Origin of the sequence: Streptomyces sp. NPDC004284 (assembly GCF_042874035.1) — a bacterium.
Taxonomy (GTDB): Bacteria; Actinomycetota; Actinomycetes; order Streptomycetales; family Streptomycetaceae; genus Streptomyces.
This window is the reverse complement of record NZ_JBIAMJ010000021.1, coordinates 57,672-114,761: the sequence shown is the minus strand read 5'-3', so window position 1 is coordinate 114,761 and position 57,090 is coordinate 57,672. Positions and strand designations below refer to the sequence as shown.

The 57,090-nt window shown below is 69.9% G+C and carries 47 protein-coding genes and 9 pseudogenes (2 of these 56 running past the window's edge); 27 read left to right on the top strand and 29 right to left on the bottom strand.

The genetic code is table 11. The features are described 5' to 3' along the window. Window positions 1-296: pseudogene (locus ACFYUS_RS35140) on the top strand (transposase) (it extends 622 nt beyond the left edge of the window). An 18-nt stretch (window positions 297-314) separates the two neighbouring features. Here ACFYUS_RS35140 and ACFYUS_RS35135 read toward each other — a convergent pair. Next, window positions 315-668, bottom strand: a complete 354-nt coding sequence (locus ACFYUS_RS35135) for a hypothetical protein (RefSeq protein ID WP_388861624.1) — start codon at window positions 666-668, stop codon at window positions 315-317. Between the two features lie 185 nt (window positions 669-853). Between ACFYUS_RS35135 and ACFYUS_RS35130 the strand changes: the two genes are divergently transcribed. Beyond that, window positions 854-1,435, top strand: coding sequence for a hypothetical protein (locus ACFYUS_RS35130; RefSeq protein WP_388861622.1), 582 nt, complete (start codon window positions 854-856; stop codon window positions 1,433-1,435). 260 nt (window positions 1,436-1,695) lie between these two features. On the opposite strand, the pseudogene ACFYUS_RS35125 reads toward ACFYUS_RS35130, so the two are convergent. Continuing rightward, window positions 1,696-1,983 (bottom strand): annotated as a pseudogene (locus ACFYUS_RS35125) (HNH endonuclease); the annotation flags it as partial. A gap of 149 nt (window positions 1,984-2,132) precedes the next feature. On the opposite strand from ACFYUS_RS35125, the gene ACFYUS_RS35120 reads away from it, so the two are divergent. After that, the gene (locus ACFYUS_RS35120; RefSeq protein WP_388861620.1) at window positions 2,133-2,330 is read left to right on the top strand and encodes a transposase; all 198 of its coding nucleotides are present in this window, start codon (window positions 2,133-2,135) and stop codon (window positions 2,328-2,330) included. Further along, window positions 2,272-2,559: pseudogene (locus ACFYUS_RS35115) on the top strand (IS5/IS1182 family transposase); the annotation flags it as partial. The gene ACFYUS_RS35120 and the pseudogene ACFYUS_RS35115, both read left to right, overlap by 59 nt. 76 nt (window positions 2,560-2,635) lie before the next feature. Here the strand turns inward: ACFYUS_RS35115 and ACFYUS_RS35110 are convergent. Together ACFYUS_RS35110 and ACFYUS_RS35105 are read right to left on the bottom strand one after the other, a co-directional pair. Next, window positions 2,636-2,883 (bottom strand): annotated as a pseudogene (locus tag ACFYUS_RS35110) (hypothetical protein); the annotation flags it as partial. 14 nt (window positions 2,884-2,897) lie between these two features. Then, window positions 2,898-3,521, bottom strand: a complete 624-nt coding sequence (locus ACFYUS_RS35105; protein WP_388861618.1) for a hypothetical protein — start codon at window positions 3,519-3,521, stop codon at window positions 2,898-2,900. Window positions 3,522-3,698: 177 nt separating this feature from the next. On the opposite strand from ACFYUS_RS35105, the gene ACFYUS_RS35100 reads away from it, so the two are divergent. The 3 genes from ACFYUS_RS35100 to ACFYUS_RS35090 all read left to right on the top strand — a co-directional run bounded on the left by ACFYUS_RS35100 (window position 3,699) and on the right by ACFYUS_RS35090 (window position 4,900). After that, complete coding sequence (locus tag ACFYUS_RS35100; RefSeq protein WP_388861616.1) at window positions 3,699-4,070, top strand: hypothetical protein; 372 nt, start codon at window positions 3,699-3,701, stop codon at window positions 4,068-4,070. 268 nt (window positions 4,071-4,338) lie between these two features. Then, entirely contained in the window at window positions 4,339-4,761 is a 423-nt protein-coding gene (locus ACFYUS_RS35095; protein WP_388861614.1) for a CbrC family protein, read from the top strand. Further along, a complete protein-coding gene (locus ACFYUS_RS35090) occupies window positions 4,688-4,900 on the top strand; it encodes a CbrC family protein (protein WP_388861612.1) in 213 nt (70 codons plus the stop codon). Before ACFYUS_RS35095 ends, ACFYUS_RS35090 begins: the two co-directional genes overlap by 74 nt. 45 nt (window positions 4,901-4,945) lie before the next feature. Here ACFYUS_RS35090 and ACFYUS_RS35085 read toward each other — a convergent pair. Then, window positions 4,946-5,245 (bottom strand): annotated as a pseudogene (locus ACFYUS_RS35085) (transposase); the annotation flags it as partial. 108 nt (window positions 5,246-5,353) lie between these two features. After that, window positions 5,354-6,115: an isocitrate lyase/phosphoenolpyruvate mutase family protein gene (locus ACFYUS_RS35080; protein WP_388861610.1), complete on the bottom strand. Its 762-nt coding sequence runs from the start codon at window positions 6,113-6,115 to the stop codon at window positions 5,354-5,356. A 223-nt stretch (window positions 6,116-6,338) separates the two neighbouring features. Here ACFYUS_RS35080 and ACFYUS_RS35075 point away from each other — a divergent pair. Both ACFYUS_RS35075 and ACFYUS_RS35070 read left to right on the top strand, forming a co-directional pair. Continuing rightward, window positions 6,339-6,485, top strand: a pseudogene (locus ACFYUS_RS35075) (DUF6003 family protein); the annotation flags it as partial. Then, window positions 6,415-7,049 (top strand): annotated as a pseudogene (locus ACFYUS_RS35070) (DUF6003 family protein). The pseudogenes ACFYUS_RS35075 and ACFYUS_RS35070, both read left to right, overlap by 71 nt. Before the next feature lie 75 nt (window positions 7,050-7,124). On the opposite strand, the gene ACFYUS_RS35065 reads toward ACFYUS_RS35070, so the two are convergent. Both ACFYUS_RS35065 and ACFYUS_RS35060 read right to left on the bottom strand, forming a co-directional pair. Next, complete coding sequence (locus ACFYUS_RS35065; protein ID WP_388861608.1) at window positions 7,125-7,346, bottom strand: hypothetical protein; 222 nt, start codon at window positions 7,344-7,346, stop codon at window positions 7,125-7,127. Window positions 7,347-7,639: 293 nt separating this feature from the next. Beyond that, the gene (locus tag ACFYUS_RS35060; RefSeq protein WP_388861606.1) at window positions 7,640-7,912 is read right to left on the bottom strand and encodes a hypothetical protein; all 273 of its coding nucleotides are present in this window, start codon (window positions 7,910-7,912) and stop codon (window positions 7,640-7,642) included. A gap of 565 nt (window positions 7,913-8,477) precedes the next feature. On the opposite strand from ACFYUS_RS35060, the gene ACFYUS_RS35055 reads away from it, so the two are divergent. From ACFYUS_RS35055 to ACFYUS_RS35035, 5 genes are all read left to right on the top strand, one after another. Beyond that, complete coding sequence (locus ACFYUS_RS35055) at window positions 8,478-8,615, top strand: hypothetical protein (protein ID WP_388861604.1); 138 nt, start codon at window positions 8,478-8,480, stop codon at window positions 8,613-8,615. A gap of 9 nt (window positions 8,616-8,624) precedes the next feature. After that, window positions 8,625-8,876: a nuclear transport factor 2 family protein gene (locus ACFYUS_RS35050; protein ID WP_388861602.1), complete on the top strand. Its 252-nt coding sequence runs from the start codon at window positions 8,625-8,627 to the stop codon at window positions 8,874-8,876. A gap of 636 nt (window positions 8,877-9,512) precedes the next feature. Next, window positions 9,513-10,202: an alpha/beta fold hydrolase gene (locus ACFYUS_RS35045; protein ID WP_388861600.1), complete on the top strand. Its 690-nt coding sequence runs from the start codon at window positions 9,513-9,515 to the stop codon at window positions 10,200-10,202. A 117-nt stretch (window positions 10,203-10,319) separates the two neighbouring features. Next, complete coding sequence (locus ACFYUS_RS35040; RefSeq protein ID WP_388861598.1) at window positions 10,320-10,775, top strand: Fic family protein; 456 nt, start codon at window positions 10,320-10,322, stop codon at window positions 10,773-10,775. 165 nt (window positions 10,776-10,940) lie between these two features. Beyond that, window positions 10,941-11,477 (top strand): hypothetical protein, encoded by a 537-nt coding sequence (locus ACFYUS_RS35035; RefSeq protein ID WP_388861596.1) that lies wholly within the window; start codon window positions 10,941-10,943, stop codon window positions 11,475-11,477. A gap of 28 nt (window positions 11,478-11,505) precedes the next feature. On the opposite strand, the gene ACFYUS_RS35030 is transcribed toward ACFYUS_RS35035, so the two are convergent. Both ACFYUS_RS35030 and ACFYUS_RS35025 read right to left on the bottom strand, forming a co-directional pair. Further along, window positions 11,506-12,387 carry a barstar family protein gene (locus ACFYUS_RS35030; protein WP_388861594.1) on the bottom strand — a complete coding sequence of 294 codons (882 nt, stop codon included), beginning with the start codon at window positions 12,385-12,387 and terminating at the stop codon, window positions 11,506-11,508. Between the two features lie 861 nt (window positions 12,388-13,248). Continuing rightward, a complete protein-coding gene (locus ACFYUS_RS35025; protein WP_388861592.1) occupies window positions 13,249-13,656 on the bottom strand; it encodes a VOC family protein in 408 nt (135 codons plus the stop codon). A gap of 500 nt (window positions 13,657-14,156) precedes the next feature. On the opposite strand from ACFYUS_RS35025, the gene ACFYUS_RS35020 reads away from it, so the two are divergent. Together ACFYUS_RS35020 and ACFYUS_RS35015 are read left to right on the top strand one after the other, a co-directional pair. Continuing rightward, window positions 14,157-16,679 carry a hypothetical protein gene (locus ACFYUS_RS35020; RefSeq protein ID WP_388861590.1) on the top strand — a complete coding sequence of 841 codons (2,523 nt, stop codon included), beginning with the start codon at window positions 14,157-14,159 and terminating at the stop codon, window positions 16,677-16,679. Window positions 16,680-16,949: 270 nt separating this feature from the next. Further along, entirely contained in the window at window positions 16,950-18,803 is a 1,854-nt protein-coding gene (locus tag ACFYUS_RS35015; protein WP_388861588.1) for an IPT/TIG domain-containing protein, read from the top strand. Window positions 18,804-18,937: 134 nt separating this feature from the next. On the opposite strand, the gene ACFYUS_RS35010 is transcribed toward ACFYUS_RS35015, so the two are convergent. The 4 genes and pseudogenes from ACFYUS_RS35010 to ACFYUS_RS34995 all read right to left on the bottom strand — a co-directional run bounded on the left by ACFYUS_RS35010 (window position 18,938) and on the right by ACFYUS_RS34995 (window position 21,815). Then, a complete protein-coding gene (locus tag ACFYUS_RS35010) occupies window positions 18,938-19,123 on the bottom strand; it encodes a hypothetical protein (protein ID WP_388861586.1) in 186 nt (61 codons plus the stop codon). A gap of 159 nt (window positions 19,124-19,282) precedes the next feature. Then, a pseudogene (locus ACFYUS_RS35005) lies at window positions 19,283-19,615 on the bottom strand (transposase); the annotation flags it as partial. A 37-nt stretch (window positions 19,616-19,652) separates the two neighbouring features. After that, the gene (locus tag ACFYUS_RS35000) at window positions 19,653-20,720 is read right to left on the bottom strand and encodes a tyrosine-type recombinase/integrase (protein ID WP_388861584.1); all 1,068 of its coding nucleotides are present in this window, start codon (window positions 20,718-20,720) and stop codon (window positions 19,653-19,655) included. Window positions 20,721-20,840: 120 nt separating this feature from the next. Continuing rightward, window positions 20,841-21,815: a helix-turn-helix transcriptional regulator gene (locus tag ACFYUS_RS34995; RefSeq protein WP_388861582.1), complete on the bottom strand. Its 975-nt coding sequence runs from the start codon at window positions 21,813-21,815 to the stop codon at window positions 20,841-20,843. A 79-nt stretch (window positions 21,816-21,894) separates the two neighbouring features. On the opposite strand from ACFYUS_RS34995, the gene ACFYUS_RS34990 reads away from it, so the two are divergent. Continuing rightward, window positions 21,895-22,629, top strand: coding sequence for an alpha/beta fold hydrolase (locus tag ACFYUS_RS34990; RefSeq protein WP_388861580.1), 735 nt, complete (start codon window positions 21,895-21,897; stop codon window positions 22,627-22,629). Next, a complete protein-coding gene (locus ACFYUS_RS34985; RefSeq protein ID WP_388861578.1) occupies window positions 22,539-23,732 on the top strand; it encodes a winged helix DNA-binding domain-containing protein in 1,194 nt (397 codons plus the stop codon). The genes ACFYUS_RS34990 and ACFYUS_RS34985 overlap by 91 nt, the downstream gene beginning before the upstream one ends. A 203-nt stretch (window positions 23,733-23,935) precedes the next feature. Here ACFYUS_RS34985 and ACFYUS_RS34980 read toward each other — a convergent pair whose 3' ends face one another. Continuing rightward, window positions 23,936-24,220 (bottom strand): hypothetical protein, encoded by a 285-nt coding sequence (locus ACFYUS_RS34980; RefSeq protein ID WP_388861576.1) that lies wholly within the window; start codon window positions 24,218-24,220, stop codon window positions 23,936-23,938. 710 nt (window positions 24,221-24,930) lie between these two features. Between ACFYUS_RS34980 and ACFYUS_RS34975 the strand changes: the two are divergent. From ACFYUS_RS34975 to ACFYUS_RS34965, 3 genes and pseudogenes are all read left to right on the top strand, one after another. Next, window positions 24,931-25,733, top strand: a pseudogene (locus ACFYUS_RS34975) (transposase family protein). Window positions 25,734-25,869: 136 nt separating this feature from the next. After that, window positions 25,870-26,274 (top strand): hypothetical protein, encoded by a 405-nt coding sequence (locus ACFYUS_RS34970; protein WP_388861574.1) that lies wholly within the window; start codon window positions 25,870-25,872, stop codon window positions 26,272-26,274. A gap of 61 nt (window positions 26,275-26,335) precedes the next feature. Further along, window positions 26,336-26,833 carry a hypothetical protein gene (locus tag ACFYUS_RS34965; RefSeq protein ID WP_388861573.1) on the top strand — a complete coding sequence of 166 codons (498 nt, stop codon included), beginning with the start codon at window positions 26,336-26,338 and terminating at the stop codon, window positions 26,831-26,833. A 115-nt stretch (window positions 26,834-26,948) separates the two neighbouring features. Here the strand turns inward: ACFYUS_RS34965 and ACFYUS_RS34960 are convergent, their stop codons facing one another. The 3 genes from ACFYUS_RS34960 to ACFYUS_RS34950 form a co-directional block, all read right to left on the bottom strand. Then, window positions 26,949-28,349 (bottom strand): DUF692 family multinuclear iron-containing protein, encoded by a 1,401-nt coding sequence (locus tag ACFYUS_RS34960; protein WP_388861571.1) that lies wholly within the window; start codon window positions 28,347-28,349, stop codon window positions 26,949-26,951. A 28-nt stretch (window positions 28,350-28,377) separates the two neighbouring features. Then, window positions 28,378-28,623: a hypothetical protein gene (locus ACFYUS_RS34955; protein ID WP_388861569.1), complete on the bottom strand. Its 246-nt coding sequence runs from the start codon at window positions 28,621-28,623 to the stop codon at window positions 28,378-28,380. 171 nt (window positions 28,624-28,794) lie between these two features. Then, window positions 28,795-29,304, bottom strand: coding sequence for a transposase (locus ACFYUS_RS34950; RefSeq protein ID WP_388861567.1), 510 nt, complete (start codon window positions 29,302-29,304; stop codon window positions 28,795-28,797). Between the two features lie 99 nt (window positions 29,305-29,403). On the opposite strand from ACFYUS_RS34950, the gene ACFYUS_RS34945 reads away from it, so the two are divergent. After that, window positions 29,404-29,922 (top strand): transposase, encoded by a 519-nt coding sequence (locus ACFYUS_RS34945; protein WP_388861565.1) that lies wholly within the window; start codon window positions 29,404-29,406, stop codon window positions 29,920-29,922. A gap of 149 nt (window positions 29,923-30,071) precedes the next feature. Here the strand turns inward: ACFYUS_RS34945 and ACFYUS_RS34940 are convergent, their stop codons facing one another. The 7 genes from ACFYUS_RS34940 to ACFYUS_RS34910 form a co-directional block, all read right to left on the bottom strand. Then, entirely contained in the window at window positions 30,072-30,764 is a 693-nt protein-coding gene (locus ACFYUS_RS34940) for a transposase family protein (protein ID WP_388861563.1), read from the bottom strand. A 46-nt stretch (window positions 30,765-30,810) separates the two neighbouring features. After that, a complete protein-coding gene (locus ACFYUS_RS34935) occupies window positions 30,811-31,875 on the bottom strand; it encodes a transposase (RefSeq protein WP_388861561.1) in 1,065 nt (354 codons plus the stop codon). Between the two features lie 391 nt (window positions 31,876-32,266). Next, the gene (locus ACFYUS_RS34930; protein WP_388861559.1) at window positions 32,267-35,635 is read right to left on the bottom strand and encodes an SAV_2336 N-terminal domain-related protein; all 3,369 of its coding nucleotides are present in this window, start codon (window positions 35,633-35,635) and stop codon (window positions 32,267-32,269) included. Continuing rightward, window positions 35,625-36,647, bottom strand: a complete 1,023-nt coding sequence (locus tag ACFYUS_RS34925; RefSeq protein ID WP_388861557.1) for an AAA family ATPase — start codon at window positions 36,645-36,647, stop codon at window positions 35,625-35,627. The genes ACFYUS_RS34930 and ACFYUS_RS34925 overlap by 11 nt, the downstream gene beginning before the upstream one ends. 49 nt (window positions 36,648-36,696) lie before the next feature. Then, complete coding sequence (locus ACFYUS_RS34920) at window positions 36,697-38,523, bottom strand: trypsin-like peptidase domain-containing protein (protein WP_388861555.1); 1,827 nt, start codon at window positions 38,521-38,523, stop codon at window positions 36,697-36,699. Next, window positions 38,523-38,954 (bottom strand): CU044_2847 family protein, encoded by a 432-nt coding sequence (locus tag ACFYUS_RS34915; protein WP_388861553.1) that lies wholly within the window; start codon window positions 38,952-38,954, stop codon window positions 38,523-38,525. The genes ACFYUS_RS34920 and ACFYUS_RS34915 overlap by 1 nt, the downstream gene beginning before the upstream one ends. Before the next feature lie 382 nt (window positions 38,955-39,336). Then, window positions 39,337-39,705: a helix-turn-helix domain-containing protein gene (locus ACFYUS_RS34910; RefSeq protein WP_388861551.1), complete on the bottom strand. Its 369-nt coding sequence runs from the start codon at window positions 39,703-39,705 to the stop codon at window positions 39,337-39,339. A gap of 1,025 nt (window positions 39,706-40,730) precedes the next feature. Between ACFYUS_RS34910 and ACFYUS_RS34905 the strand changes: the two genes are divergently transcribed. After that, on the top strand, window positions 40,731-45,329 hold the full coding sequence (locus tag ACFYUS_RS34905) for an NPP1 family protein (protein WP_388861549.1): 4,599 nt from the start codon (window positions 40,731-40,733) through the stop codon (window positions 45,327-45,329). Window positions 45,330-45,889: 560 nt separating this feature from the next. Beyond that, complete coding sequence (locus tag ACFYUS_RS34900; protein WP_388861547.1) at window positions 45,890-47,593, top strand: dolichyl-phosphate-mannose--protein mannosyltransferase; 1,704 nt, start codon at window positions 45,890-45,892, stop codon at window positions 47,591-47,593. A 247-nt stretch (window positions 47,594-47,840) separates the two neighbouring features. Here the strand turns inward: ACFYUS_RS34900 and ACFYUS_RS34895 are convergent, their stop codons facing one another. From ACFYUS_RS34895 to ACFYUS_RS34885, 3 genes are all read right to left on the bottom strand, one after another. Continuing rightward, a complete protein-coding gene (locus ACFYUS_RS34895; protein WP_388861545.1) occupies window positions 47,841-48,641 on the bottom strand; it encodes an SDR family NAD(P)-dependent oxidoreductase in 801 nt (266 codons plus the stop codon). Between the two features lie 152 nt (window positions 48,642-48,793). Beyond that, window positions 48,794-50,236 carry an aldehyde dehydrogenase gene (locus tag ACFYUS_RS34890; RefSeq protein WP_388861543.1) on the bottom strand — a complete coding sequence of 481 codons (1,443 nt, stop codon included), beginning with the start codon at window positions 50,234-50,236 and terminating at the stop codon, window positions 48,794-48,796. A 48-nt stretch (window positions 50,237-50,284) separates the two neighbouring features. Further along, on the bottom strand, window positions 50,285-51,826 hold the full coding sequence (locus ACFYUS_RS34885) for an MDR family MFS transporter (protein WP_388861541.1): 1,542 nt from the start codon (window positions 51,824-51,826) through the stop codon (window positions 50,285-50,287). 171 nt (window positions 51,827-51,997) lie between these two features. Between ACFYUS_RS34885 and ACFYUS_RS34880 the strand changes: the two genes are divergently transcribed. Then, a complete protein-coding gene (locus ACFYUS_RS34880) occupies window positions 51,998-52,486 on the top strand; it encodes a TetR/AcrR family transcriptional regulator (protein ID WP_388861666.1) in 489 nt (162 codons plus the stop codon). Between the two features lie 282 nt (window positions 52,487-52,768). Then, window positions 52,769-55,531, top strand: a complete 2,763-nt coding sequence (locus ACFYUS_RS34875) for an AAA family ATPase (protein WP_388861539.1) — start codon at window positions 52,769-52,771, stop codon at window positions 55,529-55,531. 8 nt (window positions 55,532-55,539) lie between these two features. On the opposite strand, the gene ACFYUS_RS34870 is transcribed toward ACFYUS_RS34875, so the two are convergent. Then, a complete protein-coding gene (locus ACFYUS_RS34870; protein ID WP_388861537.1) occupies window positions 55,540-56,343 on the bottom strand; it encodes an alpha/beta hydrolase in 804 nt (267 codons plus the stop codon). A 311-nt stretch (window positions 56,344-56,654) separates the two neighbouring features. Here ACFYUS_RS34870 and ACFYUS_RS34865 point away from each other — a divergent pair, with 311 nt between their 5' ends. Further along, window positions 56,655-57,090, top strand: partial view of an SsgA family sporulation/cell division regulator gene (locus ACFYUS_RS34865; RefSeq protein WP_388861535.1) — the 5' portion only. 35 nt of this gene lie beyond the right edge of the window; 436 of the gene's 471 nt are visible here — the first part of the coding sequence; its start codon is at window positions 56,655-56,657; the stop codon falls past the right edge of the window.

Below are 57,090 nucleotides of genomic sequence, written 5' to 3'. Positions count from 1 at the left end.
ACATCGCGATCGTCTGCGACAACTACTCACCCCACCCGACCACCAAGCGGTGCCAACGGGCCGGGACCTGGGCCGAGGCGAACAACGTGGAGATCGCCTGCACCCCGACCGACAGCTCCTGGCCCAACCGTACCGAGGCCCAGTTCACCGCCCTGCGCTGCTTCGCCCTCGACGGCACCGACCACCCCAGCCGCAGAGAGCAGGGCAGCATGATCCGCCGCTACATCATCTGGCGGAACGAGCACGCCCAGGACAAGCGCCTCCGCAGCGTCGTCAGCAGGGCGAGCATCGCCTGAATCGAGCAGAGCGCCTGGTCAATCACGCCGCAGCAGATGGGCGTTATGGGACTGCGGATCCCAGATGACCAGGCAGAACTCCGCTGCAAGCTCCTCGATCGCCTTGATTGCCGCGTCGCTCCGCGACGAGAAGCTCAGATTCATGATCACGTGGTCGATACCGATCGTCAGCGGTGTCGACATCCACGGCGACTCTGCGGCGAAAGGGGGGCGGTCCGGGAACAGCGAGCGCAGCCGCTCATAGAACCCGACCACTCGCTCATCCGACTCACCCTCGTCGTGGTGGTCGGAGGTGCACCGATCGAACATCTCACGCGCCGCCGCAACGTCGGCTGATTCGTCCATCGCCAGAACCGCAAGATCGAAGCTCACAGGGCTGTCCTCCACCCCGCCTCATCGGTGCGACGCACGGAGCGAACGTTGTCTGATGCGGCACTAGCCGTTGAGCCGCGCCGAGGACGACGGCGAACACGGTGAGCCACGGCAGGAACCTGGGCAATCAGCTTCGACGGACCGGGCCGTGCTGTCAGGATGGTCGGGAGCGCAAGGAGGCTGTCGTGACCGATCCGCTGCCCATGGACGACAAGGGCCCCAAGGTGCCGCCGACCTACCCGCCCCGCACCCCGCCTCCGCAGAAGAAGCCCGTCGAGGCCCCCAGGCCGCAGCCGTCGACCAAGCCGGTCACCACCTCCCTCCCGCTCCCCGGGCCTCAGCAAGCCCGCCTCGCGGCCCGTCGGCCCCGCATGGCCATCAAGGACCGGCGCGCGGCGAACTGGGCGCTCACGGCTTACCCGTGGACCGCGGCCCAGGCCGTCCGGAAGGTCACCGAGACGGTCCGCGCCTGGGGGTACGCCCACCCCGAGGACGATGTTCTCGAGCAGACCGTGCGGCTTCTCGTCGACACGGCCACCGGTGACGAAGGCCGACGGATCAGCGTCCACCTCGCCGACCAGGACGGCATGCTTCTCGTCGTCGTCCTCAGCCACGTCGGCTCCGATCCCGACGACACGGTCCTGAACGACCTGGCTGCCGTACCCGGGACTGCCAGCTGCGGCACCGACACGTCCGACGAAGGCCGCCGGGTGTGGGCCGTGCTGTCCACCGAACGCCCCCGTACCCGCGCCACCCCCGCAGCCTGACAGCCCGTCTGGAAGACGAGACCGGCTGAACAGGCCGGCACGTCAACCAGCCCGTCACCGCACTCACGAGTCCGTAGCTCATGCGGGCGGTGGCGAACCGTTACACCGCATTCCAGTCAGCCGCAGACGGCTACGGTGATCACGGGTGAAGCGAGCCGACTGATCGTTAGCACGCTGCCTGTGTGCCCCCGCACCCGAGGTCATCGGGTGCGGGGGCACAGCACGTTCCCCGGGGCGACTAGGGGCCGGCGCGCAGTGGACTACGGGGCCGGCGTGTAGTGGACGACGGTGGCCTCGCAGGGGCCTTCGGCGTACGCCTGCAGCGCCTCGGCGTCGCCCTGGTCGGCCGTCAGGCCCCAGCGGAGCTTCGTGGCGATCCACTCGGAGACGTACCGGCAGTGGGCGTCAGGCAGCGGCGGCATCCACTCCCGCGGGTCCTGATCGGCCTTCGACCGGCTCGTACGCGCGGTGACCGCGACGAGCGACGTCGCGGCGCCCTGGTCGTTCGCGTACGCCTCCCGCCGCGCAGGTGTCCACGAACTGGCGCCGACCGGCAGGGAGCGTCATTCCAACCGTGCGGTATTCGAAACCGCCGGTGGTGTGGGCAGGGTGTCAGGCCGTGTATCGAAAGTGGACCTTGAGCTGTGAATGATCTCGGTCCATGGGTCGGAGAGACCTCACGGACGAGCAGTGAGCAGTGCTGGCGCCGTTGTCGCCGAGAGGCACGAGGGCGGGACAGCCGCCCGTCCGGCCCCGGCGGCAGCTGATCGACGGCATACGGTTCCGGGTCCGGACCGGTGTTCCGTGGCGGGACGTGCCCGCCGAGTTTCGAACCCGTGCTGGACAAGGTCCGCGCGCCCCGCATCGGACCGGGCCGGCCACGGGTCCGTCCTGATCGGGTCCGTGCGGACAAGGCGTACGTCTCCCGCAAGAACCGCGCCTACCTGCGCCGCCGCGGGATCCGCTGCACGATTCCCGACAAGGCCGACCAGGCGCGCAACTGTCAAAGGCTCGGCTCGCGCGGCGGTCGGCCACCACGCTTCGACCCGGTCGACTACCGCGAGCGCCATGCGGTCGAAGGCGGGATCAACCGGCTCAAGAGGAACTGCGCCGTCGCCACGCGCTACGGCAAGCTCGCGGTCCGCTACGAGGCGACGGTCCTCGTCGCGGCCCTCAACGAGTGGCTGTGCCCCCCGGCCGTCACGCGGTGGGATCCACGTTCCACGTCTGTGGCAGATCACCGCCGCAGAAGACGCAGACGAAGTCGTCCTCGCGCACGATGTTGTGCTCCTGGCAGTCGGGGCACGGCCGGAACACCACCTCGTGGGTGAAGCCGGAGGGTCGCCGAGCCCTACATCGTCCAGATCCCGAGCGACTGCCGCGCAGGAGGTGACGTCCGGGCAGTACCCGGTGGACTGGTTGCTGACCTCAGTCACGGCCCAGCGGTCCACGGGCGTCGGGTCTATGCCGCCTTCGCGGAGGGGGTCTGGCCCTGCTGTGCCTGCCGGATCCGCTGGACGAACATGCGCGTGACGGAGTTCAGCACACGAGGATCGACGGCGGGTCGGGTCTTCGTATTGAGGTTCACGACTCCTGCGACGGAACCCAGCAGAAACGTGATCGAGGCGCTGCAGTAGTCGTCCGTCAGGCAGTACGCGGCCGTGTACGCCGCATCGACGTCGGGAAGCTCCACCGACCCCGACTTGGCATCTGCCATCTTGGACTTCATGTCCGTGTAGTACCGGATGGCGTCGGTGGTGGACCGGAAAGAGTAGGCGCGCAGTCCGACGATGCCTTCGAGGTCGGGCGCGGAGAAGCCTTGCTGTACGCCGGCGAGGGTGTTGCCATCTGGGCCCTCGGTACGCCGTTCGGAGCTTTTCTCCCAGCCGGGCGGGATGTCACCGGCGCCAGGCATGACGGCTTGGAACTCGGGCAGCCCCAGAGACTCGGCGGCCTGAGCAGTGGGCGGGCTGCTCTTCTGCAGCGGACCGGGTTTCCCTCCACCACTTCCAGAGCCGCACCCGGCAAGCAGTAGGAGCACCCCGGCTAAGCAGAGTCCTCGGGCAATGTCCTTGAAGCGCGGCATCGTTCTCCCTGGGCAGGCAGCAAGCGATCCAGGAGCTCATATTGAGCCCACGCTCCAGGACCGGTATGGCTCCTCTTCGTCCGCGCAAGGCACGGCCGAGACGGGAGCCGCTCAAGCGGACTTTCTTCCTCTCCGTATTCGCCTCAAGATCCACTTTCGAAACACGGCCTGGCCGCGATGGTCGGGATCTTCCTGCTGCTGGGGCTGCTGTACGTGTGGGGGCAGGTGTTCCCCCGCTGGACGCTGTTCCTGTCCGGACGACGGGTCCCGCGCCTGCTGCCCTTGATCCCGGCCTGGCTGACCGGTGTCCCACTGGCGATGTACGGGGCCGTCCTCCTCATCACGGCCCCACTCATGGCTGCCGATGTCCTGCCCAAGGCCAAGCCGGACCCTCCGTTCACCACCAGCTCGGGGATCACCTGGTTCGCCGAGTTCGGCGGCCTGGCATTCGCAGGTCTGGGCATCGGCCTCATCGTGGCCGCCCGCTCCTACGCCGCCCGCACCCACCCCGTCTGCGCCAGCGCCACGGCAACGGAAAGGCCCACATAGCCGGGTACCGGACTGCCGGCTTCCCGCTGGCGGTCAATGAGCAACCGCGGCGGTTCTGGTCGAAGCTCCCGTTCGAAGCACGCAAGACCGCCCGTCAGGCCGACCGGGCTTTCGCACGCCCGGCACCGACCGCGATCACCCGAGCAAGACTCCCGTGCGATCGACAAGCCCCGCGATCGGTACGACAACGGCCTCTGAGGCTGTGCTGCATCACGTGGCAGACGCACCCTCTTCGCTGGCGTTCGTTGCCGGTTGTCATGCTGGTCCCGTGGCAGAGCCGACCTTCCGATACCACCCTGATCCGCTGGCTTCCGGGTCCGCGTTGCGCACCAACCATGTCTGCAGCGTCTGTGGCATGCACCGGCAGATCCGCTATCAAGGCCCCATCTACGGCCAGCAACCTGATTCCCTCTGCCTGCACTGCGTCCACTCCGGGGCAGCGTCGAGTGCCCTGGGCATCGCGGGCGGAGGCGATGAGGACTTCGACATGTCTGCGGTGTTCAGCGATGCCGTTGACGTACCCGACGACGTGCCTCTGTCGGTCGTCGAAGAGATCACCCGACGCACTCCCGGCTTTGCCGGTTGGCAGCAGGAGTCCTGGCTGTACCACTGCGGCGATGGCGCGGCCTTTCTCGGCCCTGCCGGATATCGCGAGCTTGAGGCCCCCAGAGGCTCTAGCCATGCTCCGTAAAGATCACGAGCGCTACGGCTGGACGCCGCCGGAAACCGAACAGTTCCTGCGGTCACTGGACCGGGCTGGAGAGCCGACCGCCTACCTGTTCCGCTGCTTGCACTGCGACACAAGCCTGGCATCCTGGGACATCGGCTGACCTGCGACCCGAACAGCCGATTGCGTGCCGTGATCCCGACCATCATCAATCGTCCGCCGGGGCTTCGCTCCCTTCTTGTGTCTTGTGGTGGGCGGGCCGGGTGTAGGACTCGCCGGTGGCGAGGACCCGCCCCACGCCGTAGCGGGTGGCGGGCTGCCGGTTCTTTGAGCCGCGCGGGCGGCCAGGGCCGGGTCGTGTGGGTTTTGGTGCACCGGCCGGCGTACCCGTCTTCGCGCGCAGGTTCCTGAACCCGCGGCGGACCCGGGCGGGGGTGAGTCTGTTCGGTTCCGCTGGCCGCTTCCACGGGCGGCGCAGATCGCGTGCGAGAGGGCGGGCGAGGCGAAGTGAGCGTGTGCGGCCAGGAACTCGGTCACTGACCGGCGCGCCCCGGCTCCCTGCTCATGCCGACCGGGGATCGGTCGCGTGCGCCCGTGCGGGGCGGCGACGCGGCCGTCAGGGGGCCCAGGGCGCGAGCATCTCCTTCATCGCGTCCGTCATGGCGAACTGCAGCAGGGGGCCGTAGGTGATCCGTCCGACGCCGAGGCGGCGGAAGCGCGCGAGATCGTGCCTGACCGGGTGGGCCGTGGTGTTCACCGGAATGGCCACGGCCTCGATCACGGCGGTGAGCAGGTCATCGTCGTCCTGGATGCTCACCGGGTAGACGCTGTCGGCGCCTGCCCGCTCCATCGCCTTGAGCCGCTCGATCGCCTCGTCCAGCACGTCGGCGGCCTTGTCGGCGTTCTGGAACAGGTCGGTCCGTCCGTTGACCCAGACCGGGATTCCCGCGTTGTCGGCCGCCGTGCGCAGTCCGGCGATGAAGTCGGCGTGCTCCTGCGTGCTGCGCATGCGTCCGCCGTCCGAGTGGACGGTGTCCTCCAGGTTGAGGCCGACGCCGCCGGCCTCGGTGAGTCCGGCGACGAGATCCGCGGGCTGCTGTCCGTAGCCCGCCTCCAGGTCCACGGACACGGGGACGTCGACCGAGGCGGTGATGCCGCGGACAGCGGCGAGCACTTCCTCGAAGGTCTGCCCTTCGTGATCGTCGGCCCCGCGCGAGTCGGCGAGCGGATGGCTGCCCACGGTCAGCGCCGGGAACCCGGCGGCGACTGCCGTACGCGCGGACCAGACGTCCCACACGGTCGGCAGCACGAGCGGCTTGTGCGCGGCGTGCAACTTCTTGAGGAGCTGGGCGCGTTCCACGGTCGTGCGAAAGTCCATACGCGGACGCTACCTCCATATCGCCGTAAAACTTCGCCGACGGGGCTGGCGTGTGCGGAGAGTCCCGGCACGGCCCTCTGGCGAGTGGGTGGTGGCCGCGTACGCGTCGACTCCGCCGTACGGAAACGGGAGGTTCCCGTCCGCTCCCCCGACCGGTCCGGGGCGCGCGTGCGGCGGCGGCCTCAGGGGCCTGCTCTCCACGAGCGAAGGCGAATTCACCGCGATGACCGATGACGCGTTTCTGTTCCTCCTGCCCGAACGACACCCGCGACCCGGTGCGGCTCCGGCCGCAGTCGGCGATCTGGAGTGCTCCGAGAATCCGGCCGTGCACGGCCGGCTCCAGGCCCACGGCGTCTCCGCGTCTCCGCGTCTCCGCGTCTCCGCGTCTCCGCGTCTCCGCGTCTTCGGAGGAGGTCAGGATCCTGCCCTTCTATGCGGCGGAGTTCATCCCCGAGGGTGCCGGGCAGCTGCCGATCCCGCTGGGCCCGGACGAGACGGTGCGCGTGGAGCAGGCGTGCGCGCCGCGGTCGTCACCGGCGTGCAGACCGAACTCCTGCGGCTCCGGGAGACCACAAAGGACTGGGAGGGTCCTGTCCACCGGGCACTCACCACGGGCATCCCCGCGCTCCGCATCGCCCGCCTGCCCGGCCTCGATCCGCAGGAGATCGGCCGACTGGTGCTGCGAGGCACCTGCGAGTGCCCCGTCGGTCCTGCTCGGTGTCCGTGCGGCAGAGCAGGCCGGTGCGGCACCGGAGCGGTTGCGAGCGCATGCGTCGCAGCCCGTCGAGGCCGCGTCGGCGGAGGTGGGGAGCACGGCGGTCGCCAACGCAGGGCGTACGCCGCGCTGATGCCGTCGCAGGCGGGCGCCCGCTCGGCGTCGGCGCGTCGGCGCGTCGGTGCGGCGGTGCGGCGGTGCGGCGGTGCGGCGGCGTGAGCACACACCGTCAGATGAGGGTGGCAGCAGGGCATTGCTTCCGGAGGGTTCACACCGCCGGAACGCCTCAGAAGCTCAGTGCCAGACGGTATTCCAGTCCTGGGTCGAGGAGCCGCTGTCGTTCATGTCGATGTTCGACAGGATGCCGACCAGGATGAGCACCACAATGATCACCACGAGAACGGCCACCCAGAAACGGTCCGCGGCGGACGGCTCGTACGGGCCCTGCGGTCGTTCCGGCCGGGCACTGTCCTCCTCGGCATTCCGGCTCTCGTCGTCGTTGTGCACGTCGGCCATGGACGCCCCTTCCCCCGCCCCCATGGCACCGCTCCGAGCAAGCCGCGTCAAGCCCTTTGCGTCAGGGATCCAGCCGTGCCGCCGGACGACCGGTGGGAGCGGTGTTCTCGTGCCGGAGAACCGAACAGGGCTGCTGGTACACCCGGCGCGGTGCTCGGCCCCTGCCGGAATGCGGCGTCCCCTCGTGATGACCCCTCGTGATGACGTACTCGCGACCTGAGGACGATCGCGTCCACTACGGCGTGGTCCGGCCCCCGGCCGGCGAAGTGCGGGCCGGGGGCTTTTCACGCCTTCTACGCCCGGGCGAACGCCCGGCTGGCGACGATGTTCGCGATCACCACGTAGACGACTGCGGCGACGCCGTAGTCGAGGATCGCCTGGAGGGTGCTCCCGGCCACGTCGAAGAGCCCGATCGACCAGCCGGCGAGCCAGTCGGCGGCGGAGTGGAACCAACCGGCAACGACATTGCCCGGGTTGGCGTCGAGCAGGTCCACGAGGATCCAGACGACCAGGTTGCCCGCGAGCACGTGGGCCACGGTTCTTATGACGGAGTCGATGCCTCTCATGGGCTCCGTCTTGCCCGGAAGCTCCGTGGCAAACGGCCCCGTCGCACCTCCTCCTGAGAGGTCGTCTCCGCCGGGCGAGTGAAGCGGCGTCGAACCTGCCGGCCGGACGAGGTGACCAGCGTTCCGCCCGCGACTTGAGTGGGAGCCAGCCGATGCGGCGGGTCACAGGGGCAGCGGCAAACCGGGATTCGGCGGCGAGGCAGACGATGCCCGAGACATCGAGTTCCTTCGCGGTCCAGCGGTCGGTGGCCGCAGCCCCGGGTCGGGAAGCACGGCTTGTCAGGGACTGACGACGGCCGCAGGCGAAGCCCGGCAGCCCTGCTGACCGGGGCCCTGCCGGGCACGAGCTGGATCGGCCGGAGAACCGAGGATTCCCCGGTCGGGGAAGTCTGCTGTTTCGGCCGGCGGCAGCCCGGACGAGCCGAAGACGACACGACGGCGGACGGCGGGCCGGTGCGGACGGCGTCCTCTCGTCGGCCGCGTTCACGGGGCCCGGCCTCCCGTCCCGGCAGATCTCACGCCGGCGCGGGCGGCCGAGGACCCGGCGCCGCGCGGTGATGGAGGCATGTCCGATCGTGACGACTTCCCGGCCTGGGTCAGGACCACGTTGTACGAGGCCGAGGCCGCCCTGCACAACGGCGACCCCGCTCCCCGGCGTGCGCTCTGGTCGCGCACCGAACCGGTGAGCGTCCTGGGCGCGTGACGCAACGCCGTGGGCCGCGAGGGGCTCGACGCCCTCTTCACGAGCCTCGCGAAGTCCTTCTCCGACTGCACCTCGTACGCCTTCGAACCGCAGGCCTACGACGTGAGCGGCGACATGGCCTACACCGTCGGCCCGGAACACACCTCCACGTCCGTGGACGGGCCGCCGCGCACGTACACCCTGCGTGCCACCCAGGTGCACCGCAGGGAAGACGGCGTCCGGCGCGTCGCCCACCGCCACGGCGACACCGTGACGGACTGACGGGTCTGGACGCACCCGGCAGACCGGTGGACCGATCGGGGCCTCCGGTCTCCGACGGCCCGAACCGCATCGCGCGCGGCCGATCGTCTGACGGTGCACGCGCTCAGCATGAGGGACCGCTCGCGGGCGGAGCTCTTCTGCGGGGGCTGCCGCGAGATCAGTGCCCCGGTCCCGGCCGCCCTGCCTGACGGCCGTCCGTCCGGGAAGGGCGCGCCTGATGCACTCGACCAGCGCGTTCCGAGACCCTGTCCGGCCGGTCGGAGGGTTGCGGCACCTGGCCCGGGTGGGTCCGGCAGAAGGGCGCCGCCCGGCACCGTCCTGGCTGACGCGGCGCGGCGAACTGGTGATCCCGTACCGCGACGGAGGGACAGCAGGACGCTCCATGCCGTCCTTGCTCAGCACCTACGACGTGCGGGGGCTCGACACCTCAAGCGCTTCGGGGGCAGGCTTGACTGGTGGAGTCCGCGGCTGCGCGGCCGCTCCGCACGGCAGGGTCACTCGCTCTACTCCTCTCCCCGACCCTGATGACCCTGCTGCTCGCCGTCGGCAGCGGCGTCTTCCCTCCGGCAGCCCCGCCCGGAACGCTTCGCGGCCCGACGGTAGCGAGTGACCAGGCCTGCAGCGAAGGCGCATCGCATGCCACGACCGGCTCTCATCCCCCTCTCCACCGGAACGCCGCCTTCTCGGGCAAGGGCCGCGGTCCTCGTCCTTCACGGCGGCCGTGCGGACGATGTACGGCCGCTTTCCCGGGTGAACCCGCCCGCGTGGCGGATGCGGCCCTTCGCCTCCGCGATAGCCGGCGCCACGGCACACGACGGAGTCCTCGTCGCCCACGTCCGCTACCGGCACCGCGGCTGGAACGGCGCCGACGCTCACCCCGTCACCGACGCCGGCCGCGCCCTGGACGAGCTGCGCGCGCTCGCCCGCCCCGTGCCCGTCGTCCTGGTCGGCCACTCTCTCGGCGGCCGTGCCGCCCTGCGCGCCGCGGCCGGCACCGATGTCGTGGGAGTCGTCGCACTCGCCCCCTGGTGTCCGCCGGGCGAGCCCACGGCACATCTGCTCGGCCGCACGGTCGTCGCGCTCCACGACGAGGCCGACCGCGTCACCTCTGCCGCGGACACCTGGGCCTTCCTCGCCCGCGCCCGCGCCGCAGGGGCCCACGTCGTAGGCATCGCGATGCCCGGCGGCGGCCACACCATGCTGCGTGGCGCTCGCCAGTGGCATCGATTCACGACGCAAGCGGTGACGGCTCTCCTCGGGCTCTCCCCCTTCCCTGAAGTACCGGCGGACAGCACTGCTGTGCTGCCACGGTGCACCGGCCCCTGAGCCCGTCGGCAGCTGAAGCCGAAGCCGATCTCGCGCGCCGCAGCTCCGCACGCGCGAGGTGTGGCCCGTGGATCTTCGGACAGGCGGGCAGCCGCGCCGCCGTCCACCTACCCCCTCGTGTCCGGCTGGCAGCAGACCGTGCTGGGCAAGGGCGTGGCCGCCTTCCGCACGATGTCGGCCTTCGCGAAGGGAGGGCGAGAGCGCTACGGCATCGCACTGGACACACGGGCGCGGTTCGAACAGTGCCTGGACGAGAGCACGCAACGGGACCTTCCCCTCCCTTCACGCGCCGCCCGCGCCTACCTCGACGTCCTCTTCTTCCACCCGTTCGAGGACGGCAACGCCCGCGCGGCGATGCCGGCGTTCGCCTTCGTCCTGGCCCGCGAAGGAGCGGGGATCGACCAGGTACACCCGCTCCAGGCCACCCGCTGGGCCGACTACGTCGAGGGAGCAGCCGATCTGGCCATGCTGCTCGGCATCCTGATCAACTCAGCGGAGCGCCGCCGACCGCCCTGGAAGATCGCTTCCCGAGTCGGTGGTGAGTGCGTTCGTCGTGGCGATGGGTCCCGCTGAGGCTCCGAGGGCCGAGCCGACCGTCCACATTCGCATTCGCCTTCGCAGCCATGACGAGCACGTGATTCCCTACGAGATCATGCGTTGGTTCATGGACCACGTGGCGGACCAGGTCGAACGACGCCGACGCGCCATGTTTGCCAGTCAGGAAGGGGACGGTTGGTCATGGAAGCCCGCCAGGTTGCAGAGTACTCGGGCAGCCTTCGCGTTCTGCTGAACGAGTGGGACCCGATCGGTGCCGCTGATAGTGTCCAGGACGAGTACGACTGTCTGATCGAGCCACTCCTCGGCAGGCTGCACCGCGGGGCCGGCCGCGCGGAGATCAGCGCGTTTCTCTGGCACGAGGTGACGGGGCACTTCGGGCTGTCTCCCTTCCGGCGGGAAGTGGACGCAGTGGCGGACCGTCTCGTCGCGTGGTGGTCGGCCCTGGACTCGCCGACCCTGATCTCACTGGTGAACCACCAAGAGATCAACGTCGTCGTCACGGCTGTCGCCGCCGTCGGGTCGCAAGTCGACGCGGCCGGCGTTACGGGTTTCATCGACCAGGTCAAGCATCCATCCTGGTGGTCCGCAGATGTATCTCCTCCGCAGCTGGGCGATCGCCTACAGGCTGTGGTCCTGGATGACTCGCGGAACCCTCCTCGTCTCAGCGCGCTCCGGAGCGACATCGAGATTGCACGGGCGCTGCGCGAGCGGGAGTGATGCGGCGAAGACTGGGCTGGTTTCAGCGTCACCGACGGTTGGCGTCGGCCCATTCGCTCCGGTTCCACATGACGGGCACAGCGCCGACGGGCTCGAACCGGATGTTCGGATCATTGCTGTGGATCAGGCAGATCAGGCGGCGTTGGAGAACGGCCGCGCGGCGGGCCTGGTCGGCGATGATGTCGAGGACGATCTGGGCTGCCTTGGGGCACGCGGTCGCGAACCGGTCGTAGTCGGTGAAGGACAGGACGAGTCCGCTGCCTTCGTGTTCGTCGTCGTACGGGCCGAAGCAGGCGACGTCGCCGAGGCAGTCGTTGAGTGCGTTCAGGTTGTGGCCGTAGGAGTCGGGGAAGTGGAGCGCGGCGGCAACGGCGCGGTGGAGGTCCTGTTCCGTGGACCAGGAGCCGGCGGCGAGGCGGACCGTCCGGAAGCCGTGGTCCTCGAGCGTCAGTATCGCTTCTGTGAGAAGGCGTCGGCGCCAGAAGAGTGTGACGAAGGTGTTCTCCATGAATTCGATGCCGGCGAAATCGGCTGCTTCCGCGACCGGTGTCGGTTTCTGGACGGCTTCGCGCCGGAAGGCGTCCAGCAGCTGGAAGAACTCGGCAACCGGGGTGGATTCCGGGGGCGTGGTGCGTTCGATCTCGGCGGCCCAGCTAAGGGAACCGGCTGTCCCGCGGCGCTCGTGAAGCCATTGCGTGAACCGCCCTTCGGGCCAGAAGTCGAAGGGCTCGTCGATTGCGTGCACGCCGAGCGCGACGCGGTAGCCGATGAGGAGCGCCTCCAGGTGGCGGAGTGAGTGGCCTGGCAGCCACATGCCGGGCCAGAGGCGGATCTGCTCGAGGAAGTCGTACACGTCCGTGGAGTCCTGCCAGTGCTTGGCGGTGCTCTGCGGGCTGTCGTCGGTCGGCATGGGGTGAGCCTATGGCGTGCGGCAAGAATGGTCGCTCATCGATGCGGTACGGGCTGGAGATGGACGTGTGCGATCGCTTGAGGGCAGTTGCAGTGAGCGGACTCTTCGGTCGGATGCGTCCGGTCCCCACCCGACCGGCACTGGAGGCCGCCTGGTTCAGGGCGATGTACAGCCCCTCCGTGTGGAACGCCCTGACAAGCCATCACATGCCCGTCACCACACCCGAGCACAGCGGCTGGAGCCGCCTCGAACGCGCGACCGCCGCCGAGGGGGCGGTCGAGGCGCTCATGGCCGAGCCGGCTGCCGAGCGCCTCTTGGACGAGGCCGGGGTCGGCCTGCTCGGCGGTGTGCGCCAGGCGTTCGAGGTCGTCCGACGGGCCATCGGGCGAGGGGGACCGCTCGACCGGGGCCCTACGGGATCGAGCCTTACATGGCCCTCACGTCGCTTTCGGCCGCCATGTCGGTCCTGCTGTCCAGCCCCTCGTAGGGCAGGAGCCGGCCGGCCGCGGCCCGGGCCTTCGGGGAGATCACCGACCATCGACACGAGATCTCCTGGATCGCCACTGCGCGGGGCGTCACCGCGGCCGATCGCTGACCGGTCGCGTGCAGCCGTGCTCCGTCCTGCCGCCGACGCCGCGGCGGCAGGGGAGGACGTGCGTCTGGACGAGTACGGCCGCCTCGCCGCCGGTTCCTGCTGAGGCCTGGAGCATGACGGCTCCCGCGCCTGGCCCTCGCCGATGCCGAGGTGCACGCTGCCGTCCACGGCTGCTCGTGACGGACGGCGAGGTGACCGGTCACGGCCCTGTCGCCTTGCCGAGCCGCCGGTTCCGCGATCACGGAGCTCGGGCACAGCGCCCGATGTCACGTGGGGAGGCCGCCTGCGGGGGCCAGTACGAAGGTGTGCCCGGCCGGATCCATGAACCGGCGCGCATCGGTGCGGCGGTCCGTCCTGGTCCCGTTCCTTTCGGCGTCCAGAGGTCGGGCTCCCAGCGAGATCGCGTCCCGTTCGGCCTCGTCGAGGGCCTCCGGAGCCACCACGATCCACACGTGGGACTGCTGGGAGTCGTCGGGCCGGGGCCAGCTGGGCGGGACGTGACCGGAGTCGTGGTGGACGCCCAGGACGACTCCGTCCGCTCCGGAGATCAGCAGCAGGTCGGGGTGGCCGGGGCTCGGCTCGACGGTGGCGCCGAGCAGCTCGGCGTAGAAGCGGGCCAGAGGTTCGGGATCGGCGCTGTCGAGCACGAGGACTGCGGTCTTGGTAGCGGTCATGGTGAGCGTGTGCCCACTCAAGTGCACTTCAGACAGGGCATGTTCGATGGAACGTCGTTCCTGCTTGTCCTGGCCCGGCGCCTCCGAGGTGACAGGTCCACGGTGAGGTGGCGTGACGCGTCCGCCGCCCGCTCGTCGCCGAGGTGGGCGTCTGCGTCATGGGCCGCTTCGGCGCCGTGTCGGGGCGGGCCGTGGCGCCGCGCTCGGCGACGGGCCGCATGTACGGTCGTACGGCGCTTCCGCGCACGCGCCGCTCGTCGCCCCCGAGCGGCCACCGGACATAATCAGCACCCGATCATGGAAGTTCGAGAAGCCAAACACGCAACGAGTGCCCGACTCCGGGCATTTGGCGTCCACTTCCCGTCGTAACGTGTCTGCCTTCACCGAAATCGGTGACGGGGTGGAACCGCACCTTTACGGTATGCGTCTGCGTGCACCTGCCCTGCACGCCCGTTGGTACGCGCTCCACGACACAGAATGGGAAACCTATGTCCCGTCCCGTGCCCGCATACCGATCTCGGAGGCCGCTGCGCAGCGCGGCGGCCGCCGTACTGACCGCTCTCGCGCTGACCGCCGCGGGAGGCTTCACCGCCACGTCGACGGCCTCCGAACCGGCGCCCGCAGGGACCGCCGGCACGTCGACCCTGGTGAAGACCGCGCAGAACGTGACCGACCCCGGCCGGGTCCCGGTGGACCACGGCTCGACCGTCAACTGGACGGTCGGTTACTCCAACGACGCTCCCGGAGCCCCGGCTCCCGCCGTCATCACCGACCCCATCGCCGGCGCCGGCACCGCCCAGACGTACGTCCCCGGCTCACTGAAGGTGCCGCCGGGCTGGACTGCGGCCTGGTCCTCCGACGGTACGACCTTCACCGGCAGCGACCCGGGCACCGCGACCCGCGCCGTGCGCGCGAGCCATCCCGCGGCCCGCCCCGGCGGAACCGCACACGCCAACGACCTCCTGCCGCCGGTGCGCCCCACCGCCCAGTCCACCGGCGGCGACGGCTTCACCCCGGTGCTGCACCGCACCGACAGCGGCGACGTCGAGGCGTGGAACATGTACCACCACACCGGTCCCGCCGCGCCGCAGGCCGTGTGCAGCAACCTGTCGACCGGTCAGCCCTGTGCGGGCGGCCCGTGGCCTCGCCCCCTCAACACGACCCCTGGCCCCCTCGGCTCCGGCAGCACCGGCGACATCAGCAGCACCCTGACGCCCCAGTACGTGCTCGACCCCGGCCGGCCCGGCGTGCTCTACTACCCGGCGGTGACCGCGGCCGCCCTCGGTGTCGGCTGTCTGGACCTCGGCGCCCGCGCCAACTGCGGCTTCTTCGCCCTGCGGGCCACCGGCGGCACCCCGTCCAGCGCCAACGGCATGGCGGGTCTCGTGGCCGAGGACGGCAAGCTGTACGGCGTCGCCAGTACCGGCCAGGTGCTCTGCCTGGAGATCGCCGGCCGCACGCCCTGCGCCGGACAGCCCTACGCGCCCGTCGTGCGGCCCAACCACGACCTTCCCGGTGCGACAGGCTCGCTCTACCTGGGCGGCATGACCACGGCCGGCGGCAAGGTCTTCGTCTCCTCGTCGCCCCAGACCAGCGGCTCCACCCTCGCGGCCGCGCCCGCCCTGGGCTGCTTCGACCCGGCCACGGCCACGGTCTGCGCCGGGTGGGACACGGCGCACCCTGCCGGCCCCAGCGCCGCCCACTACTCGTACAACGCGTTCACCTCCTACGCCGCCTCCGGCGCGGCCAACGGCGTGTGCACCGCGACCACCAACGGCGGATCGCCGCTGACCACGTGCTACGGGATCGACGGCTCACCGCTCGCCGCCCCGGCCACCGGGCTCGGCACGGTGGGCAACGGCGTCCTCGTCTTCAACCCCGAGGTCGTCACCACCGCCACCGACACCCGCAGCTACTTCCCCGTCTGGGGCGGGCCCGTCCCCGGCGCGACCCTGTGCTACAGCTGGACCACGGCCCAGCCGTGCGCCGGGTTCCCGGCCACCGCCACCCACCCGGGCGTGGGCGGCGGCGCGACACGTGACTACGGCTACACCTACGACGCCACCACCCGCTGCCTGATCGCCCTCGGCGACGCGGGCGTCCTCTTCTCCGTCGATCCCGGCACGGGGGCCACGCCGTGCGTGCACAGCGGTGCGGCCGTCACCCTGAAGCCGTCCGACTTCTACTGCGACGGCTCCTCCGGCCACGTCCGGGGATACACCGAGGCGCGACTCGAAGCCATCGACCTCACCCACGTCGACCTCGCCGCGTCGACCGTCGCGGTCACCGACCCCGACGGAACCGTCCTCGCCGCGCCCGCCCTCACGCCCGCCGGCACCGTCGACCTCAGCGGCATCTCCGCTGCCGACCATCCGTCCATCACCGTCACCGTCCAACTCGTCCTGAACAGCGCGGCCGACTTCTCCGCCACCAACCACCCTGTTCTGGTGGCGAGTTACGAGGGGGACGCCCCCCAGGTCTGCGTGCGTACGGTCGTCGGGGCGGACTGCGCGGCCACCCAGGTCTCCGACACCGCGACCGCGACCGACGGGTCCGGCTCCCTGACCTCCAACACCGTCGAGCTCGCCGTCGCACCCGGCGCGCACTGCAAGCCCGAGGTGACGGTCAACAAGGAGATCTGCACCGTCTCGAACCCGCACGCGTGCGGACCGGGCGGCGCGGGACCATGGGCCAAGAAGAGCCCCGTAGGCCTGCTGCAGCTGCTCGGCACCGCCTACTGGCGGATCACCGTGACCAACACCGGCCCCGTCGAAGCGACCGGAGTGACGGTCAACGACCCCACCACCCACGGCTGCCAGGCGGCAGCGGGAACCTTCGACCTCGCGGTCGGCGCCAGCCGGCAGGTCCACTGCAGCTCCTTCCTGCTGGCCCTGCCCCTCAAGAACACGGCGTCAGCCACCTTCTCCGGACTCAACGAACCCCCCGGCACTCCCCCGACCACCAGCGCGCCGTCCTCGGCCATCGCCTGCTCCCTGCTCTGCATCCTCGCGAAGGAGTCCTGACACCGAGTTCCCGAACCCGATCCCGCCCCGTGCGGCCGCGCCCCTGGGAGGGCGTGGCCGCACGGCCGCTGCCGGTCGAGGTGCCAGGGGCAGTACCGGTCGGTGTCGATCTCCGCGAGACGAGCAATGCGTAGCGATCAAAAGAAATCATTCAGCGAGCGGATCTGGACGATATGTGACATGTGAAAGTCCATCAGGCTATCTGTCAATAGCATGAGTTGACGAGTCCGGCAAAGAATTCCGGTCAGTTCTCTCCGAGAGGCACAGCCCATGGCATTCACGATCGACCGGCCCCACAGACGCGGCAGGGCACCACGCCGCTTATGGCGCGGGACAGCCGCGGCGCTGGCCGCCGCGCTGCTCGGCGCTGCCGGCGCGGTGCTTCCCGCCGGGCCGGCGAACGCGGCCGGACCGGGGCAGCTGGTCTACATCACCAACGCCGGTGCGGGGACGGTGAGCGCCGTCGACCCGACGACCGGATCGACAACGGCCACGATCGACGTAGGCAGCGCACCCACAGGCGTGACGCTCACGCCGGACGGCTCCCAGGCATGGGTGGCGAACAGCGCCGGCGACTCGGTCTCCGTCATCGACACCACGGCCAACTCCGTCGCCGCCACCGTCGCGGTGGGACGCACGCCCCAGTCGGTGGTCATCTCTCCGGACGGGGAGCGGGCGTACGTGGTCCACACCGACAGCCCCAGCGGGGTCGACGTGATCGACACCTCCTCCCTCCTGGTCACCGCCACCATCGCGGCCGGCGACTTCCCGGACACTCTGGACCTGTCCCCGGACGGCGGCCGGCTCTACGTCGGGAACTTCTCCAGCAGCACGGTGTCGGTGATCGACACCGCGACCAACACCGTCACCGCCACCGTCCCCGTGGGGAACGCGGCCGGGCTGGCGGTCAGCCCCGACGGCGCTCACGTCTATGTCGCCGACTACAACGGCAACCGCCTCTCCGTGATCGACACCGCCACCAACACCGTCACGGCGACCGTCCCCGTCGGCAGCCTGCCGCAGAGCGTGGCCGTCGCACCGGACGGAGGACTCGTCTACATCGCCAACCGGGGAGGCGACTCGGTCTCCGTCGTGGACACGGCGACCCACACCGTCGTCGCCACGGTCCCGACCGGCGCGGGGACCAGCGGCGTGCTGGCCGACCCCGACGGCACCCGTGTCTACGCCACCAACACCTTCGTCAACACCATGTCGGTGATCGACACCGCGACCCTCACCGTCACGGCCACCGTCCCCACCGGTTCCCGCCCCAGGGGTCTGGCGATGAGCAGGGCCGTCCCGCCCTCCGTCACCGCCATCGCCCCCGACCACGGCCCGAGCTCCGGCGGCACCACCGTCACCCTGACCGGCAGCCGCCTGACCGGCACCACCGCCGTCACGTTCGACGGCACCCCCGCCAGCGGCGTCACCGTGGTCGACGACACCACGGTCACCGCGACCGCCCCCGCCCACACGGCCGGCACCGTCGGCGTCTCGCTGACCGCCAGGGGCCGGACCGTCACCGCCGGGACCTACACCTACCAGCGGTACGCGCCCACGATCACCGCCGTCAGCCCCGCCAGGGGTCCGGCCTCCGGTGGCACCGCCGTGACCCTCACGGGCACCGGCTTCACCGGCGCGACCGCCGTCGCCTTCGGCGCCGTCCCGGCCGCCTCGTTCACCGTCCGAAGCGACACCGAGATCACCACGACCTCCCCCGCCGCCACCACCGCCGGGCCGGCCGATGTCACCGTCACCACCCCTGCCGGGGCCGGCACCACCAGCCCGGCCGACCGCTACACCTACACCCGGGACACCACGAAACTGACCGCCGCTCCCCTGCTGTTCTCCCTGCCCCCCGGCCAGCTGAACATCAATCTCAACCTGTCGGCCACCCTCACCGACGCCACCACCGGCAGACCCGTCAGCGGTGCCACCGTGAAGTTCGCCGTCGGCACGACCACCGTGTGCAGCGCGACCACCAACGCAGCAGGCGTCGCGACCTGCACCGGCCTCTGCCCCGTTGTCGCCGTCCTCCTCCACCTCGGCTACACCGCCACCTACAACGGCACCCCCGCCCTCGAACCGGCCACCGCCACCGCCGGGCTCATCCGAGCCGGTTGACCGACCCGGGTCGGCCGGCGCCGGGAACCCGGCGCCGGCCGACGTGCGGCTCAGGGGCCGCCCTTGGAGACAGGCGCCCTCGCTGTCGTCCATGAAGACGCACTTCCTCCGAACGGATCCCCGATCCGGGAGCGTCAGCCCTGGCAGATGCCGCGCGTGTGGTCGTACGTCGCCGTCGCCTGCGAGTCCTTCCACTGCGGCGCGAGGAGCCCGTCGGCCAACTGGCGCGCGGCGGCAGGGCTCTCGACCACGTAGCCGAAGTCCTGGAACCAGCAGGGGTACAGGTCCTTCGAGCCGACGCAGAAGGCCGAACCGTCCACCGAGACCAGCTTGTGGCGCTGGTCGCGCTCTGTCAGCTTCCAGAACGCCTACCAGGACGGCTTCGACGCCATGCACCGCACCACCCCCACACTGCCAGAAGGGGCACGGGCTCCCCGGACCCATCTCATTGAGGAGCTTGGAGGGCATCTGATCGACGTTCACGCCGGTGTGGGTGGCATGTCCGTTTCGATTCGCCAGGTGGGTGCGGATTCTCCGGTGAGTTCGCGGCTCTTTTTGCTAGCCATGGCCCAGTGGATCATCGCTCGGGATCTCTGCGTGAGGGCTTCGTAGTCGCGGACCAGGCGGCGGTGCCGCATCAGCCAGCCGAAGGGCCGCTCGATCACCCACCGCTTGGGCAACGGCTGGAAACCCTTCTCTTTCGGTCGCTGCACCACCTCCACATCGATCCCGAGGCGGGCGCCGTGCTGAATGACGCTGGTTTGATAGCCGCCGTCGTCCCATACCTTGGTCACGCTCGGATGTGGGGGTGCCGATAAGAATGCTGTCACCAGCCACAAACGGCGGGGATCACGTGCGCCGACGTGAGGCGGGGTCGCGTTCGGCAACGTGTCGGGCGACCGCGTCGACGCCGGGGCGGGCGTACCGCTCCAGAGAGCGGACGGAGGCGTGGCGGGAGCGGGCCAGCAGCATCGGGGTCGAGGTGCCGTCCTCGGCGTCGTGTGTGAGCGCGGAGTGCCGGAGCCGGTGGAGCGTCCAGCCGTCCAGGTCCTCGATGTCCTCGGGTGAGGCGAGCGGGTTGGCCAGCAGCCGACTGTTCTCCTCGAAGATCTCCTCGGCGCGGCGGTAGGAGAGCCTGGCCCGGCCGGTCTCCGGGCACACGTCGAGCGTCGGCGTTCCTGCGGGGGCCTTGCGGTCGGTGAGGAACAGCGGGCCGCGGGTACGGCGGGCGATCAGTCGGGGCAGGAGCTGGACGGTGCCGGACTGCCAGTGAATCCACTCGGTCGCCCCGCCCTTGGCGGTGATCTTCCCGCGCTTGTCCTGCGGGTAGAGGTCTTCCACGTTGAGGCACAGCACCTCATCGGCCCGTGCGGCGCTTTCGTAGAGGAGCTTCCAGAACGTCTTCTCCCTGAGCCCAACGTCCAGGCGCCACAGTGTGGCGATCTGGTTCTCGGCGAGGGCCTTGGTGCGGTCCGGCGGGGCCGGCCGTCGCTCGATGCCGCTCGTCGGGTCGCCGTCGATCCAGCCCTGGCGCTGCCACCAGCCGATCGCCTTGCGGGCGATGGAGAGTTCCCGGTTGACGGTGTCGGCGTCCATCTCGTCCGCTCGCGCCGCCGCCAGCTCGGCCAGGGCCTCCGGCAGTGCCGGGTCGTCGATGCCGGTGACGGGGAAGACGGGTGGCTTCGCTCCCCGGCGGGCGGGTCCGGTCGGCGCGGGTTCGCCGGCGAGCATCCATCCCCACGTCGTCAGCGAGATCCGGTAGATCCGGGCGGAGGACTTCGCGATGCCCGCGCCGGTGAGGTACCGCTCGACCGCCCCGGTGTACGACGATGGCGGGGCGGACGGGGATACCACCCGGGCGCGCGACAGCCGAAGCGCGCCCCCACTCCCGAGTTCGGTCACTGGTTCGATCGTCACGCCCGCCCCGCCCTTCCGGCCCTGCCGCAGTAAACGCGTACGCCTCGCCTTTGCGGCCGGAATGCCCCGCCGCAGGTCGCGATGATCGCGGTAGGGGCTCCGCCGCAGTAAATCCGGCATTTACTGCGGTAGTTCTTCCGGCCTTCGTTGGGCGGCTGCGGTGAGTTGGTCGGCCAGATTCTTGAGCGCCTGCCGTAGTTCGTCGGGTTGGTGGATGGTGAAGGGCCATTCCAGGGAGGCGAGCATGTGGGCCATGCCGTCCAGTCGTTCTGCCCGCGTGTGCATCAGGACGCCGGTGGGCTGGGCGGTGAGGGTCACCGCGGAGCGCGGCAGTCGGCGGGCGATCTCATCGAGCGGGCCGTGGATCGTCACCTCGACCTGCCAACGGTAGAGCCCCTGGGCCAGGGTCGAGGTCAGGTGGGCGACGGGGTCGAAGCCGCCGGGGGCGGTGAAGTGACAGGTCCGGGGGATGACGGAGGTGATGCGGTCGATGCGGAAGGTGCGCAGGCTGTCGCGAAGGTGGTCGTGGCCGACGACGTACCAGCGGCCGGTGTGGAAGACCACGCCGTAGGGGTCGATGTCGCGTTCGGTGTGTTCCTGGCGCCAGGACTGGTGGCTGATACCGACTGTGATCCGGGTGCGGGAGGCCTGGGCCAGTGCCAGCAGGACGCCGGTTCCGGGTGCCTGCCCGATGACGGCGTTGGCGGTGAACGAGAGGGTCTCCCGCATGGCGGCGAGCGGTTCGCGCAGGGCCTGCGGGAGCACCCGTTCGATCTTGGCCAGGGCGCCGGCAGTGGCCGGCGCGGCGGTGCCCATGCCCAGACGGTCCGCGGCGAGCAGGCCAAGAACGACGGCGAGGGCCTCGTCGTTGGTGAGGACCAGGGGTGGCATGCGGTAGCCGCGGGCGAGTCGGTAGCCGCCGTAGCGGCCGCGTTCGGCTTCCACGGGGATGCCCAGGTCCCGTAGGTGGGACATGTACCGGCGCACTGTGCGCACGTCGGTGTCCAGGCGGTCGGCCAGCTCCGTCCCGGTGAGCCGGGCGTTGGACTGGAGGAGTTCCAGCAGGGTCAGGACACGGGTCAGGGGATGCGACATGGATCACTCGGCATTTCAGGGCGGATTCTGTCCTGTATCGACTTTACGCTCCGGGCAGCACCTACTTCTGGGAGATCACATGGCCACCTTCGTACTTGTTCCCGGCGCCTGGCTCGGGGCATGGGCCTGGGAAGACACCGCCCGCGCTCTGCGGGAGCGCGGCCACACGGCGCTGCCGCTGACATTGACGGGCCTGGCCGAGCACGCCGACCAGGGCGGACCCGAGACGGATCTGGACACGCACATCGCGGACATCACCGGATTCGTTGAGCGGAACGGTCTGCGCGAGGTCACGCTGGTCGCCCACAGCTACGCGGCGGCCCCGGTGACCGGGGCAGCCGGACGTCTCGGCGACCGGCTGGAGCGCGTGGTGTACGTGGACAGCGCCCCGTTCGCCGCGGGCATGTGCATGCTCGACCTGATGCCGCCGGAGGCAGCGGACCAGCTGCGCCGGCAGGTCGACGCTTCCGGCGACGGGTGGCGGCTGCCGATGCCGCCGTTTGAGGTCCTGGGCTTGTCCAGCAGCCTCGACGGGCTCGATGAGGGCCGGCGGAACGTTCTGCGCTCGCATGCCACTCCCCAGCCGTTCGGCACTTTCACCCAGCGTCTCGCCGGCCCGGCCGAGCCCGGTCCTGGCGTGGACCGTGTCCTGATCGCCTGCCGTGATTTCACGGGGCTGCTGGAAGCCGGGGTGCCGATGCTGACCTACCTGAACCAGCCGCCGTGGCGGCGCTTCGACCTGCCCACCGGGCACTGGCCGATGCTGTCCGCGCCCGCCGAACTCGCCCGTGTCCTCGACAAGGCCGTCTCCTGACCGCGCCGGCCGAGAGACACAGCCCGCTGCCCGGCCACGAGAGCGTCCGCAGGCTGCGGGCCTGTGCGCAGGCCCTGGCCGGCGGAGCATGCGAGGCCTCTGCAGAGGCGGTCGTCCGACGGGTCTTCGCCATCCAGGCCCAGGACGCCACGGCCGCCGACCTGGGCATCTGGGTACGCGGCCGGGACATCACCGCCCAGGCCATCCGCACGGCCTACGAAAAGGAGCGGAGCATCGTCCGCAACTGGTACGTGCGCGGCACCCTGCACACCATCCCCAGCGACGATGCCCGCTGGGTCCTGCAACTGCTCGCCCCTCGGATTCTTGCCGCAACCAGCCGCCGCTACCAACAGCTGGGCCTGGACGACGAGCTGCGCCGGCGCGCCGACCATCTCATCCGGCGCGTTCTTGCCGCGCACGGCCCACTCACCCGGGCCGAGCTGACCGAGCGCCTCACCACCCTCGGTATTCCGCCGGACGGGCAGGCGCCTTTCCACCTGATCCGCCACGCGGCACTCACCGGCATCCTCTGCCATGGCCCGCAGCGCGCCGGTGAGGCCACGTATGTGCTGCTCGACGACTGGCTGCCCACCACCGGGGGCGCCCAGCGGGAGGGAGACCCTGCTCTCGCCGAGCTGGCTCGTCGCTACCTGGCCGCGCATGCCCCCGCCGCTTTGGAAGACTTCGCCTCTTGGTCCGGGCTGCCGGTCACCTGGGCCCGCAGGGCCTGGAAAATGCTGGCGGAATCCGGCGTGATCACCGAGTACGGCGCACTGACCATGCTCGCCGGGCGCCTGGAGGAACCAGCGAGTACATCTCGCACGGCAGACGTTCGCATGCTGCCCGCCTTCGATAACTACCTGGTCGGCTACCGCACCCGGGAAGTGTCCGTCCCCACTCTGCACCAGGCCCGCGTCTGGCCGGGAGGCGGCCTCATCCGGCCAACCGTCATCGCCGACGGCCTGGCCATCGCCACCTGGACTCGTGGTTCCGGCGCGCGCTCCATCCAGGTGGATGCGTTCGAGCCTGTCCCACCTCGGATCGAGCCGGGCATCGCCATGGAGAAGGAGGCCGTCGCCCGCTTCCTGCAGGGTGGGTCATGACCGCTCTGCCGAGGACTGGCCGACGGCGTCCGCCGAGGTGCGGGGGCCGGGCAGTCGTGCCCGGCCCGGGCATGGGGTCAGGCGCGGGCATGGGGTCAGGCGCGGGCATGGGGTCAGGCGCGGGCATGGGGTCAGGCGCGGAAGCCGGATCTGCCCATGCTGCCGCGTGTTCGTTTCTTTCTATGCGTACGGGGTGGACCGGGTCAGCTGGTCTCGGCTTCGAGTGCTCGCCAGGCGAGCGGGGCCATGGTGAATGCCGTCGCGCTCACCGCCCACACGTGAGTGCGCAGGTGGGCCGGTTCTTTGGGCTGCCGGGGGCGGTAGCGCGGGAGGCCGTAGCGGTGTGCGACGTGGTGCAGTGCGAACTGAGCCCACCGTGCCACAGGCCCGCGGCCGCCGATCCGGGTGATGATCCTCATGGTGTCGCTCAGCACGTCGCCCGAATAGGCGCGCTTGTCGGCGAGGAAACGGAGCAGTTGGCATGCCAAGGCGCCTCCGAGATCTGCGGTTCGGGGATCGTCGAGGTGCGCCGGCTGGAAGTGGCCCGGCAACCGTTCTTGCGGGAAAGGAGGAAGAGGACGGCCGGGGAGCGGGGCTGCCGGAGTCACCTCCACCCTGCTCGACAGGGAGTTCGTGAGCGGTGTCGGCTGGATTCGAGAGCGTGGTGAGTACCGTGCGCAGTTCCTGGCTCGCGCGAGTCTGCTCAGCACGTCGACGGGGCACAGGAGTTCGGCGTGCTCGGCCGGGTGGCGTAGCGGGTGGTCTGATACACCGGCGAGGGCGCAAAAGGGCAAGGAACGCAGAAGACAGCGAACCGACTCCACCCAGGCCCTTGCCGCAGCACGGGAACTCACCCGCCTGGAACTCGTCCTCGAAGCGGTACGCGCCGCGCCGGAAGAGGCCGCCGGTCGCGCCCCCAAGATCCTGGACGAGCTGGTGGACGCCAAGTGGGCCGTCCGCTACGGCCGGCCCACTCGGCGACGACTGCACCAGCGAGGGTCGCTGTGCGGCTCAACTCGCGTCGGATGGTGTGGACCGCTCGCCGACGAGCGGACGGACGCGTAGACCCGGGCGGTGACCTGCAGGGGTGTGACTGTTTCGAGACCGGAGGGTCACTGGACCTCTTTCATCCCGTGCCGGAAGGGTGAAATGGCCTGGTGGGCGGGGGCGTGACAGGGCAGGGCCTCTGATCGTTTGCGTGGTGATCTCACTCATCACACCGGCGACCGGGGCCCTGTTGGTTCCGTATCCTTCCATGCTCGACGTCCCGCACGAGTGGTCGAGCATGTCTCCTGGCTCATCCACGCTCGAAGGCGTGAGCTGAACTCGCCGTAGAGACGGCTCGGTTGCTTCAAGCAGGCACTGCTCGTTCTGGCCCACCTTCGGAAGAACGAGACGTTCGCCCAGCTCGCGGCCGGGTTCGGCGTCTCGACCGTCACTGCCTGGCGGTACGTCGACGAGACCCTGGACGTCCTCGCAGCGTGGGCACCGGGCCTGCACGAGGCCCTGACCGGCCTGGGTGAGGACGACTTCGTCATCGTCGACGGCACCCTGATCCCCACCGACCGCATCAAGGCGGACGAGCCGTACTACTCGTAAAAGCACAGGCAGCACGGCGTGAACGTGCAGGTCATCGCCCGGCCCGACGGCACACCGCTGTGGTTCTCCCGCGCGACACCCGGCCGCACTCATGATCTGACCGCGGCCCGCGCTCACGGCATCGTCCAGGCCTGTCTGACCCGGCAGGTCCTCGTCCTCGCGGACCGCGCCTACCAGGGCGCCGGCGCCACCGTCCGCACCCCCTACTACCGACACCACGAACAACCCGAGCACTACCAGCAGTACAACCGCGACCACGCCCGACTCAGAGCACCCGGCGAACGCGCCTTCGCGCAGCTGAAGTCCTGGCGCATCCTCCGGCGGGCCAGATGCTCCACTCGCCGCATCGGCACCATCGCCCAAGCCGTCCACACGCTGCTGACCTGCGGCTATTCAGGATGAAAACGCCTCAGTGACCTGGACCCACGACGGCAGAGGTGAGTAGCAGGCCCACCGAAGCCCTCGCGTCCCACCGCTTACCGTGCACGGGCTCATTAGACCCGAAAACCAAAGAGCTCTACTCAAAGATGCAGCGGACGTGTGGTCCACCGAAGTATCCGCAGAATACGCATGGCTGGAGATGGCGGCAGCGGAAGAACCTGTGGGGCATTACGTTCACGTCGAAGATCTCGGCAAACACCATGAAGTACGTCCGACCCTCCTACCCATCGTGGAAATCGCGTCGACGGAAAGGTTGCCCATGCGGCACACGGCTGATGTGCGCCCATTTGCCTTGACGCCCCAGGAACCTGAGATACGGATCGAATCCCAAGGGCACGCACAGTCTGGTGCCGGACGGCGGTTCCCGATGATCCTCACGGGGGCCGTCACCGGGCTGACTTCTACCGAGGCAGATCGCCTGGTCTGCATGATCTGTCGACATGCTGAAGCAGCAGGTGCGCGAGATACTGCTGATGACAAAGACGGTGCGCGCTACCGGTGAGGGCCCAGAATCGATCAACCGAGATCCGAGCCATGAGAGATAGAGGTAAGGCGGGAACGCTATGGCCACTAAGACAATTGACGTCACATTGGCGACCATACGCAATGTCGGCCCTCGAAACGTAGCGCCGAAGGGTGCCCTAAGTGCAGAAATCGTACGCTCTATAAACGATGACGAGGTGTTTCAGGCGGAAACTCTGTACTCGCGGGACGATGGACAGCCGATGCATCCGAGTGGAGCACTGCTCCTTCCGCCGGGCAAGAGTCTCACGTACAACATCACGAAGCGACTGACGGTTTCTCATTTCGAACAGGAAACCGAAGGACATGTCAATCAGATGTTGATATTTGACGAGCATCTGACGGAGGATGTCCTGGACTCGGTACTTCATGTTCATCCCGACGAAAAATATCAAGGCTCTTACAGACGTCAGGTGTCATTTGACGAGATCGACGGATTCAAGGCCGTCTCATGCGACTACAGAGTCCTCTTGGGTGGTGAAGAAGTAGCCAAAATCATCGTCGGTTATACGGTAAGCCTCGTTGATTCGTCCGGATAGCCGGTCGCGCTGTTTGAGCCGGCGCTCGGGGTGTCGATCGCCTCGACGAGCCTGTCCCCCACCCTGTGGCCCTCGCATACTCGGCTCGCCCGCCGGCCCGAGCGCTCGTACCCGGTCAGGCGAGTGAACCGTCATCGACGAGGCGGACCCGGTAGTGGCCTTGGGGCGGCGCCACCGGTAGCCGCCCGGCTCCCAGATCCGTCATGAGCGCGGTGGGATCGGTGCGCAGACCGACGGTGCAGGGTGAGCCATCGAGTCGCGCGCGCAGGAGGCCGAGGTCGAGCCGAACGACGTCCGTCAGCCAGGGGACGGGCGGCCGGGCCTCCAGCAGGTGGTCTGCGAACGCGAACGCTTCCTCGGAGGCGAAGAGGCGGGGCGGGCACGAGCGCGTGTAGCCGCTGAGCAACTCGCCCGTACCGAACGGTCCCAGCGTCAGGAACAGGAGCCGCATCGTGTACCGGAGGGTGCCCGCGAGCGCACTGCCCCTGAACTCGGCGACCAGGTCTTGGAGCAGCCCGATCGCCGGGTCGGTCACCAGTTCCTGGGCCAGCGGTGTTCCGGGATCGCGGCCGACGGTCAGACTGCCGAGGGCGAGCTCCCAGTCGCCCGGGGTGGTCGTCTCTCCTCTGGTCGGGTGCGGAACGTCGGTCGGAAGCGGCGGCGACAGCCGTGCGAGGGGGGCCTGCGGGGGCCATATCTCCTTCAGCGTCACGAGCAGTTCGCGGATGGCGCCCGCATCGAGATCCGGTACGGCCGAGGGCGTCACCTCGAACAGGACTGCGCGCAGGGCCGGCAGCTGCGGCAGGATCCGGTCGGCGAGTGCCAGCAGGTCGTCGTCGGGGAGCCCGGAATGGGAGTCCAGCCAGTACCCGCGGTACTCGGAGCCGCCGGCCAGGTGTACCTCCCACACCCGGTCGAGGGGCAAGTCGGCCAGCAGGTCGTCCACCGTGCCACGGCCGTTGCGTTCGTTGGCCAGGACGTTGTGCAGGTCCAGGAGCAGACCGCAGCCGCTCTTCTCTGCGACCCGCCTGACGAACGCGCCGTCGGGAAGGTCGCCGGGGCGCGGTCGGAGGTAGTTCGTGCCGATCTCCACGGCCAGGGGCACCGGAAGTGCATCGGCCATGGTGCGAATGGACCGGGCGGCCGCGTGGGCGCCCGCCTCCGTCTGGCAGGGCGGCAGCATGAACCCGGTGTGGAACCAACCTCTGCGGTCCGCCACCCGGTTGAAAGCGAGATGCTCGCTGACCCACGGCGCGTGCAGCCTCCCGGCCAGTTCCCCGAAGAGCGCTGTCTGCCGCGGGTCGGGAAGGCAGGAGCCGCCGACCGGATTGCCGACCCCGTGCAGCAGGCGCGCACCGGGAAGATCCGAAAGCCGTCCCAGCACGTCCTCGTCGATCGAGATCTCGCCATCTCCCCGGACTCGCCACAGGCTCTGCGGTTCGATCTCGACGACGTCGAGCAGGTCGGCAACCTCGTGGAGAACGTGGTCGAGACCCGGTACGTAGGTGAGTCCCACCCCTAGTCTCGTCACGACGGGCCCTGGGTCAGCGGGTCAACGAGGCGGCGACCGCCGGCTGGACCTGGCCCTCCGGGTCCACCACGAAGTCGCGGGCGATGGTGATGCGGAGGTCCCTCCCCGAGTGGCACGTGGGGCACCCCAGCTGCGTCATCACGTCCTTGATCACACCCTGCATCTTGTCCAGGTCGTTGGCCACGGACACCGGCACCGTGACGTTGACCGCCGCCAGCCACGGGTCCGGCACCGGTCCAGCCAGCGTGTTGTTCGGCATGGGGTCTCCCTGTAGGTCGGGTCCTGTTGCGTGCGGCAGTCTTCGGCGCCTGGACGGCCGCTCCACATCATGCAGGGACGCCCCGACACGTCACGAGAAGGCGCGCAGGCGCACCCGGGTGAGGGCGACTCAGAGCACCCGGAGGCATGGCGGTCCCAGCGGCTTTGCGGATCAAGGCTCGTCGGTGCCTGTGACGTGGCCTTCGACGACGCCGGAGCTCCAGTGGAGGGTGAGTCCGGCGGTGACGGCGTCGAGATCCTGGCGGAGGAAGCCGGCGAAGCCGCTCATCGGTTTCGGGGCGTCTTGCTCGGCTTGTCGGATCCATTCGAGCAGGAAGGGTCCGCGGCGGTGGCGGACCAGGCCGGTGAAGGCTCGGGCGAGGTCGCAGGCCCGGGTGATGTCCGGGCAAGCGAGCCGGACTTCGAGTAGCCGCTTCTCCTGTTGGTCGGTGAGGGTCTCGCGAGGGCCCATGATCCAGCTGGTGATCTTGCGGGGGCTGGGGGTGGCGGCCCGGACGGGTTCGGCGTTGCCGGCGCGGAGGGCGGCGAGGTGTTCGCGGACGACCTGGCGGCTGCCGCGGTAGCCGCGTTCTCGGATGTCGAGAAAGAGGCGGCTGCCGCTGACCTGGCCGAGGGTCTCGGTGAATCGGGTGTTGAGGTAGGGCTTGAAAGGCTCCAGCACACCTGCCGGGCGGCGTTCTCGGCGGAGGCGAGTAGCTGGTCGAGGTCGGTGTCGCGGAAGCGGCGCACGGTTGTGCGGTCGAGGTTCAGACGGCGGGTGATGACGCCGATGGTCCAGCCGGCGGCTGCGGCCAAGTTCACTCTGCGTCGCCTTGCCCGCCGCTACCAGCGACTCGACCTCGAAATCACCGAGTACGACGCTGAACTGGCCACGCTTGCCGCTCAGGCGGCACCCGGCCTTCTCGCTGTCTACGGAGTCGGGCCGGAGACAGCGGCCCGGCTTCTGGCCGCGGTGGGTGACGACCCCGAGCGCCTCCACTCGGAGGCGGCGCTCGCCCATCTGTGCGGGACCGCTCCGATCCCGGCGTCGTCCGGTCGACGTGACCGTCATCGCCTGAACCGAGGCGGCGACCGGTCCGCCAACGCCGCCCTCTACCGCATCGCCGTAGTCCGCATGCGACACGACGCCCGCACCCGCGACTACGTCACCCGCCGCACTGCACAGGGACTGCAGAAGAAGGACATCATCCGATGCCTCAAGCGCTACATAGCCCGTGAGATCTACAGAGCCCTGACCTGCACAGTCACCACAGAAACCCCTCTCCAGAGCACCGCTTGACGAGAGACAGGAGCACCCCCTTCGGTCGTTGGCGTGTCGAGTGGAATCAACACGCCGACGACGAGGGTCCCTGCCTCGTCACTCACCACACCCGCTGACCAGCTCATTTCCCCCTCCAGCACAGGATGAAAGAGGTTCAGTAAGGATCTTCAGCGACGCCTCTCCAGGGTGAGGACGGCCTTGGTGATTGACGTGACTCGGTGGGGGCTGCTCCGGGCTTTGCGGAAGATCCGCCAGGCCTTGAGGCGGGCGAAGGCCCGCTCGACGGGGAAGCGGAGTCGGGCGTGTGCTGGGTTGACGGCACCCTGTCCGGGTGCGAGGGGGCGTCCGAGGTGGCGTTTGAAGGGCACCTGGAAGGTTCCGCCGGCGCCGGCGTAGGCCTTGTCGGGGAGGACGAGGATCCGCAGTCGTGCACAGACGGTGATGATGCGGTGGATGCGGGCCGCGGTGATGTCGACCGTGCGGCCGGGCAGTGCGGGCGAGTACCAGGTCAGCTCGCCCACCGGGTTGGTGACGGCCTGGACGTTCACGCCATGCCGTCGGGCCTTGCTGGAGTAGTCACGCTCATGATCGCCGACCCGGTCGCATTCGGCGATGGTGCCGTCCACCAGAACGTGCTCGGGACGCGCACGGCGCAGGGCCTGCGTCAGGGACGGTGCTCTCGCGGCGAGGAGGTCGATCACGCTCTGTACGTAGATGTGGGCGGTGCCTTCGCTGATGCGGGAGCCCGCGGCGAGCTTCGCGTAGGTGGTGTGCTCGCGCAGGTAGACCAGGACGACGACGGCGCGCTGTGAGGGCCGCGGTTTGCAGCGGCGGTCACCCTCGCGGGTGACGATCAGCATCGTGACCCATTCCACGAGTGCGTGCGGCAGGTCGAGTGCGGTGCCCCTATGGATTGCAAGGAGTGGTCGGCATGACCAGGTTGGACCGGAGGATCTCGTAGACGGTTCGGGCGAGGTAGCGCTTCAGACAGCGGATGATCTCTCGCTTGGACAGGCCTTCCGTGGTGCGGCGCCGCGCGTACTCCTGGGTGGCTGGATCCCAGCGCAGGCGGGACAGCACGGCCCGGAAGAGGGCTGGGTTGGCCGGCCGGCTACCACCACGGCTGAGCCTGCGCCGACTGGTCTTTCCCGAGATGCCTCGACCGGACTGGTGCCGCAGAGCGCGGCGAAGGACGCCTCCCCCCTGAGGCGGTCGGGGGTTGCCGCCCGCCGCGATGAGCAGAGCGGCAGCCGAGTCCGGCCCGATTCCCGGCAATTGCAGCAGGTCAGGGGCTGCCTGTTGGATCAGTGATGTCCTCTGTTTGAAGACATCACTGATCTTTGCGTCGAGGAACTGGATGCGCCGGGCAAAACAGCCGAGCGTGTGGACGACCGCCGCCTCCGCCGGCCCCAGGCCCTTCCAGTCCCCTGGGGCGCACTGGACGATGAGCCGAGGCAGAGGCAGCTCCTCCAGCGGCTCCCTCACCAGGGTGCCGGCGTTGACCAGGACCGATCTGAGCCGGTTCACGGCCTGGACCCGGGCTTTGACCGCGGAGTCCTCGGCGATCTTCAGAACCCGGGTCGCCCCAACGGGACCGTCGCCGTTCTTCGGCACGACCGCCGCCTCACCGCTGAGCACGGACCGAGCGGCGGCTTCCGCATCCACCACGTCGCTCTTGCCGCGCCTGCGACGCATCGCCCGGTTGGGCCGGTTGACTTCGACGACCTCCACACCGGCAGCCCGGGGCAGACCCGCTTCGTAGGAACCGGTGCCCTCCATCCCGGCCCGCTTCGCCAGGCCCAGGGTCTGAACCCAGTCCAGCAGTTCCCGGTGGCCGGCAGCGGTCGTGGCAAACGATCCGGTCCCGAGAACCACGCCAAGCATGTTGATGGCCACAGCGACGTGGCAGTCCTTGTGTGCATCGACGCCGACGGCGACCTCGGTCCGCTCGACTTCTGCATGAGTGATCACGAACGCGCCTTCCCTGCCCTGGCCGAAGCATGACGCCACCGGACGGGAGAAGGGTCAGATCCTTGGCAAAGCCGGAGTAAAGCACCTATCCGGACACGAGCGTCCCGCCTCGGAGGCGGACCCGCACCGCTCCGGACACAGCCGGCAGATCGCACTCAGGGCATCCGCAAGCGGGCCAGGCAGGATACGGGCCAGGCCGCGCCGGAACGGCACCTCCCATCCTCACAGGCAGGATAGGTGACCAACGAGGCCTCCGGTCGCGGCGGTTGAGACGTCAGACATCTCGAACCACTGCTCGAAGGCCTCGCCTGCCATCCGCAGACAGCCGTCACCCGATCGGTGACCACTCTGAAGATCCTTAATGAACACGACATGCGAGCCCGACACTCGCTCACCCCGCTCCTGGGCCGAACTCGCCCCCCTCCTCAGCCTCGGAGTCCCGAGGCGACGGGCGGCCGAACAGTCGCCCGAACAGACTGCCACGGCCTTCTACAGGTGGAGGGCCAAGCGGAGGAATCGAGGAGACCTCCACCCACATCCAGCGGTTGTACCCCGGCACCTTCTGGGTGGGCAGACGCAGGTCGGCTCGTTTGTGGACCCAGTCGGGGTAGGCGAGCAACACGCGCCGTCGTGGCCGTCCCTGCGCGAGAGCCGGGGGCAGCGCTGTGGCGATCGCGTCGAGGAGCCTTTCGTCGGTCTCCTCGCCTGCCAGGACGATGCGCATCGTGGCGGGCGTCCCGCCACGGCGGGGCGTCCAATGGCGCTCGGCCACCCGGACCACCCGCTCCGCGACTTGGACGGGGGCTAGGGGGATAAGCAGCCGACCGGGCTCGGTTCGGCGGGCCTGAAGGCGGTTGGCGAAGATGTCGACGTCCGATGCGTCACCGGTCCCGGAGACGGTGAGCCGTAGACGGGATCCCGCGAGGTCGGGGTCCACAGCCCCTTTGTAGAGCGTGCGGAGCTTTTGTCGTTCGGTCTCGGCCCAGGAGCCTCGCAGGCCTGCCAGAGGCTCGTCCCTCAGCAGGATCTGGGCGGCTCGGTAGAGTCGTACGCTCATCGGACGGTCACCGTTTCTGCCCGCTGTCGTCATCTCCAACAGGAGCTTCTCTGCATGGGCCAGGTCGAAGCGTCCGTCAATGTGGACGATCCGGGCGCTTTCTCCGGACTCTTCGATGGGGTGGCCCTTAGCGGTGAGGAGGGCGAGCCGATGGCGCAGGTCGTCCTGCGTGAGGGCATCCGGAGGAGTGCGACGGAGATCGTCGGTCGGGACCCAGGCGCCGCGGGCGAGCAGCAGCCGGGCCAGGATCAGTGCGTCCGTTTCCGGAAGCGCGTCGAACCAGGCTTTGACCAGGCCGAATACGCGGTAGTTCGGGCGGCGGACCACGGCGGTCGTCCCGGCACCCCTGAAGCCGGCGGCGTTCAGGTCCGCCATGTGCCGCACGGCCTCATGGCGGTGTGTGGCCTGGACCGAGAGCAGGCCTAGCACGGCCTGCTCCAGGGGCAAGGACACGTCCTGGCTGACCTCTCGGGGCGACAGCGGGGAGACGCCGTGCTGCAGGGGGTGTCCGGTCGCGAGTTCGTACAGCAGTCGTCCCAGGTCGTACAGGTCGTCCTCCATGCGGTGGCGGCCGGGGGACGGGGCGGCATCGGTCAGAAGGGGCTCGCTCTTCTCGGACAGCAGGACGCGGTCGGCGTTGATCCGCCCGTGCACGATCCCGGCGTCATGCAGGGTGACGACCGCCGAGCAGAGCGCTGCGGCCCACTTCATGGCGAGTTCTGCGTCCAGTCCCTCCGGACTGGCGGAGAGAAGGTCGCGCAGCGTGGTGCCCGGAAGGTCCGCCAGGACCACCGCGCAGCAACCGTCGAGTTCCAGGCCGCTGAGGACCCGTACGACGTGCGCGTGGGTGATGTTCCGCTGTCTGTCCACGCGTGCCAGGAATCCGGCGGGCGCCGGGTACGGGTGGATTCGCAGGAGGACTCGGCGGTCCATGACCTCGTCCTGGGCGAGGAGCAGCTGCTCGACGGACAGGTCGGGTCTGCGTCCGAGCGGCCGATAGCGTTCGGCGATCAGCCCCGCCCAGGCCTCCGTTCCGTCGTCGCCGACGTCCGTCGTCGAGTGCGTGGGGCCGGCTGCGGCGGTCTCGCCGGTCGGCGGCTGCCGCTCTGTGCCCGATAACAGTCGCAGGCTCTCGTTGCTCACCAGAGCGAACGGGCGGCCCACGGCCCGTTCCCCGCTCTGTCCTTCCAGGCTCTCGACAAGCGCGCGGAACTCCCCCGGCAGCGCGCCCGCTCGGTCGTCGATCTCGGTGCTGACACGGGCGAGGAGCCTGGCGGTGGCGACCAGGGACGTGTGGGGCAGGGCGGTGAGGAGGAGTTCGCGGACGCCGGGGCGGAAGTCGTACGCACCTGGGCCCGCGCCGGGCTCGGCGCGGAGCATGCCGCTGAGCACGACCTCGGCAAGGTGCTGGGGTGCGGGACGCTTCTCGACGGCCGCCTGGATCAGCCGCATCACAGGCAGGTGTGCCGAGCCGGCGGCCAGATGCGCGGCAAGCCGGAAGGCCTGCGGTGAGGCAACGGCATGGAACCGCACCACCAGCTCCTCCGGGTCCGCCTCCCCCGGAACGAGGGCGTCCTTCGGGGACACCGGCGGGCCGGGAGTGAGGAAGGCCGCCGCGCCCGGCACCTCCGCGCCGGACGGGGAGGAGACCAGCGCCGCCCAGTGGCCGAGCCACTCGTGGGATGGTTCAAGCACGGGGAGCGGCACTCCTGTGAGGGCACGGCCGCCGCCGTCGTAGGGGACGAAGTCCAGGGCCGCGTTGGGTGTTCCCGCAGCAGGGGCGACGAACCGGCCGGGCTCGACGGGCATCGCGGTGTGCCGCCAGAGTCGCTCGGGGAGCGGCTGCAGCAGCGCGACCGGCATCTCCGCTCCGAGTGCGGCGAGCGTGGCCCGCCAGCGCACGCCGGCCGGGCCCTCGCGCCACTGCGGGCCCATCGCGTCGCTGACGACGAGGACGGCGGTTCGGCCCCGCTCCCTGTGGCGCAGCGGCAGCCGGCCTTCCGGACCGAGTCGCAGCACATCGAGCGTGCGGAACGCTCCTGTCTGCGCGAACATGGTGTGCAGTTCTCGCACGAGCGGCCGCCACATCGTCATCGTCGGCCCTGCGTCGTACACGATCCGCAGGTGCAGCCAGCGCTCCTGCCGGGGGCGGAGTACGGGAACCCAGTAATCCCTGCCCAGCGTGGCGATGCGTTCGGCTGTCGCCGCCTCGTCCAGCTCCCAGCCGGCTGTACTCGGGACCATGCGCCGCAGCGGCCGCAGCGAACGCTGCAGGTCGAGCGGCCTCGTGAGCATCGGTGGTCCGGGCACGAGCAAGGAATCGTGCCCCCGGGCCGGCTCGGGCACGCGGGGTGTGGGCAACGGGGTGTGCAACGGGACCCGCGGCGGCGGCTGGACGGCCGGCCGGGGTGGGACGGGCCTCGGCGCCTCGGGCGTCGACTCCTTCCGCAGTGGCGGATCCATGGGGGCGCGGACGGTCTGTTCGTCCAGCCGGGCGGTGCTCTCCTCCGTCGTCCCGGTCGCCGCGGCTTCTTCGAGCCGGGGAAAGCCGTCCATCTGTCGTGCAAGCCAAAGAAGTTCGGCCAGTTCACGGCCGGTAGGAGGCTCGTCGCCCGCCCGGACCAGGAGCCCGGCGAGGGTACCCAGTGTCCTTGTGGGCCGGTCGACACGGTGGGCCTTCCTCTGCCTCCGCTCAGACGTCATCTGTGTCCCATGTCTCTGCGGCGCGTCCCAGATAAGGCATCAGCTTCTCCGCCAGATCCTCCCTGGACGGCGCCGCCAGACCCGATGTCCTGGTCAGATAGATCGCATTGAGCAGTTGGTCAGTGGCGAGCTCGCCCGCGCTGCCGCGACGCAGGAAGGTGTCGACGAGGGCGAGGTCCTGGTCGTTCAGGTCTCCCAGGTGGGCGCGCACGATGTCCTCCAGCTGGTCACGCAAGGGGCGGCGGAGTTCGAGGCGGACGCAGCGGCGTAGGAAGGCGGGCGGGAACTCGCGCTCTCCGTTGCTGGTCAGTACCACGAACGGGAATGCCCGGCAGCGGACTTCGCCGTGTCGTAGCGGTGCGCGTTCCTCCGAGTCAGCGACCATGACGTCGACCGCCGGGCGCGAGCGTGCAGCCCGAACCAGCTCCGGGATCTCGTACTGGCCTTCCTCCAGGATGTGCAACAGATCGTTGGGCAGGTCCAGGTCGGACTTGTCGATCTCGTCGATGAGCAGCACGCGAGGGCGCTGGTGCGGAAGCAGTGCGGTGCCCAGGGGGCCGAGTCGCAGGTGATCCTCGATCGCCGTCTCCTCGGCGTCCGGTTCGCCCGTGCCGACCCGCCCGGCGGCGTACAGCCGTGACAGCGGGTCGTAACGGTACAGCCCGTCGGTGAGGGTGGTACGGCTGGTGATGTTCCAGCGGAGCACCCGGCCCAACTTCAGCTCCCTCGCCACCGCGTACGGGAGGCTCGATTTCCCGCTTCCCGGCGGTCCGGTCACGAGCAGGGGGCGTCGCAGGTAGAGGGCGGCGTTGACGAGCTGCACGGTCTCCGGGGTCGGCTGGTACGTCCGGGCCCGGTGCATCCGGCCCGGAGCACCGCCATCCGGCTCCTCCTCCGGTACCGGGGGCAGCGCGGGACCACCGTCGAAGGTGCGCCATGGCGGTGGGTCGGGCAGTGCGTCGACGCCGTCGTGGGGCTCGTTCGATCCGGTGTAGACGGGCCAGAGGGGCATGCGCGGTCTCCAGGGTTCCTGCGGTGGGTCGGTTAAAGGGCGGATGCGGTCAGGAGACCGGGGAGCGGCCCAGGGGCCGGGCTTCGGGGAAGCGGCGCGGGTCCTCCCAGACCAGGGAGACGCCGGCCGCCGCCCAGTGCGGTTCGGGGCCTTCGTGGAGAAACGCTTCCTTGCGCAGCCGGAAGATCGTCTCTGGCAGTTCGGAGGGCGGCAGGAGCGAGATCCGCTCCGCGATCCGGTCCAGAAAGTCGGCCCCCGTGCAGTCCCCCGCACATGGCTCGCCTGGTGGGTGGCCGCTGCGCGGCCACAGCACGATCGGCGCCGGCGCGTCCAGGGCGGCGCCGTACAGACCGCGCTCCCGGGCCGCCGTCGGCGGGCGAGAGAAGCCGACCGGTCCCCGCACGTCCTGGAGGAGGACAGAGAGCTGAGGGGCCCGGTAGCGGATGGCGCAGCCGATGCGATGCAACGGAGAGCCGTCCTGCCGGTCGAGCTCGTCCCACACGCGCCGCAGCTGGAATTGATGCCGGCCCCTCGTCCGCCGGTCGTGGTCAAGTACCACGACCGGCGAACGGCATCCGAGTGGCGGCTCCTTGTCCCGCTTGCGGGTCCACTGGTCGACGTCCTTGTTGAGCCAGCCCCTGGGCAGGGCGAAGGCCACCAGCGGACGCCCGTCGACGATGTCCTCGTAGGCCTCGTCGATCCGGTCGACCACCCAGCCGCGTAATCGGCCCGCGGTGAGCTGGTCCGCCTTGACCAGGATCCGGTCGCCGCCCCGGTAGACAGAGACCTCCGCGAGGACCGTCCCGCTGTCGGCGCCGCTGCGTCGCACCTCGACCAGGATCGGAGCCCAGGGCAGCGGGGCCCCCGGGTCCACGGACTCGGACTCCAGCGGTCGGACCGTCTTGACGGCAGGGCGGGCCGCCCCGCCGAGTGTCCCGCCTCCGGCCGGGGGCGTGCACTCCGCGGCCTGGCGGGCGTGGTGGGCACGGACCCAGGAGCGGAGCCCGCGGCGCAGTTCCTCGTCGGTCACCTGGCCAGCGAGGAGGGACACCAGCTCGGCGACAGGGAAATGACCACCGGTCGGACGGCTCTCGGTGAGTAAGTACCAGACGCCCTGCCAGAGGCCGTCGGGAACCGTCGGAGCAGCGAACCCGAAACGGCCGGCCGCGACACGTACCAGCCGATCCACCGGCACAGGCAGGGGCCCGCACCGCTCGACCCGGTGCACCAACTCGCGCAGCTCACGCTTCTCCTCGGCCGTGCAGCCGGGTGTGGGCACAAAGTCGGCGAGGGCCGGGACGTGCCGGGCGAGCACCCGGGCGGGAATGATCCGGGCATTGCGTGCGGCAGGGTCGTAGGAGGCGACCATCCCGACACCCCTGCCGTCCCCGGCGCGCATCGCGGCGGCCCCGCTGAAGCCGTGCGAGGGCTCCTGCCCGTACCCCGACCAGTACTCGACCTGGTTCCACTCGTTGTGGATCAGCTGCCCGGGAGCGGTCATCCGCAACTCGGTCTGGGCGCCTTCCTGCCCGTATCCCTCGGGGAAGCCGTACGCCACCAGTCGGGGTGGATCGCCCACGTCCTCCGCGCCCTCCGGCTCGGCGAAGACGATCGGCTCCACTCCGACCGGCCGGTCGAGTGTGAGCACTGCGATGTCACCGCTGTCGGCAGGCGATCCGCCCCACGGGCCGCGTGCGGTCACTCGTGCGGGAACGCTACCGAGGGCCTGTGCACCGGGGAACCAGACCGAGACCTCGTCGACGTGGTGAACGACATGAGCGCAGGTCAGGAGCATATTGGAGGTGACCAGGAAAGCAGATCCCAGGACCGTGTCCGCGTGGTCGACGCGGGCGTGCCACGCTGGAGAGACTGGCATCACCGAGCCTCGGACAGCGCCTCTTCACCCATCTCATGAACGGAGCCTGCGCGCTGAGGGACATCACGCAGGCCCGGCCGCGGCTCGAACGACTGGTCCGGAACCGAGACCACGTGTTCTACGCCACGACCGTCCGGAGTCCACGAGAGCCGCACCGTCAAATGCCCCTCGACCGCTGTCTTGGCGATCACCGCTCCCGCCTCGGCGGTCAGCTTCACCCCGAACTCCAGCTCGACACCGTCCGGCTGGAGTGAGCCGCCGCGAAACACCGCGAGAGCGGACTCGGCCGCCGTGCGGATGCCCGCCAGGGCCTCGTCGAAGGTCTGGCCCGCCCGGACCAGGGAGTTGCCGCCACGGGACACCGGCCGCTGCCCCGGGGCGAGACCATCGGCCTCCACCAGGACCGCGCCATTCTCCGTGCCGAACTCCATGAACGTACTCACAACAACCCCCGTGGGCCAGCCAGTTGGATCACTCACCATTCTGGTCGCACGGTGCCGCGCTTGTCAGCGAATCGCCCCACCCCGGCAGGAGATCCACTTCACCGGCAGGACACTCGCCATGGCCAGGACTGACAACGACCCACGCGGTCGAGGAAGCCAACCCCACGAACGGCGAGGGGACCATCCCCGCAGGCGCAGGGAGCAGCAGTACGTACGGTCTCGGTGGCGCGCGCCGATGGGACCATCCCCACGAATACGGGGAGCAGTTGGCCGGGTCTCCGTCGTCGGGGCAGGGGTAGGGAGCATCCCCACGCGAGCGGGAAGCGGTACTACGACGAGGTCACCCGGGTCTTCCGCCAAGGCAGGGAAGTTAACGGATTTCCGCTGGTGGCAAGGGGGGTGAGGTCCAGTCTGTGGCTGTGTAGGGGCCGGGTCCGAGCGTGTGGATGAGCCCGGTCTTGGCCCATCGGGACAGCTGCCGATACATGGTGTGCAGGGTGATGTCGCCGAAACGGGCGGCGATCTCCGCGGGTCTCCACAGGCGGGTCGGGTCGTCCTGCAGCAGGGCGAGGATGCGGTGCCGTCGGCGCTGGGCTGTGACGGTGTAGCGGTCGTCTCGGGAGGCCTTGGGCAAAGGCGGCTGTTCGGGGCCGGGCTCGAGGACGGTGACGGTGAGGTCGGTGATGGTGCGGCCGCGATCGGGGCGGCCGTTGTCGCGTCGTTCGCTGTAGCGGGACATCGGCGACTTGACCTTGCGGGTGCTGGTCCGGTGACGGCGGGGCGCAAGGAGTCGGGCCGGCACCCGGCGGCCGATCAGCCCGAGGGGTCCGTGCTCGTCGGGAACGATCCCGGCCGCCTGGACGACCTGGTCGCGGGCGGTTTGGAGGCCACGGTGAAGCAGCAACGGTCAGGGTCGGTGCCGGGGACGGACTCGGCGGCCTCGACCATCACGGCCCGTAGGGCCTGGTAGAGCGCGCGCAGGGCCCACGTTTCCTGTTTCGAGGCCGGGCCGGTCGCCCGAGCGGAGGTTCCGGCCGGCCAGGATGGTGTGGCGGGCTTGGACCGAGGTCCGGGATGCCGGCTCGGTGGAGGCGGTCGGGCGGCGGGCCGGGTCCAGGACATGCCGCATGTCGTAGCGGTCGAGGTCCGTGGCATCGGGTGGGCGGGCTGAGCCGCAGAAGCTGCCGGGAGTCGGACCGGCAGTCGGCTCGGCAGTCGGCTCGTCAGGCAGAGGAGATCGAGCGTGAGTCCCGTTCCTCCTCGGAGCGTCACGCCGGCACAGCAGCAGACTTCGGCATCCATCTGGGCGTCAGCGTCCTCGGTCGTGGCCTCGCCCGGCCCAGACCTGAGTCCCCGTCCCTTCGAGATCATCACATGTCATGGCGATCGTCGGCCAACCTGTCTGCACACCCTGTGAACCCGTCAGCACGTCTCCACCGGCAGGGACTTCAGACCCGACCAGCTCGAACACCTGTCAAACCGGTGACACACCAGCAAAGAAGAATCTCCTACGCAAACAGGCCCGGTGCCCTCTGTACCGACGACATACATGTGAGTAGGTTGTGCCCTCGAGTGGATGAGCGCGATCCGGCTTGCCCCGCGCCATCCGTTCTCGGATGTCTCTGCCGATCGAACCGCTAGGGGTGATGGGCGACGACCGCCTCTCATCTGCGGGTCAGACGGCAGAAGTCAGGACACACACCAAGGGCCTTGGGCCTACTCGGCGTGCTCCGAGCTGTTCGGAGCCACCATCAGGAGAGTCAGTTGAGACAAGAGTTGCTCCGAAGAGGCTGGCACATCGCCGGTGTCTCGCTCGTCGCCGGTTTAGTGGGGCTGGTCTCGGCGCTGGTCGCCGTGCAGGTCGCCCTGCGCGTCGTGATCGCGCACAGCAGTACGTATCTTGACGTTCTGGTGGCGAAGCACCTCGCCCCGGGGTTCTCGGGCACCGTGGCGGGACTCGTTGCCGGTTCCGGGGTGCCTGTCCGGTGGCGCATGGCGCCGTTCTCGGGGACCATCACAGCGCCCTGGGTGTTCGAGCACCGCTCCGCGCTGCTCCTCGTGGGGATCGGTGCGCTGCTCGGTACTGCTGTGCTCGGGTGGTTCGTCGCTGTCACGGCGCGCGTTCTCGCGCTTCCGAAGTGGCCGTTGCTGGTGGCCTCGGCGGGTTCGTACGCTGCACTCGCGGGTATCGCTCAGGTGGCGACCCGTGACCCTGGCGCGGCTGTGGGGATGGAGCTGTCGACGTCGACCCTCTGGGCGGTCGTCGCGACGGCCGGATGGGCGGTGGCGGTCGGTGGTGCCGTCGTGCGGTTCTTCCCCGCGACGGGGCGGCGTTCGGATCGGGACGTACGGGCCGCGCGGCAGCGGGTCGTACGGGGGACGGTGGTCACGACCGTGGTCGCGGTGGTCGCCTCGGTGGTGTCCGTGGGTACCGTGGGGGCGGCGCCCGGGCGCACGGAGCCGTTGCCGAAGTGGCGGGCTTCAGGGGTCGGTGACGCGGTGAAGGAGCTCCGGCGTGAGAGCGGCCGCGAGATCGACGTGGCCGAGAATCCGCAGACGGGCACTCCCTCGACGCTGGGTGGTCTGCGCAGCCGACTGGCGGGGGGTGACGTTCCGGCGTGGCTCCGCGCGCATGCGAGGCTTTTCGGTGTCGCGGACACCGATGGCATGTTGTCGAAGGGCACCGGCCGCGTCCAGTTGGCCGACCCGAAGGGCGCCCAGCATGTCTGGTACGACCAGTCGATCGACGGCGTGCGGGTGTACAACGCCCGGCTGGGGGTGCACCTGGACCGCGACAGGACGACGGTGACCGCCGTCACCAACGGGTTGCGCCCCGACCTGATCCCCCCGGACTCGACGGTTCCGACGGTCAGTCGGAAGGGCGCTGTCGCCGTCGCCGCCAAGGTCATGCAGCATGCCAGGACGACCGGTGATCCCTCTCTGGTGGTGTACCCCGGTCCTGCGAGACAGGGGTTCAAGAGTCCCTCGGCCCTGGCCTGGCAGATCGATGTGATGGACGAGGGCGGGTTCAGCGAGCGGGTCTTCGTCGACGCTCTGCACGAGGGCGTCATCGCCGGCGTCCAGCCCCTCACCGAGACGGCCGCGGCCGCGGTTCCCGACCCGCCGAGGGCCCTGCCGCAGAACGCCACCCCGAATGACCTCAAGTGGGCGCCGGCCCTCGACTACGACACCGAAGCCTGCTACAACGTTCCGGCGATCGGTGCGGACGGCGCCATATCCCAGGGTCTGGACCACAACAACACGACCTCCTCGGCCTACTGCCGGGACCAGTCCGATCTGGACAACACCAACGCGTACTCCCGGCAGCGGTGCAACTCCGGATGGTGTGTCTACCTCTATGACTACTACTTCGAGAAGGACGTGGCGGTCGAGCTCGCCGACGACGCCGGAGGACACGTCCACGACTGGGAGCACATCGCGGTCTGGGTGAAGGACGACAAGGCGCAGTACGTGGCCGCGTCCGCGCATGGCGGGTACGCGGTCCGACCGGCCGGCGAGGTCCTCTGGGACGGCACCCACCCCAAGATCGTGTACCACAAGGACGGCGGCTCCACCCACGCTTTCCGCTTCGCCAACACGGGCGACGAGCCTCCGGAGAACCACTATCACAACTGGCGGCGGCCGACGCTCGTCTCCTACAACGGTTTCCCCAGCGGGCTGAGGGACAAGCTCTACGGCGCGGACTTCGGCCACGCGACGATGGGCACCAAGGACTCGGCGTTCGCGGGCAACCTCGCCGGAGCCGTCCCGACGGTCGAGGAATGCCACGACTTGCCCGATGGAGTCCAGGTCTGCGACGACGTTCCGTCCCTCTCTTTCGACTACAACCGTGACGACGGCTCCCCGGGCAACCCGCAGACGACCCTGAATCGCCTGGTCTTCGACATGAAGCACCAGACGAACTCCGCCGCAGCCGTACAGGTCAGGGGGGAGGGCGGGTCGCCCACCGGCGACGCCGACGCGAACGACGCGTACGACCAGAGCGGCGTGGTCTACAGGTTCTTCAAGGACAGGTTCGGACGCAACAGCATCGATGGCGCCGGCATGGCGCTGAAGTCCTACGTGCACTACGACACGAACTTCAAGAACGCGTTCTGGAACGGCTCGTCCATGACGTACGGCGACGGCATGCTGTCGCAGGACGTCTCCGGCCACGAGATGACGCACGGCGTCACCCAGAACACCGCAGGCCTCCAGTACGCGTTCGAATCCGGATCTCTGAACGAGAGCATCTCCGACTTCTTCGGTGAAATGACCGAGCGAGCGGCAAAGGGAAAGAACGACTGGCTGGTAGGTTCCGACATGAAGGCCTTGGGGGCCATTCGGTCCATGGCCGACCCCACTGCCTACGGTCACCCGAGGCACATGAGCGCGTACTCCCAGACGTGTTTCGATCATGGTGGCGTGCACACCAACAGCGGAATTCCGAATTACGCGTTCTACCGCATGTCCGTTCTCATGGACCCCGATACCACCACCGCCATCCTGTGGAGGGCTCTGACGCAGTACCTTTCCCCGACGTCGACATTCGCCGACGCCGAGACGGCGATGGTGACCGCAGCCTCCGACCTCTACGGCCCGGCGTCCCGTCAGGCTTCCGTCACCAACAGCGTCTGGACGAACGAAGTCGGGATCACGTCGAGCACCCCGGACCCGCGGCCTGAGGGCTGCGCCGGCGGCATCACCATCTCGTGCTTGACCCTGGAGCAGGTCTACGACAACTCCGGGGCGCTGTCGGCCGACGGTGCTTCGCTCGAGGACGTGGCCGGCTCACTGATCCACATGTACGAGACCGGCGCAGTCTCCCAGTCGCCCGCTGTCGTCTACTACGAGAAGCTCTTCCTCGACAACAGGAAAGACGTCGACGCCACGCTGAGTCTCAGCGGACCGCTGTTGGACCAGTTCGTGAAGACGATCCAGGACTGGACGCCCGTGTTCAAGGCGGTGGGCACGGACCAGGCCGACACGGTCGTCATGACCCAATCCCAGGTCGACTCGGCCAACGCCCTCATGGACGCGATGGTCACCGCCGCCAATAAGGAGGGCAAGCCGCAACTGGCCCAGTTGATCTCCAAGGAGTGGGCCAGGATGGACGCACAGCGCCTGGTGGGCCTCAGCGTCACCGCAGGCATCCACTACCTCGACGGCATCGCCGAGCAGGTGCCCGCTCCCACCCCTGGACCTGCCGCACCGTCGTTGGCCTCCACCTTCGACAACGTGTCGGTCACGCAGGACACCGCTACCGACGCCGGTGACATCGACGGCGGAGGGGCCACCTTCTCCGCGCAGGCGCTCGCCGCGTCCGGGGTGACGCCCGGTTCCACGATCGCCCACGACGGGGTCGCCCTGACCTGGCCCGCCGCGGCCGGCACCGGGCAGCCGGACAACACGGTCGCCTCCGGTCAGACCATCGCGGTCAGCGGCACGGGTGACACGCTCGGCTTCCTGGTCTCGGCCAGCTACGGCCCCGCAGGGGGCACCGGCACCGTGTACTACAAGGACGGGTCGAGCAAGGAGTTCGGTCTCAGCAGCCCCGACTGGTTCAGCGCGAGCGGTGAGGTCGCCGTCGGCTCCGCGTATCAGAACCGTCAGGGCAACGAGAAGTTCGACGCTCCCGGATACGTCCACTACGTCGGTGTGCCCCTGCAGTCCGGCAAGACACCGGTCAGCGTCAAGCTGCCCGCCGTCAGCACCGCGGCCACCGAGGGGACGCCGTCGCTGCACGTCTACGCCATGGGGCTCGGCGACGCCGTGGACGACCTCGCGTCCGCCTTCAACAGTGTGGTCGTCACCCAGGACACCGCGACCGACGTGGGTGATCTCGACGGATGGGGCAGCAGCCTCTCCGCACAGGCGCTCAGCGCGGCCGGCGTGACCGCGGGCTCGAAGGTCTCCCACAACGGGCTCGACTTCGTCTGGCCCGCCACCGCCGGCGGCAACGCGACCACGGGCACGGTCACCACCGGTGGCCTGGACAACGTCGTCTCCTCCGGTCAGACCGTGGCGATCAACGGCACCCGCGGGAGCACACTCGGCTTCCTCGTCGATTCCAGCTACGGCCCCGCCGGAGGCACCGCGACCATCCGCTACTCGGACGGCACCAGCCAGCAGTTCACCCTGAGCGGCCAGGACTGGTTCGGCGGTACCGGTGACGTCGCCATCAGCACGGCGTACCAGAACCGCCGGAACAACCAGAGGTACGACCATGCCGGCTACGTCTATTACGTGGGTGTGGCACTGCAGTCCGGCAAGACACCGGTCAGTGTCCAACTGCCCGACGTCAGCGCCGCGGCCGCTCCCGGCAGGCCCACGCTGCACGTCTTCGCGATGACGCGCGGCTGACGACCGGCCGGGGAGACGGTTCCCCGTGTCGGGGCCGACCGAGGTGTGAGCCTCGGTCGGCCCCGACACGTGCCTGCGCAGTCGCGGACCGAGGAGCTCCATCGGTTCGTGCCACCCGGAGGTTCCGGTCCGCGCGGCGGCTCGCTCGGCGCGGCGTCGCTGGGGGGAGCAGCCGGTGGATGGTCTTGCCCGATCCGCCGCCCGTGGGGACCGCTCGTTCGCTCACGGCCCGCGGTGTCGCACGGTCGCGTCGCCTCATGGCCGAGGCGACCGAACCCGTTGGAGGGAGGAGGGACCGTGGATCACTTCGAGCAGGAGCCGGCGCGCATGATGCGTGACGGTCAGGAGTGCACGCCCTACGGGACACGCGGCCGTCTGCAGGCTGCGATGCGGGAGGCGGGCCGGGACGGCGCGGTCTGCCACCTGCTCCGTGCTCGTCCTCGCGGGACTCGGAGTCGTACTGCTGGTTCTCCCGAACGCTTTCGCTGAGAACGGGCCCTCGGCCCATGAACCCCGCCCCGTCATGTCTCTGCCGAGTCCGTCAGTGGAGAGTCCGTCACGTGACCGATGAGAACGCACCGATCACCACAGGCAGTCAGCCCGTGTCCTGGGAGCGGCGACTGCGCGACTTCGGGCATGTCGAGCGCCCTCACGCGTCCGTCCATGACCGCTTGGTCGCGCCGTTTCCCGCACCCCGGACATGGATCTGGCGCACGCTGGGGCTGTCGCCGAGCTCGGCGGTCCGGGCGGCGCACCGGTCCGCCTGGGGCGGACCGGTCCTGGTGGCGCTCCTCGCGGGGCTGCTTCGCTTCTGGCGGTTGGGCAGCCCGCGGGCGGTCGTCTTCGACGAGACGTATTACGCCAAGGACGCCTGGTCCCTGCTGCGGCTCGGCTACGAGAGCGACTGGCCCGACCGTGGGACCACCGACCCACAGATCCTGGCCGATCCTCAGGTGGTCCCTCTCTCCGGGACCGGGGCGTTCGTCGCGCACCCTCCGACGGGCAAGTGGGTGATCGCCCTCGGCGAGTGGATGTTCGGCCTCGACCCTTTCGGCTGGCGGTTCATGACAGCGGCCCTCGGCACGCTGTCGGTCCTGATGCTGTGCCGCACAGGCCGCCGGCTGTTCCGTTCGACGCTGCTGGGCTGTGTGGCCGGCCTCCTGATGGCGCTGGACGGTCTGCACTACGTCATGAGCCGGACCGCGCTGCTCGACCTCATCGTCATGTTCTTCGTCCTGACGTCGTTCGGATGCCTGCTCATCGACCGGGACCGCACTCGTGCGAGGCTCGCGGGCGCGCTCCCGCCCGACGAGGACGGCCGCATACGCCCGTACGGTCCCGTCGGCGACCACGCGGGGACGGGTGTGCGTCCCTGGCGGCTCGCGGCGGGCCTCTTCCTGGGACTGGCCTCCTCGACCAAGTGGAACGGCCTGTACTACCTGGCCTTCTTCGTGCTCCTCAGCCTGCTGTGGGACGTCGGCGCCCGGCGGGTGGCGGGCGCGTACCGCCCTTACCGTGCGGTGCTGCGCAAGGACCTCGGCCGGTCGGTGCTGTCCCTCGCCCTCGTCGCCGCCGTGACGTATCTGGTGACGTGGACCGGCTGGTTCCTGTCCGACGACGGCTACGGACGTCACTGGGCCGACGGGCGCGGCGGGACCTGGTCGTGGATTCCGGCACCGCTCCGCAGCCTTTGGCACTACGAGTACGGGGTGTACCGGTTCAACGTGGGGCTGCACACTCCCCATCCGTACGAGTCGAACCCGTGGAGCTGGCTGGTCCTCGGCCGCCCCGTGCTGTTCTCCTACGCGTCGCCGCGCTCGGGCACCGAAGGGTGCCGCACGGCGGGCGCCTGCTCACAGGCCGTCCTCGCCCTCGGCACTCCGGTGCTGTGGTGGTCGGCATGCTGCGCACTCGTGTACCTGCTCTACCGGTGGGCATGGCGCCGCGACTGGCGCTCCGGTGCGATCCTGTGCGCGGCCGGGGCCGGCTACCTTCCGTGGTTCCTCTACCAGGACCGCACCGTCTTCTCCTTCTACGCGGTCGTCTTCGTGCCCTACCTGTGCCTGGCCGTCACCATGGCACTGGGAGCCCTGCTGGGCCCGCCCGGGGTGAACCGCAGACGCCGTGCGTACGGCTCGATCACCGCGGGTGTGCTGGTCCTGCTCGTCGCCTGGAACTTCGTCCATCTCTTCCCGATCTACACCGGCCGGACGATCCCGTACGCCGACTGGCACGCCAGGATGTGGCTCGACACCTGGATCTGAGGCCGGGGCGGGTTTCGTCGCGGTGTCCCGGACGCGGCACGCCGCCGCCTGGGAAGGTTGCCGCGCGGCGAAGCCCGGACCGCCCTCGACCAGGTCGTGCACCTCGTGGGGGCCGCGGCCGACCGGCCGGCCCAGGGTTTCGCGAGGCCGGTGCCACGTCCGCGCCCGTGCCCGCCGCCCCGGACGGCGCTGCCGGGTAGCCCGCCGTTTTCCGGGGCCCAGTGGCGGCGTGCCGTCCGCGTCCGGCTCAGAACGCGGATCGGATGAGCCCGCCGTCCACGCGGATGGTGGCTCCGCTGACGTACTGGGCGTAGTCGCTGCACAGGTACGCCACCGCTGCCGCGATCTCGTCCGGCTCGCCGAACCGTTCCTGGTCGTTGGGGATGAGCGCGTGGACGGCGTTGGGCTGGATCTCTTCCCAGGTGTCGCCCCAGCCTCGGGCAGGGCCGATCTCCGTGACGAGTTCCTTGGTGGCCTCGACCAGGATGGCTCCGGGGGACACCACGTTGGAGGTGACGCCGGTGCCCTTCAGTTCGCGGGCCAGGGAGACGGCGAGGTTGTGCCGGGCCGCCAGGGTGGCGTTGTACTGCGGGTGGGTGTTCATCGGCTGGGAGGCGAGGCCGCCGCCGATCGTGACCACCCGCCCCCAGCCACGCTCCCGCATCGCCGGGACCAGGTGCCGGATCATCCGGACACCCGAGACGACGTTGGTGTTGTAGGTGTCCCGCCATTCGTCCGGGCTCGCTTCGGCCCACGACAGGTGTCGGTAGAAGCCGGCGTTGTTGACGAGGATGTCGACGGGTCCCTCCGAAGTCGCCGCTCGGGCGACGTCGGCGGCGGCCTCGTCGTCGGCCAGGTCGCCCACCACCGTGGTGGCGATCCCGCCGGCGTCACGAATGTCCCGCGCGACCCTTTCCGTGCGTTCCTTGTCCCGCCCGTGCACCACGATCGCCGCGCCCTCGGCCGCCAGCAGCTTCGCGGTGGCCTCACCGAGCCCGGAGTTCGAGCCGGTGACGAGCGCGCGCTTTCCGGTGAGATCGAGGTTCATGCCTGCTTCTTTCTCTGTCGTCCCGTGCCGTTCCCGACGGCCGGGAAAGTGTGCCGCGGCTCTTGAACACGCGGTCGTGGACTTCTCCCGGGTCGGGACGAGCCGGAGGGGTTGCTCAGTGGGGCCACCGGCCAGGGAGCCCCGGCTGGAGGTCAGACGGTGATCGTCTTGTACTCGGTGTAGGTGCCGAGGCCGACCGCGCCGTATTCGCGGCCGATGCCACTGGCCTTGAATCCGCCGAACGGGCCGTCGAACGCGACGGAGGCGCCGTTGACGGTGACGGTGCCGGTGCGGATGCGGCGGGCGACCGCCAGGGCGTGCTCCTCGTCGGAGGACCAGACGCCGCCGGAGAGGCCGTACTCGGAGTCGTTGGCGGTGCGGACGGCGTCGTCCTCGTCGTCGTAGGCGATGACCACCAGGACGGGCCCGAAGATCTCCTCCTGTGCGATGCGCATCGCGTTGTCGACGTCGGCGAAGACGGTGGGGGTGACGTAGTTGCCCTTCTCCAGGCCCTCGGGGATGTGCGGGCCGCCGGTGACCAGGCGGGCGCCCTCGTCGATGCCGAGCTGGATGTAGTCGCGCACCCGTTCCTGCTGGTCGGGGCGGATCATCGGGCCGATGAAGGTGTCGGGGTCGTCCGGGTGGCCGACCTTCAGCGATTCCACCATGTCCTTCAGCGCGGTCACGACTTCCTCGTAACGGCTGCGGGGGGCCAGGATCCTGGTCTGCGCGATGCACGACTCGCCGTTGTTGAGCAGGGAGCCGAACTTCAGGCCCGCGACGGCCCTGTCGAGGTCGGCGTCCGGCAGGATGACGGCGGCGGACTTGCCGCCCAGCTCCAGGCTGACGCGCTTGAGCTGCTCGCCCGCGATGGCGGCGATGCGGCGGCCGGCCCGTGTCGAGCCGGTGAAGGCGATCTTGTCGACCTCCTTGTGGGAGACCAGGTGCTCACTGGTCTCCCGGTCCGCGGCGAGGACGCTGATCACGCCCTCGGGCAGGCCCACCCGCTCCAGCAGCTCGGCGAGGAAGCCCATGCTCAGCGAGTTCTCCGGGGACACCTTGAGGACCACGGAGTTGCCTGCGAGCAGAGCGGGGATGATCTTCGAAGTGGCCGACGAGAACGGCGAGTTCCACGGGATCACCGCGGCCACCACGCCGACCGCCTCGCGGCGCACCACGCTGCGCACCGGGGACGCGGGGTCGGAGGGCGCGAGGGTCTCCTCCCAGGCGAACTCCTCCGCCGCCTTCAGGTAGGCGTTCGCCTGCCGGGTGAGACCGGGCTGTCCGGCGCGGGTGAACCATCCGGCCGACCCGTTCTCCAGCGAGATCAGGTGCGCGATCTTCTCCGCGTTCTCCTCGCGCAGCGCGTTGAACCGCCGCAGGACGGCGATCCGCTCCGCCGGCGGGGTCAGCCGCCACTCGCCCGTCTCGAAGGACGCCCGTGCCGCGTCGACCGCGCGGTCGACGTCCGCCGGCCGTGCCTGCGCGGCGCGACCGACCACCGACCTGTCGTGCGGCGAGGCGATGTCCAGCAGTTCCGGGTCGCTCGGCTCCACCCAGGAGCCTCCGATGAAAAGCCGGTCGTAGGTGATCATGCGTCTTCTCTCTTTCCGGTGGTCGGTCGTGGCGTGCTGTGCGGTGGTTCAGGCGGCCTGGACGGTGTCCTGGGCAGGGGCGGGCCGGGTGGCAGGAGCGGGAGCCGTGGCTCCGGGCCTCCGGGCGGGCTTGAGGAAGGCGGCGAGGAGGATGCCGACGGCGAGAGCGGGGGCGATCCACAGATATCCGGCGGCCGTGGCGTGGGCGAAGGCGTCCAGTGCGGTGTCGCGCAGGGTGGCGGGAAGCCGGCCGATGGTGTCGGGGCGCGCGGCGTCGAACCCTGCCGTGGTCGGCAGGCCGCTGGTGCGGGCGGCGAAGCCGCTGTTGAGCAGGGTGCCGAAGACGGCGACGCCGAAGGCCGCGCCGATGGAGCGGGCGAAGGTGACCACGGCGCTGGCGGCACCGAGGTCGGCGGTGGGCACGCTGTTCTGGACGGTGGTCAGCACGACCATGGGCACCATGCCGATGCCGACTCCGGTGATCAGGAAGTAGGCGCTCAGCGCGAGGGTGCCGGTGGCGGCCCCGATCGTGCCCAGCAGGAGCAGCCCGGCGAGGTTCGCGGCCAGACCCGCGAGCAGGATCACCCGCAGCCGCTCGATGTGCGCGGCCCAGCGTCCGGCCAGTGACTGGCTGATGACCAGGCCGACGACCAGCGGCAGCATGTGGATGCCGGACAGGGTGGCCGAGACGCCGTGGACGATCTGGAGGTAGGTCGGCAGGTAGACCAGGACGGCGAACATCGCGGCGTTGGCGAAGAACCCGATGAGCGAGGAGGAGACCACGGTCCGGGAGGCGAGCATGTTCAACGGCAGGACCGGGGCCGCCGCGCGGCGCTCGACGGGCACCAGCAGCGCGGCCGGCGCGATCGTGGCGAGGACGAGGCCGATGACGGCCGGCGAACCCCAGCCCCAGCGCTCACCGAACGAGGTGATCAGGACCAGGCCGGTCGCGATCGCCGCCAGGACGGTGGCGCCCGGCCAGTCGATGCGGGCCCTGGCCCCCTTGGCCCCGGCGGGCAGCGCCCGCGCGGCGACGACCAGGGCGACCGCGCCGACGGGCAGGTTGATCAGGAAGGCCCACCGCCAGGACAGCTGGTCGGTGAAGACACCGCCCAGCAGGGGGCCGACGATGCTGGCGACGCCGTAGACCGAACCGAACATCGCCTGGTAGCGGCCTCGTTCGGCCGGGGCGACGATGTCGCCGACCAGGGCGAAGGTCAGCACGATCATGCCGCCGCCGCCCACGCCCTGGAGTATCCGGGCTCCGATCAGCTCGGGCAGGTTCCGCGCCAGGCCGCAGGCCACCGACGCGACCAGGAAGACCGTGGTGGCGGTCAGGTAGAGGCGCTTGCGGCCGAACATGTCGCCGAGCTTTCCCCACAGCGGTGTGACCGCCGTCGACGCGAGGAGGTAGGCGGCGCTGACCCATGCGATGTCGTCGAACCCGTTCAGGTCCTGGGCTATCCGGGGCAGTGCCGTGGACACGATCGTCTGGTCGAGGGCCGCCAGGAGGACCGCGAGGACCAACGCACTCATGGCGGCGGCCACCCCACCTGTCCGGGGGGACGAGGACGATAATGACTTCAACATCAGAGTTGCCTTTCCTGAAGTATCTGCCACATCAATGTAGCACTTGATGGGCGCTTCTCCACACGCCAGTGGCTATAGCTGGATCAGGCTCCACATTTCCTGGCTAGACTCGGGGCGGTGAGAGCCGATGCAGCACGCAATCTGGAAGCCGTCCTGACCACCGGAGCACGGATGCTCGCCGCCGACCCCGGCGCGAGCATGGCGGCCATCGCCGCCGAGGCGGGGGTGGACCGGAGCACCGTCTACCGGCGCTTCGACTCCCGCGAGGCCCTCCTCGCCGCCATCTACAAAGCCCGCCTGACGGCCATCGAAGAGGCCATCGAGGACGCGCGGCTCCGCGAAGCCCCCGTCGCCGTCGCCCTGCACCGCTACGTCGAGAACATCATCACCGTCAACCGCACCTGGCCGGTCGACCTCACGCGCATGCTCGCCGACGACACCGTCCACGCACGCCGGGACGCCGCCGTCCGCGACGTCGACGCCTTTCTCGAACGCGCCACCGAGGAAGGACTGCTCCGTCCCGGCCTTCCCGAAGGATGGGCGGGCGCGCTGCTGCCCCAGCTCATGCACCTGGTGTCCCGACAGAGCGCCGAGCTGAGCCCCGGCCAGGCGGCCGACGTCGTCGTCGACACATTTCTGCACGGAACCGGAGCGCCCTGACACCGCGACGGCTCTCGGTCGAGAAACACATGTCTCCACGTATCGCCGCCGGCGAACGCCGTAGGGAGTGGCTGTACGTCAAGAACATCTTCGGCCATACCAAGTGACGGATTTCCCCGGGGACATGGGGACATCTAGTGTTGCCTCCCGGCGGCTCGCGGGGTGGCGGGACGCCACGGGCGCAGCCACGGCGGAGGAGACGGCACGGAGCGTACGAACGGAACCGGGCTGGTTCATACGAACGGAGCCGGGCTGGTTCAACGGGGAAGGACGTGGGGGACGATGAAGTCGATCGACGGGCCGATGGTCGGCCGCGAACGCGAACAGGCGGTGCTGTCCGAACTCGTGGCGGCCGTCGGAGGGCAAGCCCTCGTCCTGCGCGGCGACGCCGGCGTGGGCAAGAGCGCCCTGCTGGACCACGTCGCCGACCTCGCCGAGGGCGAGGGGCACCGGGTGATCAGGGCTGCCGGGGTCGAGGCCGAGACGGAACTGCCGTTCGCCGGCCTGCACCAGTTCCTGTACCCGCTGCTCTCCTCCGTCGACCGGCTCGACGACGGCCACCGAAAGGCGTTCGACGTCGTCTTCGGCCGGGGCGAGAGCTCGCCGCCCTCGGTCATGACCCTCGGCATCGCCGTCCTCGACCTCCTCTCCCTCGTGGCGTCGCAGAAGCCCCTGCTGCTGGTGCTCGACGACGGCCAGTGGTTCGACACCTCCAGCACCGAGGTGTGCGGATTCGTGGGCCGCCGGCTCACCGGCGGCTCGGTGAAGCTCGTCGTCGCCCTGCGTTCCGGCGTGCCGTCGGGCTTCGACACCGCCGCGATTCCGGAACTGGCCGTGACCACGCTGTCGGGGGCGGCGTCGGGACAACTCCTTGACGCGCACCACCCGGAGCTGGACTCCCGGATCCGCGGTCTGGTTCTGGACGAGGCCCAGGGCAACCCGTTGGCCCTGCTGGAACTGCCGTCGTACGTGCGCGGCAACCGGACGGGGCACACACCCGAGGCACTGTTCGGGTACGCCGGCATCCCGCTCCCCCAGCGTCTCCAGCAGGTGTACGGCGCGCGGATCGAAGCTCTCGGCGACGACGTCCGCACCACGCTGCTGCACGGCGCTCTGGACGGCGTCGGTGCCGGCGCGGCGACCGGCCCCACGGGAGGCGCCCGCTACCGCATGCTGGACGCCCACGAGGCGGTGACCGCCGGCCTGCTGGAGATCGACGCGTCGAGCGGCGACTTCGTGTTCCGGCATCCGCTGGTGCGTTCGACCGTGGTCCAGATGGCGACGCCCAACGAGCGGCGTACCGCTCACGCGGCCCTCGCCCGGGTGCACCGCGACGACGTCGAGCGGCGGGCCACTCATCTGGCGGCCTCGACGGTCGACCCGGACGAGGAGGTGGCGGCCGTCCTGGAGGCGGCGGCGGACTCCGCGACCCGTCGTGGCGGCGCACTGGCCGCCGTCACGTGGCTGACCCGCGCCGCGGAGCTGAGCGAGAGCCGCGAGGAAAGGTCCAGGAGGCTGGGCAGCGCGGCGTACATCGCCGGGCACTCCGGCATGCTGGAGCACGCGCAGCAGTTGCTCCGCTCGGGCACCGGGTCCGGCGTGGACGCCTCCCCGGACTCGGTGGTCGCGTCGGGCTACGTCGCGTTCTTCGAGGGCGGGGACATCCGGTCCGCGCAGCGGCAGGTCTTCGCGGCGATCGAGAGCATGCGCGACAGCGGGCCGCCGGAACCGGACGAGGTGCTCACCCGCCTGATCGACCTGCTGCTGGCCATCAACCAGTACGCGAGTGACGAGGTCTGGTGGGAACGGACTCACGAGCTGCTCGACTCACTGGGCGATCTGGTGCACTCGTACTCACGCATCTACCAGGACGCCTGGGGCGACGTGGTGCGTCGCGGCGCCGGTGTGCGGGAGCGGGTGGAACGCGCCTACGCCGGCCTCCACCTGGAACCGTGGGACATCACGCGGCTCGGTGCCGCCTCCTACCACGTGGACACCCTCAGCCGGTACCGGCCGCTGTTGCGGCGCGCCGCGGGCCGCGAGCTGGAGACGGGGGCCGTGAGCGACGCCATGACCATGCTGCACCTGATCATGCTCGACCAGATCGCGGTCGGCGAGTGGGACGAGGCCGAACTGACCGGCCGGCATTGCCTGGAGCTGACGACAGCGCACGGGCACGGTCTGTTCGTCTACCACACCCACGCGTACGTGGGCTTGTTGGCCGCTCTGCGCGGCCGGGTCGACGAGGCCCGGGAACTGCAGGCCGTGGTCGACGCCTGGGCCCGTCCCCGCGGCGTCGGATTCCTCACGCAGATCGCCGACGCCATCGGCACCGCCGCCGCGCTCTCCGAAGGCGACTACGAAGCCGCGTACCTCCATGCCATCGGCCTGACGTCCCCCGGCTCCTTCACCCCCTACGCCCACCAGGCCTCCCGTACCCTCCTCGATCTGGTCGAAGCGGCCCTCCACACCGGCCGCGTCGAACAAGCACGCGAGCACGCCCTCGCCGCTCAGGCGGCGGGGCTCCCCGACATCTCTCCCCGCCTCGCTCTGATCACCTACGGCGCCCTCGCCATGACCGCCACCGACCCCACCGAGGCCGACGCCCTGTACGACCGCGCCGAAGCCCACCCCGCCGGTGCCGACTTCCCCTTCGAACTCGCCCGCATCCGACTCGCCCGCGGCACCCGCCGGCGCCACACCCACGGACGCAAGGCGGCACGACGGCCGCTGACCCTGGCAGCGGAGGCCTTCGAGCGGCTCGGAGCAGCCACCTGGACCGAGCGCGCCCGGGCCGAACTCCGCGCCACCGGCAGTCCCGCCTTCACGTCCTCGGCGCCCCTCACCTCGCTGACCTGGCAGGAGCGCCGGATCGCGGACCTCGCCGCCAGCGGTCTGACCAACAAGGAGATCGGCGAACGCATGCACCTGTCGCCGCGCACCGTCAGCTCACACCTGTACCGCGTGTTCCCCAAGCTCGGCATCACCGCCCGCGCCGCCCTGCGTGACGCCCTGGGCAGGCTGCCCGACGACCAGAACGTGTGACTCGGCGTTCAACCCACCCCTGGGCGGGCTCGGATGCCCCGCTTCTGCAGCCAGCCGAGCACGTAGTCGGCGACGAACCTCCATCCGTTGTCGATGACCAGGGAGTGGCCGCGGTCCGCGAACTGCTTCAGGTCGGTCCCGGCTCTCGAGTCGCCGTACGCCTTGTACACCGCGCGCGTGACGGCGTCGGGCACCAGCCGGTCCTCCTGCCCTGAGATCAGCAGGAGGGGGCCGCGGTTCGCGTTGCCGACGTCCACCACGGCACGCGGGCCGTACGCCCTGCCCGCAGGCCCGAGTTCGGCGACCAGACGGCGGGGCGCCGGCCCGGCGTAGCGCTCGAAGAGCCGGTACGACTCCTCTGCCGCGACCGTGTTCGCGAAGTACCGGTGGAACTGCTCCGGAGACAGGGTCACCAACTGGTCGGCAGTGCCTGCCCGGCCGGGAGCCCACAACCGGGCCGAGGAGTCGGGGACTGGAACGTCATGGAGCGGAGCGGGTGCGATCGCCACCGCCGCGCGGCCCATGTCGGCTCCGATGAGGTGCTGCGCGATCAGGCCGCCCACCGAGTGGCCGACGATCACCGGGGAGACCTCGAAGGACCGCACGATCTCCGCGTAGTGGGCGATCAGCCCGTCCAGGCCGATGCCCGCGAGCGTCACGGACGACGTGCGCGGCTCCGCGGAGGTGCCCTCCCCCGGCCACCCCGGTGTGGACGTGAGGAACCCCCGGCCGGCGAAGCGCTCCGCCCAGAGCTCCCAGGAGCGCGTGTCCAACCAGGTGCCATGGATGAAGACGACGGGAGTGTGGTTCACGGACGGCCCTCCGAGCATGACGATCGGTCGGCGCTGGAACGCCGACGGCGGTTTCAGGATCGTTTCGGCGCGGATCGGAGGCGACAGTCGAATGACTCAATGTCGAGCATCGACGGCGCCCGATCACCAGGGGGAGACCGCTGCGGACAAAGCACGCGGATACGGACAGCGGTCCGGTCGGCGGGCTCCTTCGCTGCCCGACCGTCGTCGAAGTCGACGAACGTCGGCGGTCACATTACTTACCCACGGCGCTCCCGCGCGGACGAGGGTGGGCCCGGTCAGCTTCCGTCGCAGAGAGGGATCCACACATCATGAGCGGTGACCGACCAGGGGTACAGGTCCGCCGAACGGTCCCGAAGGGCCGCCTCGAACTGGTCCTGGACGTCGAGCGCGTGTTGGGCGTCTCCACCCGACAGCCCGTCAGGGCGGAGTTCCGGTTCGCCCCGGAGGATCCTCTGGCCGTGTGCGTGGAGTTCCTCGTCCAGGGCGGCCCGCGTGTGCTGTGGCGGATCGGCCGCGACCTCCTCCAGCAGGGACTTCGCTCGGCGAGCGGCTTCGGTGACGTACGGATACGGCCGTCGCGGTCCGTGGACCGGCCCACCGCATGGCTTCAGCTGTCCTCCAAGGACACGGCGGCCCTGTTCGAGGTACCCGTGCCTCCGCTGGCGGAGTGGCTGGAGTACACCTATGACCTCGTGCCCGCCGGTCAGGAGCTCGCCACGGTCGACTGGGCCGTCGCCGCCGCGG

Coding starts and splice junctions, on each gene's coding strand:
- ACFYUS_RS35030 (WP_388861594.1), bottom strand. CDS start 12,387: ATGCCGACCGACGACAGCCCGCAGAGCACCGCCAAGCACTGGCAGGAC.
- ACFYUS_RS35015 (WP_388861588.1), top strand. CDS start 16,950: ATGGCATTCACGATCGACCGGCCCCACAGACGCGGCAGGGCACCACGC.
- ACFYUS_RS35090 (WP_388861612.1), top strand. CDS start 4,688: ATGGCGCGGCCTTTCTCGGCCCTGCCGGATATCGCGAGCTTGAGGCCC.
- ACFYUS_RS34995 (WP_388861582.1), bottom strand. CDS start 21,815: ATGTCGCATCCCCTGACCCGTGTCCTGACCCTGCTGGAACTCCTCCAG.
- ACFYUS_RS34920 (WP_388861555.1), bottom strand. CDS start 38,523: ATGCCAGTCTCTCCAGCGTGGCACGCCCGCGTCGACCACGCGGACACG.
- ACFYUS_RS34890 (WP_388861543.1), bottom strand. CDS start 50,236: ATGATCACCTACGACCGGCTTTTCATCGGAGGCTCCTGGGTGGAGCCG.
- ACFYUS_RS34895 (WP_388861545.1), bottom strand. CDS start 48,641: ATGAACCTCGATCTCACCGGAAAGCGCGCGCTCGTCACCGGCTCGAAC.
- ACFYUS_RS35025 (WP_388861592.1), bottom strand. CDS start 13,656: ATGACCGCTACCAAGACCGCAGTCCTCGTGCTCGACAGCGCCGATCCC.
- ACFYUS_RS34880 (WP_388861666.1), top strand. CDS start 51,998: ATGCTCGCCGCCGACCCCGGCGCGAGCATGGCGGCCATCGCCGCCGAG.
- ACFYUS_RS34940 (WP_388861563.1), bottom strand. CDS start 30,764: ATGCTGATCGTCACCCGCGAGGGTGACCGCCGCTGCAAACCGCGGCCC.
- ACFYUS_RS34925 (WP_388861557.1), bottom strand. CDS start 36,647: ATGCCCCTCTGGCCCGTCTACACCGGATCGAACGAGCCCCACGACGGC.
- ACFYUS_RS34955 (WP_388861569.1), bottom strand. CDS start 28,623: ATGCCGAACAACACGCTGGCTGGACCGGTGCCGGACCCGTGGCTGGCG.
- ACFYUS_RS35035 (WP_388861596.1), top strand. CDS start 10,941: ATGGAAGCCCGCCAGGTTGCAGAGTACTCGGGCAGCCTTCGCGTTCTG.
- ACFYUS_RS34910 (WP_388861551.1), bottom strand. CDS start 39,705: ATGTCCCGCTACAGCGAACGACGCGACAACGGCCGCCCCGATCGCGGC.
- ACFYUS_RS35105 (WP_388861618.1), bottom strand. CDS start 3,521: ATGCCGCGCTTCAAGGACATTGCCCGAGGACTCTGCTTAGCCGGGGTG.
- ACFYUS_RS35060 (WP_388861606.1), bottom strand. CDS start 7,912: ATGAGAGGCATCGACTCCGTCATAAGAACCGTGGCCCACGTGCTCGCG.
- ACFYUS_RS35055 (WP_388861604.1), top strand. CDS start 8,478: ATGTCCGATCGTGACGACTTCCCGGCCTGGGTCAGGACCACGTTGTAC.
- ACFYUS_RS34945 (WP_388861565.1), top strand. CDS start 29,404: ATGACGCCGATGGTCCAGCCGGCGGCTGCGGCCAAGTTCACTCTGCGT.
- ACFYUS_RS34885 (WP_388861541.1), bottom strand. CDS start 51,826: ATGTTGAAGTCATTATCGTCCTCGTCCCCCCGGACAGGTGGGGTGGCC.
- ACFYUS_RS34930 (WP_388861559.1), bottom strand. CDS start 35,635: ATGACGTCTGAGCGGAGGCAGAGGAAGGCCCACCGTGTCGACCGGCCC.
- ACFYUS_RS34965 (WP_388861573.1), top strand. CDS start 26,336: ATGGCCACTAAGACAATTGACGTCACATTGGCGACCATACGCAATGTC.
- ACFYUS_RS34875 (WP_388861539.1), top strand. CDS start 52,769: ATGAAGTCGATCGACGGGCCGATGGTCGGCCGCGAACGCGAACAGGCG.
- ACFYUS_RS34915 (WP_388861553.1), bottom strand. CDS start 38,954: ATGGAGTTCGGCACGGAGAATGGCGCGGTCCTGGTGGAGGCCGATGGT.
- ACFYUS_RS35065 (WP_388861608.1), bottom strand. CDS start 7,346: ATGGCCGACGTGCACAACGACGACGAGAGCCGGAATGCCGAGGAGGAC.
- ACFYUS_RS35080 (WP_388861610.1), bottom strand. CDS start 6,115: ATGGACTTTCGCACGACCGTGGAACGCGCCCAGCTCCTCAAGAAGTTG.
- ACFYUS_RS34990 (WP_388861580.1), top strand. CDS start 21,895: ATGGCCACCTTCGTACTTGTTCCCGGCGCCTGGCTCGGGGCATGGGCC.
- ACFYUS_RS35100 (WP_388861616.1), top strand. CDS start 3,699: ATGGTCGGGATCTTCCTGCTGCTGGGGCTGCTGTACGTGTGGGGGCAG.
- ACFYUS_RS35045 (WP_388861600.1), top strand. CDS start 9,513: ATGCCACGACCGGCTCTCATCCCCCTCTCCACCGGAACGCCGCCTTCT.